This is a genomic window from Bradyrhizobium sp. WSM3983, from assembly GCF_000473045.1.
Taxonomy (GTDB): Bacteria; Pseudomonadota; Alphaproteobacteria; order Rhizobiales; family Xanthobacteraceae; genus Bradyrhizobium.
This window is the reverse complement of sequence record NZ_AXAY01000011.1, coordinates 227,805-280,204: the sequence shown is the minus strand read 5'-3', so window position 1 is coordinate 280,204 and position 52,400 is coordinate 227,805. Positions and strand designations below refer to the sequence as shown.

At 64.2% G+C, this 52,400-nt stretch carries 48 protein-coding genes and 3 pseudogenes; 22 read left to right on the top strand and 29 right to left on the bottom strand.

Annotated features, from left to right (window positions below; all coding sequences use genetic code 11):
• Positions 1-138: pseudogene (locus tag YUA_RS51765) on the top strand (IS701 family transposase); the annotation flags it as partial.
• 157 nt (positions 139-295) lie between these two features.
• Here YUA_RS51765 and YUA_RS0120380 read toward each other — a convergent pair.
• The 3 genes from YUA_RS0120380 to YUA_RS50070 form a co-directional block, all read right to left on the bottom strand.
• Positions 296-1,177, bottom strand: coding sequence for a GyrI-like domain-containing protein (locus YUA_RS0120380; RefSeq protein ID WP_027532374.1), 882 nt, complete (start codon positions 1,175-1,177; stop codon positions 296-298).
• A gap of 80 nt (positions 1,178-1,257) precedes the next feature.
• The gene (locus YUA_RS0120375; RefSeq protein WP_027532373.1) at positions 1,258-1,689 is read right to left on the bottom strand and encodes a PIN domain-containing protein; all 432 of its coding nucleotides are present in this window, start codon (positions 1,687-1,689) and stop codon (positions 1,258-1,260) included.
• Positions 1,686-1,973 carry a hypothetical protein gene (locus YUA_RS50070; RefSeq protein ID WP_027532372.1) on the bottom strand — a complete coding sequence of 96 codons (288 nt, stop codon included), beginning with the start codon at positions 1,971-1,973 and terminating at the stop codon, positions 1,686-1,688. The genes YUA_RS0120375 and YUA_RS50070 overlap by 4 nt, the downstream gene beginning before the upstream one ends.
• A 314-nt stretch (positions 1,974-2,287) precedes the next feature.
• On the opposite strand from YUA_RS50070, the gene YUA_RS0120365 reads away from it, so the two are divergent.
• The 6 genes from YUA_RS0120365 to YUA_RS51090 all read left to right on the top strand — a co-directional run bounded on the left by YUA_RS0120365 (position 2,288) and on the right by YUA_RS51090 (position 7,112).
• A complete protein-coding gene (locus YUA_RS0120365; protein ID WP_027532371.1) occupies positions 2,288-2,755 on the top strand; it encodes a carboxymuconolactone decarboxylase family protein in 468 nt (155 codons plus the stop codon).
• Positions 2,756-2,757: 2 nt separating this feature from the next.
• A complete protein-coding gene (locus YUA_RS0120360; protein ID WP_035971296.1) occupies positions 2,758-3,612 on the top strand; it encodes a sigma-70 family RNA polymerase sigma factor in 855 nt (284 codons plus the stop codon).
• A gap of 69 nt (positions 3,613-3,681) precedes the next feature.
• Positions 3,682-4,110 carry an ester cyclase gene (locus YUA_RS0120355; protein ID WP_245285206.1) on the top strand — a complete coding sequence of 143 codons (429 nt, stop codon included), beginning with the start codon at positions 3,682-3,684 and terminating at the stop codon, positions 4,108-4,110.
• 519 nt (positions 4,111-4,629) lie between these two features.
• Complete coding sequence (locus YUA_RS44495; RefSeq protein ID WP_084292718.1) at positions 4,630-5,610, top strand: alpha/beta fold hydrolase; 981 nt, start codon at positions 4,630-4,632, stop codon at positions 5,608-5,610.
• A 12-nt stretch (positions 5,611-5,622) separates the two neighbouring features.
• The gene (locus tag YUA_RS44490; RefSeq protein ID WP_198029463.1) at positions 5,623-6,675 is read left to right on the top strand and encodes a GMC family oxidoreductase; all 1,053 of its coding nucleotides are present in this window, start codon (positions 5,623-5,625) and stop codon (positions 6,673-6,675) included.
• Positions 6,672-7,112, top strand: coding sequence for a GMC oxidoreductase (locus YUA_RS51090; protein ID WP_198029462.1), 441 nt, complete (start codon positions 6,672-6,674; stop codon positions 7,110-7,112). The genes YUA_RS44490 and YUA_RS51090 overlap by 4 nt, the downstream gene beginning before the upstream one ends.
• Positions 7,113-7,385: 273 nt before the next feature.
• Here the strand turns inward: YUA_RS51090 and YUA_RS0120340 are convergent, their stop codons facing one another.
• The 4 genes and pseudogenes from YUA_RS0120340 to YUA_RS0120330 all read right to left on the bottom strand — a co-directional run bounded on the left by YUA_RS0120340 (position 7,386) and on the right by YUA_RS0120330 (position 10,530).
• A complete protein-coding gene (locus YUA_RS0120340) occupies positions 7,386-7,868 on the bottom strand; it encodes a hypothetical protein (protein WP_027532368.1) in 483 nt (160 codons plus the stop codon).
• Positions 7,869-8,023: 155 nt separating this feature from the next.
• A pseudogene (locus YUA_RS51760) lies at positions 8,024-8,251 on the bottom strand (restriction endonuclease); the annotation flags it as partial.
• Positions 8,252-8,308: 57 nt separating this feature from the next.
• The gene (guaA, locus tag YUA_RS0120335) at positions 8,309-9,907 is read right to left on the bottom strand and encodes a glutamine-hydrolyzing GMP synthase (RefSeq protein WP_027532367.1); all 1,599 of its coding nucleotides are present in this window, start codon (positions 9,905-9,907) and stop codon (positions 8,309-8,311) included.
• 170 nt (positions 9,908-10,077) lie between these two features.
• The gene (locus YUA_RS0120330; RefSeq protein WP_027532366.1) at positions 10,078-10,530 is read right to left on the bottom strand and encodes a helix-turn-helix domain-containing protein; all 453 of its coding nucleotides are present in this window, start codon (positions 10,528-10,530) and stop codon (positions 10,078-10,080) included.
• 99 nt (positions 10,531-10,629) lie between these two features.
• Here YUA_RS0120330 and YUA_RS0120325 point away from each other — a divergent pair, with 99 nt between their 5' ends.
• The 3 genes from YUA_RS0120325 to YUA_RS0120315 all read left to right on the top strand — a co-directional run bounded on the left by YUA_RS0120325 (position 10,630) and on the right by YUA_RS0120315 (position 12,762).
• Positions 10,630-11,880: an MFS transporter gene (locus YUA_RS0120325; RefSeq protein WP_051383279.1), complete on the top strand. Its 1,251-nt coding sequence runs from the start codon at positions 10,630-10,632 to the stop codon at positions 11,878-11,880.
• Between the two features lie 75 nt (positions 11,881-11,955).
• Positions 11,956-12,288 (top strand): DHCW motif cupin fold protein, encoded by a 333-nt coding sequence (locus YUA_RS0120320; RefSeq protein WP_027532364.1) that lies wholly within the window; start codon positions 11,956-11,958, stop codon positions 12,286-12,288.
• A gap of 264 nt (positions 12,289-12,552) precedes the next feature.
• Entirely contained in the window at positions 12,553-12,762 is a 210-nt protein-coding gene (locus YUA_RS0120315) for a cold-shock protein (RefSeq protein WP_027532363.1), read from the top strand.
• A 215-nt stretch (positions 12,763-12,977) separates the two neighbouring features.
• Here the strand turns inward: YUA_RS0120315 and YUA_RS0120310 are convergent, their stop codons facing one another.
• On the bottom strand, positions 12,978-14,282 hold the full coding sequence (locus tag YUA_RS0120310) for an RsmB/NOP family class I SAM-dependent RNA methyltransferase (RefSeq protein ID WP_027532362.1): 1,305 nt from the start codon (positions 14,280-14,282) through the stop codon (positions 12,978-12,980).
• 35 nt (positions 14,283-14,317) lie between these two features.
• Entirely contained in the window at positions 14,318-14,740 is a 423-nt protein-coding gene (locus tag YUA_RS0120305; protein ID WP_027532361.1) for an MAPEG family protein, read from the bottom strand.
• Positions 14,741-14,918: 178 nt separating this feature from the next.
• On the opposite strand from YUA_RS0120305, the pseudogene YUA_RS52620 reads away from it, so the two are divergent.
• Positions 14,919-15,079, top strand: a pseudogene (locus YUA_RS52620) (acriflavin resistance protein); the annotation flags it as partial.
• A gap of 68 nt (positions 15,080-15,147) precedes the next feature.
• Positions 15,148-15,990 (top strand): metallophosphoesterase, encoded by an 843-nt coding sequence (locus YUA_RS0120295; RefSeq protein ID WP_027532359.1) that lies wholly within the window; start codon positions 15,148-15,150, stop codon positions 15,988-15,990.
• Between the two features lie 18 nt (positions 15,991-16,008).
• Here the strand turns inward: YUA_RS0120295 and YUA_RS0120290 are convergent, their stop codons facing one another.
• The 3 genes from YUA_RS0120290 to guaB form a co-directional block, all read right to left on the bottom strand.
• Positions 16,009-16,311 (bottom strand): hypothetical protein, encoded by a 303-nt coding sequence (locus YUA_RS0120290; protein WP_027532358.1) that lies wholly within the window; start codon positions 16,309-16,311, stop codon positions 16,009-16,011.
• A gap of 192 nt (positions 16,312-16,503) precedes the next feature.
• Positions 16,504-17,526 (bottom strand): NADP-dependent oxidoreductase, encoded by a 1,023-nt coding sequence (locus YUA_RS0120285; protein ID WP_035971294.1) that lies wholly within the window; start codon positions 17,524-17,526, stop codon positions 16,504-16,506.
• A gap of 177 nt (positions 17,527-17,703) precedes the next feature.
• The gene (gene guaB, locus YUA_RS0120280) at positions 17,704-19,194 is read right to left on the bottom strand and encodes an IMP dehydrogenase (RefSeq protein ID WP_027532356.1); all 1,491 of its coding nucleotides are present in this window, start codon (positions 19,192-19,194) and stop codon (positions 17,704-17,706) included.
• Positions 19,195-19,641: 447 nt separating this feature from the next.
• Between guaB and YUA_RS0120275 the strand changes: the two genes are divergently transcribed.
• Entirely contained in the window at positions 19,642-21,132 is a 1,491-nt protein-coding gene (locus tag YUA_RS0120275; RefSeq protein WP_027532355.1) for an MFS transporter, read from the top strand.
• A gap of 340 nt (positions 21,133-21,472) precedes the next feature.
• Here YUA_RS0120275 and YUA_RS0120265 read toward each other — a convergent pair whose 3' ends face one another.
• From YUA_RS0120265 to YUA_RS0120255, 3 genes are all read right to left on the bottom strand, one after another.
• Positions 21,473-22,222: a class I SAM-dependent methyltransferase gene (locus YUA_RS0120265; protein ID WP_027532354.1), complete on the bottom strand. Its 750-nt coding sequence runs from the start codon at positions 22,220-22,222 to the stop codon at positions 21,473-21,475.
• Positions 22,223-22,395: 173 nt separating this feature from the next.
• Complete coding sequence (locus tag YUA_RS0120260) at positions 22,396-23,085, bottom strand: RlmE family RNA methyltransferase (RefSeq protein WP_027532353.1); 690 nt, start codon at positions 23,083-23,085, stop codon at positions 22,396-22,398.
• Position 23,086: 1 nt separating this feature from the next.
• A complete protein-coding gene (locus tag YUA_RS0120255) occupies positions 23,087-24,157 on the bottom strand; it encodes a Ppx/GppA phosphatase family protein (protein ID WP_027532352.1) in 1,071 nt (356 codons plus the stop codon).
• A 209-nt stretch (positions 24,158-24,366) separates the two neighbouring features.
• Between YUA_RS0120255 and YUA_RS0120250 the strand changes: the two genes are divergently transcribed.
• Complete coding sequence (locus YUA_RS0120250; RefSeq protein ID WP_027532351.1) at positions 24,367-26,736, top strand: xanthine dehydrogenase family protein molybdopterin-binding subunit; 2,370 nt, start codon at positions 24,367-24,369, stop codon at positions 26,734-26,736.
• Positions 26,737-26,903: 167 nt separating this feature from the next.
• Here YUA_RS0120250 and YUA_RS0120245 read toward each other — a convergent pair whose 3' ends face one another.
• On the bottom strand, positions 26,904-27,704 hold the full coding sequence (locus YUA_RS0120245) for a hypothetical protein (protein ID WP_027532350.1): 801 nt from the start codon (positions 27,702-27,704) through the stop codon (positions 26,904-26,906).
• Positions 27,705-27,810: 106 nt separating this feature from the next.
• Between YUA_RS0120245 and YUA_RS0120240 the strand changes: the two genes are divergently transcribed.
• The 3 genes from YUA_RS0120240 to YUA_RS0120230 all read left to right on the top strand — a co-directional run bounded on the left by YUA_RS0120240 (position 27,811) and on the right by YUA_RS0120230 (position 31,272).
• Positions 27,811-28,314, top strand: coding sequence for a YaiI/YqxD family protein (locus tag YUA_RS0120240; protein WP_027532349.1), 504 nt, complete (start codon positions 27,811-27,813; stop codon positions 28,312-28,314).
• A 2-nt stretch (positions 28,315-28,316) separates the two neighbouring features.
• Positions 28,317-30,128 (top strand): ABC-F family ATP-binding cassette domain-containing protein, encoded by a 1,812-nt coding sequence (locus YUA_RS0120235; protein ID WP_027532348.1) that lies wholly within the window; start codon positions 28,317-28,319, stop codon positions 30,126-30,128.
• Positions 30,129-30,192: 64 nt separating this feature from the next.
• The gene (locus tag YUA_RS0120230; RefSeq protein ID WP_027532347.1) at positions 30,193-31,272 is read left to right on the top strand and encodes a D-TA family PLP-dependent enzyme; all 1,080 of its coding nucleotides are present in this window, start codon (positions 30,193-30,195) and stop codon (positions 31,270-31,272) included.
• A gap of 98 nt (positions 31,273-31,370) precedes the next feature.
• Here the strand turns inward: YUA_RS0120230 and YUA_RS0120225 are convergent, their stop codons facing one another.
• The 8 genes from YUA_RS0120225 to YUA_RS0120190 all read right to left on the bottom strand — a co-directional run bounded on the left by YUA_RS0120225 (position 31,371) and on the right by YUA_RS0120190 (position 40,451).
• Positions 31,371-32,591 (bottom strand): TIGR03862 family flavoprotein, encoded by a 1,221-nt coding sequence (locus YUA_RS0120225; protein WP_027532346.1) that lies wholly within the window; start codon positions 32,589-32,591, stop codon positions 31,371-31,373.
• Positions 32,588-33,505, bottom strand: a complete 918-nt coding sequence (locus tag YUA_RS0120220) for an SDR family NAD(P)-dependent oxidoreductase (protein ID WP_027532345.1) — start codon at positions 33,503-33,505, stop codon at positions 32,588-32,590. Before YUA_RS0120220 ends, YUA_RS0120225 begins: the two co-directional genes overlap by 4 nt.
• 99 nt (positions 33,506-33,604) lie before the next feature.
• On the bottom strand, positions 33,605-34,081 hold the full coding sequence (locus YUA_RS0120215) for a MaoC family dehydratase (RefSeq protein ID WP_027532344.1): 477 nt from the start codon (positions 34,079-34,081) through the stop codon (positions 33,605-33,607).
• A 6-nt stretch (positions 34,082-34,087) separates the two neighbouring features.
• Entirely contained in the window at positions 34,088-35,806 is a 1,719-nt protein-coding gene (locus tag YUA_RS0120210; protein WP_027532343.1) for an AMP-binding protein, read from the bottom strand.
• Complete coding sequence (mmsB, locus tag YUA_RS0120205) at positions 35,806-36,696, bottom strand: 3-hydroxyisobutyrate dehydrogenase (RefSeq protein ID WP_027532342.1); 891 nt, start codon at positions 36,694-36,696, stop codon at positions 35,806-35,808. Before mmsB ends, YUA_RS0120210 begins: the two co-directional genes overlap by 1 nt.
• 26 nt (positions 36,697-36,722) lie before the next feature.
• On the bottom strand, positions 36,723-37,790 hold the full coding sequence (locus YUA_RS0120200) for an enoyl-CoA hydratase/isomerase family protein (protein ID WP_027532341.1): 1,068 nt from the start codon (positions 37,788-37,790) through the stop codon (positions 36,723-36,725).
• Complete coding sequence (locus YUA_RS0120195) at positions 37,790-38,932, bottom strand: isobutyryl-CoA dehydrogenase (RefSeq protein ID WP_027532340.1); 1,143 nt, start codon at positions 38,930-38,932, stop codon at positions 37,790-37,792. The genes YUA_RS0120200 and YUA_RS0120195 overlap by 1 nt, the downstream gene beginning before the upstream one ends.
• 22 nt (positions 38,933-38,954) lie before the next feature.
• A complete protein-coding gene (locus tag YUA_RS0120190; protein ID WP_027532339.1) occupies positions 38,955-40,451 on the bottom strand; it encodes a CoA-acylating methylmalonate-semialdehyde dehydrogenase in 1,497 nt (498 codons plus the stop codon).
• Positions 40,452-40,553: 102 nt separating this feature from the next.
• On the opposite strand from YUA_RS0120190, the gene YUA_RS0120185 reads away from it, so the two are divergent.
• Positions 40,554-41,483, top strand: a complete 930-nt coding sequence (locus tag YUA_RS0120185) for a LysR family transcriptional regulator (RefSeq protein ID WP_027532338.1) — start codon at positions 40,554-40,556, stop codon at positions 41,481-41,483.
• 84 nt (positions 41,484-41,567) lie between these two features.
• Here the strand turns inward: YUA_RS0120185 and YUA_RS0120180 are convergent, their stop codons facing one another.
• On the bottom strand, positions 41,568-42,188 hold the full coding sequence (locus tag YUA_RS0120180; RefSeq protein ID WP_027532337.1) for a TetR/AcrR family transcriptional regulator: 621 nt from the start codon (positions 42,186-42,188) through the stop codon (positions 41,568-41,570).
• A gap of 59 nt (positions 42,189-42,247) precedes the next feature.
• A complete protein-coding gene (locus YUA_RS0120175) occupies positions 42,248-42,787 on the bottom strand; it encodes a PaaI family thioesterase (RefSeq protein ID WP_027532336.1) in 540 nt (179 codons plus the stop codon).
• A gap of 156 nt (positions 42,788-42,943) precedes the next feature.
• Between YUA_RS0120175 and YUA_RS0120170 the strand changes: the two genes are divergently transcribed.
• From YUA_RS0120170 to YUA_RS0120160, 3 genes are all read left to right on the top strand, one after another.
• Complete coding sequence (locus tag YUA_RS0120170; RefSeq protein ID WP_027532335.1) at positions 42,944-43,714, top strand: enoyl-CoA hydratase; 771 nt, start codon at positions 42,944-42,946, stop codon at positions 43,712-43,714.
• Between the two features lie 129 nt (positions 43,715-43,843).
• Complete coding sequence (locus YUA_RS0120165) at positions 43,844-45,040, top strand: acetyl-CoA C-acyltransferase (RefSeq protein WP_027532334.1); 1,197 nt, start codon at positions 43,844-43,846, stop codon at positions 45,038-45,040.
• A gap of 112 nt (positions 45,041-45,152) precedes the next feature.
• Complete coding sequence (locus tag YUA_RS0120160; RefSeq protein WP_027532333.1) at positions 45,153-46,448, top strand: MFS transporter; 1,296 nt, start codon at positions 45,153-45,155, stop codon at positions 46,446-46,448.
• Here YUA_RS0120160 and YUA_RS0120155 read toward each other — a convergent pair.
• The 3 genes from YUA_RS0120155 to YUA_RS0120145 all read right to left on the bottom strand — a co-directional run bounded on the left by YUA_RS0120155 (position 46,445) and on the right by YUA_RS0120145 (position 49,781).
• Complete coding sequence (locus YUA_RS0120155; RefSeq protein WP_027532332.1) at positions 46,445-47,848, bottom strand: carbohydrate porin; 1,404 nt, start codon at positions 47,846-47,848, stop codon at positions 46,445-46,447. The two genes, YUA_RS0120160 and YUA_RS0120155, sit on opposite strands and share 4 nt — an antisense overlap.
• A gap of 22 nt (positions 47,849-47,870) precedes the next feature.
• A complete protein-coding gene (locus YUA_RS0120150) occupies positions 47,871-48,890 on the bottom strand; it encodes a transporter (protein WP_027532331.1) in 1,020 nt (339 codons plus the stop codon).
• Between the two features lie 108 nt (positions 48,891-48,998).
• Positions 48,999-49,781 (bottom strand): acetoacetate decarboxylase, encoded by a 783-nt coding sequence (locus YUA_RS0120145; protein ID WP_027532330.1) that lies wholly within the window; start codon positions 49,779-49,781, stop codon positions 48,999-49,001.
• 226 nt (positions 49,782-50,007) lie between these two features.
• On the opposite strand from YUA_RS0120145, the gene YUA_RS0120135 reads away from it, so the two are divergent.
• Entirely contained in the window at positions 50,008-51,183 is a 1,176-nt protein-coding gene (locus YUA_RS0120135) for a patatin-like phospholipase family protein (protein WP_027532329.1), read from the top strand.
• Positions 51,184-52,400: the final 1,217 nt, after the last annotated feature.

The window sequence follows — 52,400 nt, the reverse complement described above, 5'->3', positions numbered from 1 at the left end:
CTGTGCATCGCAGCCTATGGCTTTCTGATCGCCGAGCAGGCGACGATTCCCCCCTCAGGACCACGTTCCGCCCCGTCAGTCCCGGTACCTCGCTTACCCGACGATTATCGACCGAGAGGCTCCGCCCACGCGGCCTGAACGCCACGTCCCGAACTCGATCGCAACCATGCGCGCCCGATTGATCCGCATGCTCATTAAAACCTTGCCGCGATGTCCATGCTGTGGCATCGGCGCAGCATCCAATGGACGACGACGCCCATGACGCAGTAAGACTAATCCGCCCTACGGCAGCGCATTATTTCAGCGGCAGGAAAACGTCCGCGACCGCCTCGTGCTCCGGCACCTCCGGGAACAGGCTCAGCCGCTGGCAATAGATCGGGAAGTCGCGAGCTTCCTCGCCGCTGGCCGGAAGCCAGTCGCGATAGAGATAGAGCGCGGCGGGCTCCAGATTGTCGGTGAAGCCGACGACGCGGAGCACAGCGCAACGTCCGCCGGGGATCTCGCCGGCCTTGATCTGCTCGCCATTCGCCTCGATCGGTTGGTCGGTGCCGACGCAAAGGTCGATGCTGTATTCGTCCTGCTGCGCGGGACGCCCCTCGGAATGCCAGACATTGAAGGTCGGACTTGTCCTGGGGTGCAGGCCGGCAGCCCTGCGCCACGCGATAAACCGCCGGATCGTGTCACCAAGCGCCTCGGGGCTCCCCCGATGCTCCATGATCGCCACCCGCGTGGGGTGCACATCGCGTATCGTCACGTCGTCAGTAGTAAAGTTCTTCCGCATGAGCTTGCTCCTCGCATTGTCGAGAGGCCCGAAGGCCGCAAGCCACGGCTCCCAGTCCGGCGATTTCCGGAACGACGACGGCGATTGCCCGAACCGTTGCCGAAAGGCGCGGGCGAAGGCGTCAGGTGCGTCGTAACCAGCATCCATCGCGATGTCGGTGACATCAAAGGCGTCATTGTAAGCCAGATGATGCGACGCGCGCTTCATACGGGCTAGCTGGACATAGCGATGCACTGATAGCCCGAAGGTCGCCGTGAACTGCCGGTGGAAGTGAAATTTCGAGAAGGCCGCAACGGCGCTCAAGCTGTCCAGGTCCAGATCCGCGTCGAGATGCCGGTCAATATGGTCCAGCACCCGCCGCATCCGGGCCTGATAGTTTTGCAATGCCGCCGTCATCGTCCCTCCTCCGTGGCGGCTTGAGTTAGGCCGGGATGGCCGGGATGCGCTCGACCGATCTTGCGGTTTGCGCGTCATGATCAGAGTTCGGCGAAACCTCGCATGAGATTGGGTGTCGACCAGGACGCCACGCCGGTTCCGGCAAAATCGCGGTCCGTGGTCCAGACGTCTGCCTCGACACTCCAGGCCAGTGCGAGCACATGAGCGTCACGGACCGATCCGTTGCGGCTCGGCACGGAATCGCGAAGCGTCTCCTCGCATCGGGCAGTGACCGGCTCCAACGACGCGACGGGAACGATGGTCAGCAGCTCCACGAGATCGTCGAGCAGATCAAGCAGGTCGGGTCGCTTCACGCCAAGCGCGATGCGCCGGCGCGCTTCCTGGACGACACGATCCGTCGTGACGAGGTCGGCCTTTCCGGCGGCTGTCAGGAGCGCGCCCGAACTTCGGCCGCGAACGGCTGCGACCAGAATGGCCGCGTCGATAACGAGGGTCGTCGAGGGCGGTTTCACGCCTTCCGCTTGCGGGTCAGGGCCTTCACGGCGGTAACCGACCAATCGACCGGATCGACCTCGCCGAATCCCGCCAGTGCCGCATCATCCGCGGCCGCGTCGCGCCCCTTTGCCAGCCGCTCCGCACGTGCCAGCACGGCCGCCAGACGCTCCGGATCGGTCGTCTTGAGCGGGATGAGCAGACCGACCGTACGCTCGCCGGATTTCACAGGCGTCGGCCCCGGCAACGCGCCAATCGCCTCGCCGGAAATCTTCTGCAGATCGCGGATGCTGATATGAGCCATGGGCCATTACATACACCTATACGTAAACTGTCTGCAAGATATCGTGCGACCAACGCGCCATTGGCTCGGCTAAGTCACGGCGTATTATTGCACGAGCTCTTTTGGAGCGCGCTCCGCCGGACCAAGCCTTAGGAATTAAATGCAGCGTCACGGTAACTCCCGTCATTCTGGCGCCGGCTCGGGCGGGTTGGCCGACACCTCGGGCCGCGGTGCGCAGTCCTAGCGCATCAAGCAACGATTTTTTTGGACCGCGATGTCACGTTCGCCGCCCTCAAATCGTCATGACGTCAGAAGCAACACGAAGGAACCCCGCCATGACCGCCAGACTCAATCCCTTTGCCACCGCTCCCTCACTGATGAAGGAGTGGCACCGCAGCGCCCATGCCCTCACATCCGGCTTCGATCCGAGCCTCGCGGAACTCGTGAAGATCCGCGCCTCCCAGATCAATGGCTGCGCCAACTGCATCAATATCCATACCTACATTGCGCGCGACAGCGGCGAATCCGAGCAGCGAATTAGCCTGATCGCGGCGTGGCGCGACGCGCCCTGCTATAGCGAGCGAGAGCGCGCCGCGCTCGGGTGGACCGAGGCGATGACCCGGCTGTCCGAAGCGCACACGCATTCGCGTGCCTACGAAAAGCTAAAGGCTCATTTCACGGAAGAGGAGCAGGTCGCGCTCACACTGACGATCGTCGTCATCAACGGCTGGAACCGCATTGCCGTCGGCTTTGGCGGCTGGGCCGATCCGGCAGCCATCAAGGCGCAGGCGGCGGCAGCTTGAGCGTGAATGCGGAAACCGAGGATGCGGCAGCGATCTTCAAGCTGCTGCATCCCACGCTCGTCCGTGTGGCCTATCGCATGCTCGGCTCGGTCCATGACGCCCAGGACGTGGTCCAAGAGGCCTTTATTCGGTGGATGGCGATCGATCGCAGCGAAGTCCGCGAGCCTGAGGCGTTCATGCGTCGGACAGTCACGCGACTCTGCCTCGATCAGCTCAAATCCGCCCGGCGCCGGCGCGAGATGTATCTCGGCCCGTGGCTTCCCGATCCACTCGTGGAGGAGGAAGGCACGGAGGACATAGCATTGCCGCTGATGTTGGCCCTGGAACGCCTCACTCCACTGGAGCGCGCAGCATTCCTGCTCCACGACGTATTTGGACTCGCCTTTGAGGAGGTTGCATCAACGATCGAACGCGACATCGCGGCTTGCCGCCAGCTCGCGGCACGCGCCCGCGCGCACGTCCGCGAGGCAAGGCCGCGATTTCAGATCGAGAAGAAGCGTGGTCTCGAGATTGCACTGGCCTTCTACGCCGCCTCGCGCAGCGGCGATTTGACGGCCCTCGGCGAAATGCTCGCGGCCGACGTGAGCGTTTATGCCGACGGAGGCGGCAAGCGCCCGGCAGCACTGGAGCCCGTCATCGGCTTCAACGCCGTCATGGAGCTCCAGGCCCGGCTCGCCGCCCTGTTTGGAGTGAACGAGTCCCGACTTGTTCGTGTCGCCTTCATCAATGGACTCCCCGGATTCATCACGCGGGAGGCCGATGGAGAATTCTCGACGACCGCGCTCGATATCGTAAACGGAAAAGTCGCGGCCATCTACGTGGTACGCAATCCAGACAAGCTGAAACACCTGCACTAGCCAACCTCATGGAACGGCGAGCGAAACGCCGCCTTCGCGGAGCAACAACGTTACCCCAGGAGAATGAACGTGAGCAGCGACGAGCAGATTCCCCGAAATGAGCAAGTCGTTCGTGAACTCTACCAGTACATTCAGGAGAATCGAGCGGCGGGTTTCGAATCCATCGTGGCGGCATCGCATGTCGATCACTCAAATGGCCGGAATGGTCCATCGGGATTTGCGAGTGCAGCGGATAGCCTCCACAAGGCGTATTCGGACCTCCGGATCGAGCTGAAGGAGATCATTGCGAGCGACGACATGGTTGCCGTCCAATGGCACGAAACGGGCATCCACACCGGCCAGTTCTTCAATCTCAAACCGACCAACAAGCCGTTTGAATCGACGGGCCTGAACATGTACCGGGTCGTGGACGGCAAGATCGTGGACTCCTGGATTTCCGTCGACCCGCGCACCATTCGCGCCCAACAAGCTGCGCAAAGCGCACTGCAAGGGGGCTGACTTGCTTACAAGCTCATCGCCTAAAACAATGCTCTTTGATTTCAAAGGCAAATTTGCGCGATCCTCGCGCCAATGCCCCCACGTTGCGTTGCCCAGCAACATGCTGAATATGGCGCAATTGCCTCATTTGGGCCCACCCGCTCGTCTTCGAGCTACAGTCGCCTCAACACCGTTCACGATCAGGGAAATTCCGAAGGCGAAACTTGGATCCGCAAGGTCGCGCCATCGCCCGGTAGGTCGGCTCGTCGAGCCGGAGTTTGCCAGGGAACTCCAAGGCGTGTGCCAGCAGCAGTTTTAGCTACTACCGCAGAAACCTCGGCTGCGCCGCGACGTTGTCAACGCTGCTTGTCACTAGAGCCATTTCCGTTCCGAAGGAATCGGGAACGACGCGTTTTCTATACGCGAATCGGCATCCACTTCGCTCGAAAACGCTCTAATCCGGCCATTGGTGGGGCGGCAGTTTTGCTCCGGATCGGGTAGCTTCGCCAATCGGACCTGTTCTCATCGCGGAGGTGCCAGATGAGCCAACAGACCACGCCGCAGGAAGCCAGTCCTGGTCCTGCTGTTCGTCCTGGTCCTGCTGTTCCCATCGCTCACGGGAGAGCAACGGCGAATGGGCTGGATCAGCATTACCTCGTTGCGGGCAACGGCGATCCTATCCTGCTGCTGCATGGGTTCCCGCAGCATTCGCTGATGTGGCGACAACTCATGGCGATGTTGGCGGCCAACCGCTGCGTGATCGCGCCGGACCTTCGCGGCGCCGGAGGCACAACGATCACGCCGGCGGGTTATGACAAGCGAACCATGGCCGCCGATGTGCACGCGCTTCTCAGTCAGCTTGACCTCCATCCGATCGATGTCGTCGGATATGACCATGGTGCCGGCGTCGCTTACCAGCTGGCCGCTCGTTATCCGGATCTGGTGCGGCGCCTCTGCGTCGTTGAATATGCGCTGCCGGGATTCGGCTATGAGGCGTGGATGACGCCGAGACCGGACTGGAATGCCGGCAGCCAATGGCAGCTTGGCTTCTTCACCGTCCCGGATGTCGCCGAGCATTTCATGCGCGGCCGCGAACGGGATCTGCTCACTTGGTTCTTCTGGCATGCCGCCTGCAATCCGTCCGCCGTCATCGCCGAAGACTTCGAGGAATATGCGCGCCAGATTTCGAAGCCCGGCGCGCTGCGCGCCGGCATCAATTATTACGCCGCCGTCTGGCAGGACATGACGGATCACAAGGAGGCCGCCCGGACGAAGCTGAAGATCCCAATCCTCGCGCTCGGCGGGGAATGCAGCTTCGGCGAAAACCTTTTCGAGGCCTGGCAATCCCTCGCCGGCGATGTGCGCTGCGGATTGATCAAGGGCGCCGGCCACTGGCCCGCCGACGAGAATCCGGCCGAGCTGGCGCGTCTCATTTTCGAGTTCATTGGCGATGCGGACCAGCCGGCAACCAAATCAGCATCGGCTTCGAAACCGGATCGCTTCAGCAGCCGGGCACACTGATCGAGGCTCATCATGCGGCACGACATCGTCATCGTCGGCGGCGGATCCGCAGGCTGCGTCCTTGCCAACCGGCTCAGCGAAGATCCGCTGTGCAGTGTTCTACTTCTGGAGGCGGGCGAGATTCCAGCCGCCGGCGCTTATCCCGACATGCTCGCCGACGCCGACCGATTGGGGGGTGGCTCGGCCTATGACTGGGGCTACCGCAGCGAGCCAGGCAGGCTCGGCTATGCGATCGCAGCTCAGAGCGGAAAGGTTCTCGGCGGTGGGTCTGCCATCAACGCCGCGGTCGCGAAGAGGGCGCTTGCCAGTGACTTTGCAAAATGGACAAGGCATGACCTTGTTGGCTGGGAGTTCGCGCAAGCCCTTCAATACTACAAGGCGCTAGAGAACACGTCGACCGGGTCGGAGACCTGGCATGGGCGCTCGGGACCGTTTCCGATCCGCCAAGCTTCACTCGACGATGTCACTAAACCGCTTCGCGCCTTCGTAGAAGCCGCGGTGGCAGCCGGCTTCGATCGAATCGACGACTTCAACGGCCCGGTACAGCACGGCGTCGGCATTGACCCCATGAACGTGATCGATGGGATACGCCAGAATACAGGCATGGCCTATCTTCCCGGCAATGTGCGGGCGCGTCCAAATCTGACTATGCGCGCTGGCGCCCAGGTCGATCGGATCGAGTTCGAACATGGGCACGCGGTACGGATGCGGCTGGTCGACGGATCGGCGATCGAAGCCGGCCAATTCATCCTCTCGGCGGGCGTCTATGGCAGCCCGGTCATCCTGATGCGCTCCGGCATCGGCCCGGCAGGAGATCTCGAAAAGCTCGGGATACATCCGGTTGTGGATCTTCCTGTCGGGAAGCGGCTATGCGACCATCCCTTCTATTACAACACATACGCGCTCGCGGCGGAGGCGGGAGCGATGCATCCGGCCAGAGCCGCCACGATCTGGACACGGTCCGCCGAAGCAATCGATGATGAGCTCGATCTTCAGGTCACCGCGTCGAATTTCAACGGGGCAGAGAGTCCTTCCGGAGTGGGTTTACGCTTGCCGTCGCCGTGACCGCACCGGGATCGGTCGGCCGTGTCGCGCTGCGGAGCCGCGATCCGCTGGTCCCGCCAATCATCGATTACAATCTGCTTTCCGATCCGAGTGATCGCCGTCGTATGATACAGGGTCTGAAGCTGGCGCGACGCGTCGCTCAAACGCCGCCGCTCGCCGCACTCATCGATCACGAGATGATCCCTGGCGCCGGGATCGCGGGTGACGACGCGCTGGCCGCTGCCATCGAAAGGCAGCTCGACACCTTCCATCACGGATGCTGCACAGCGCCGATGGGCGGTGATCGCGATCCAGCTGCTGTGGTCGATCCTGCAGGCGCCGTTCGAGGGGTTGCGAACCTCTCAGTCATCGACGCATCGATCCTTCCAGAGATTCCCTCAACCCCCATCAATCTGACAGTCATCATGCTGGCCGAGCGTCTGGCAGCAGCCGGCTGAAGGATGTTAGCAGGTGCCTGCCCGATAGGGATCGGAAGATATCGAGAGCTGTTGCGGACAATCCAATTCCGACAGCCAGCTAATCAACCCCAGACTATCCCGTGGTACCCCCTACTCCCACTCAATCGTCCCGGCGGCTTGCTGGTCACGTCGTACACCACCCGGTTCACGCCCTTCAAAAAGGAGCGGTGATCGGCGCATCGGCGCCGTTCGAGAGCGCAGTAACGGTGACAGTCCAGCACTGTCACCGTAATGTCTCACGAGTTGCGAAGACTATGAGGCGAGCCCAGCCTTTGCTCGCGCAATGATGCTGTCCCAATTCACCACTCCGCTGGTGGCCAGATCGGTCTTGAAATAGCTGTCGTGGTGGCCGATGTACGCCGGAAGCGCCTTAGGCCCATGGGCACGCCACGCTTGGGCGAACCATTGCTCCAGAAGCTCTGAAGCCATTTCCCCCGGTTCAATCGCCTCGTATTTCTCATCATCGTAAATATCGGAGGGAACGACGACCGTCCGGCCCTTCAGAAACCAGTGCCCCTCCCGGTCAAGAGGTTCGCCGTCGGCATCCATCGCCCACATTGCTACAAACAATTCATCGCTAAACTGTGACGCGTCGTATTCAATCAGCAGGAAGCTCGTCGCGTCTTCCCATGACAGTTCTGCGATCATCTCCATTTCTTGATTCAGTTGAGGCGTGATCTCCTGAAAGTGCCGCCGGACCCGTTCAACGAATTCCTTCTTGTCGTCCTCACCCATGCAATCCCTCCGCTACTATCGATATTGCCTGCTTGCCAGAGTTCGAAGGACGGGTGGAGCAAAGCGATGCCCATCAATCCGACCACGATGGGTTTCGCTTCGCTCTACCCATCCTACGAGCTACTGGCACTAAACTAATTAGTGCACTGTCACCGTAACCCGAGATACATAGCCGAAGTACCGGGATCGGGAATAACCTGCTGAACCCGAGCAATCGCAAAATAGCCGCGCGTCTCGGCTACTTTGCTAGGTTCGTAGTAGATTATCCAGTCACCAATGCAGGCTTCAACGCGACGGAGATACTGACTGGGAAATTGATATTGTTCAGCGGGACTGTCATCGTAGATCGAGTCCGATCGATGGATGAATACCCCAAATCCCATGATTTACGCGTTGCCGCCTCTCCGGAGCGAAGGCAGAGATTGAATAGGCACCGTCCCCTACTCCCACTCAATCGTCCCCGGCGGCTTGCTGGTCACGTCGTACACCACCCGGTTCACGCCCTTCACCTCGTTGATGATGCGCGTGGCGGTCTCGCCCAAGAACTTCATGTCGAACTGGTAGAAATCGGCGGTCATGCCGTCGGTTGAGGTGACGGCGCGCAAGCCCACGACGAAGTCGTAGGTGCGGCCGTCGCCCATGACGCCGACCGTCTTCACCGGGAGCAGCACGGCAAAGGCCTGCCAGATGTCGTCGTAGAGGCCGTGCTTGCGGATCTGGTCGATGTAGACGGCATCGGCCTTGCGCAGGATGTCGAGCTTGTCCTTCGTGATGTCGCCGGGGCAGCGGATGGCGAGGCCGGGGCCCGGGAACGGGTGGCGGCCGACGAAGATTTCGGGGAGGCCGAGCTCGCGCCCCAACTTGCGCACCTCGTCCTTGAACAACTCGCGCAAGGGCTCGACGAGCTTCATGTTCATACGCTCGGGCAAACCGCCGACATTGTGGTGCGACTTGATCGTCACCGAGGGGCCGCCGGTGAAGGAGACGCTCTCGATCACGTCGGGGTAGAGCGTGCCTTGCGCCAGGAAGTCGGCGCCGCCGAGCTTCTTGGCTTCCTGCTCGAACACCTCGATGAAGAGGCGGCCGATGGTCTTGCGCTTGGTTTCGGGATCGGTGACGCCTTCGAGCTCGCCCAAAAACTGCTTGGACGCATCCACGTGCACGAGCGGGATGTTGTAGTGGTGGCGGAACAGTTCGACCACGGTGTTGGCTTCGTCGAGGCGCAGCATGCCGTGATCGACGAACACGCACGTCAGCTGGTCGCCGATCGCTTCGTGAATCAGCACGGCCGCCACGGCTGAATCGACGCCGCCGGAGAGGCCGCAGATCACCTTGCCTCGGCCTATCTGGCTGCGGATCTTCTGGATCTCCTCCTCGCGGAAGGCGCGCATGGTCCAGTCGCCGCTGAGGCCTGCGATCTTGCGCACGAAGTTGCGGATCAGCTTGGCGCCGTCGGGCGTGTGCACCACTTCGGGGTGGAACATCAGGCCGTAATACTTGCGCGTCTCGTCCTGGATGATCGCGAAGGGCGCATTCGCAGAGGTGGCGGCGACCGAGAAGCCCGGCGGCATCTTGGTGATGCGGTCGCCATGGCTCATCCAGACCTGGTTCTTGCCGCCGAGCGACCAGACATCCTCGAACAGCTTGCTGCCGGCCTTGACCTCGACATCGGCACGGCCGAATTCGCGGTGATGGCCGCCCTCGACGGTGCCGCCGAGCTGCTCCGCCATGGTCATCTGGCCGTAGCAGATGCCCATCACGGGCACGCCGGAGGCGAAGATCGCTTGCGGCGCGCGGGGCGAGCCGGCCTCATGGACCGATTCCGGGCCACCGGAGAGAATCACCGCTTTCGGCTTCATCTCCAAAAAGGCCTGTTCGGCCTTGTTGAACGGGACGATCTCGCAATAGACGCCGTCCTCGCGCACGCGACGCGCAATCAGCTGCGTCACCTGGCTGCCGAAGTCGACGATGAGAATCTTGTCGTGCGCCGAGGCCACGGAGAGCGTCGACGCGGAGCGGTCGTTCTGTGCTGCTGTCATGGCAAGCAGATACGCGACCACGCCCCTGCCCGCAACCGCGTGCTGGCGCGCGCCCACATTCTTCTTTGGGCATGGACAAATTGATATAGGTAAGTAATATTGACTTAATTTGTCGGAGAGAGCGCCGTTTCACATCTGCCGCATTGACGGCTCGTGTCTCCGTAGCGACCTCAGCGCTTGCGCGCGCCGGCCTTTCGCACCTTCGTGTCGGACCATGCCAGCGGCCGGCCGGTCCGCGACGGCAGCACGAGCTGCCCGACCGGCTGGCCCGTCTGGTCCACCAGGTCGGAACGCGCCTCGCCGCGCGCGTAGAGATGCGCCTCGCCCCATTGGCGTAGACCGACGACAACAGGAAACAGGTCGCGTCCCCGCTCCGTCAATGCATATTCCTGATACGCGCTGCCATCGGAGGCTGGAACCAGCTCGAGCACGTCAAGCTCCACCAGCTTGTGCAGGCGCGCGCTGAGCATGCCCTTGGCAATGCCGAGGTTCTTCTGAAAATCGCCGAACCGGCGGAGCCCGTCGAAGGCGTCGCGCACGATCAGGAGCGACCACCAGTCTCCGATCGCATCCAATGCCCGGGCCACCGGGCAATCGGCCTTGGCAAAACCGGTCCGCTTCATCCGCAGTTCCCTTCGCAAACTAGTACTAAAATAAGACTAGACAGCGCCGCACGCAACTGGTCCTATTATAGAACTATATTGACCTCGCCGGAGACGACCATGACGAAGGATGACAAGGCGCCAGCCGGGGCAGCGATGGCAGGCGATGCGACCGGACGCGGGCTCTCCGGCGCGATGGCGCTGCTGTTCGCGCTCGCCTGCGGGCTGAGCGTCGCCAACATCTATTTTGCGCAGCCACTGCTCGATGCCATGGCACACGATCTCGGCATCGCGCCCGCGGCGATCGGCATGGTGGTGACGTTCACCCAAATCGGCTACGCCCTCGGCCTGATCCTGCTGGTGCCGCTCGGCGATCTCACCGATCGCCGTCGCCTGATCGTCGGCCAGACCGCGCTGTCGGCGATTGCCCTCATCATCGTCGGCACGGCGTCGCACGCCGCGGTGTTGTTCGCCGGCATGGTGCTGGTCGGGCTGCTGGCTGTGGTCGTGCAGGTGCTCGTCGCCTTCGCCGCGTCGCTGGCGACACCGGACGGGCGCGGCCGCGCCATCGGCACCGTCACGAGCGGCGTGGTTGGGGGGGTCCTGCTCGCCCGTTTCGTCTCGGGCGCGCTTGCCGATATCGGCGGCTGGCGCCTGGTCTATCTGGTCTCGGCCGGCCTGATGCTCGTCATGGCCGCCTTGCTCCTGCGCCTGCTGTCCCGCAGCCCAAAGGCCACGAGGGCCGGATTGTCCTATCCGTCGCTGCTGCGCTCGACGGCCGCGCTGTTCGCCGAGGAACCCATCCTGCGCGAACGGGCGCTGTTCGCGTTCCTGATCTTCGCCGATCTCAACGTGTTCTGGACCTCGATCGTGCTGCCGCTGTCGGCGCCGCCCTTCGCGCTGTCGCACACCACGATCGGACTGCTCGGGATTGCCGGGTTCGCCGGCGCGCTCGCGGCGCGCAACGCCGGACGCCTCGCCGATCTCGGATGGGCCCAACGCACCACCGGATTGTCGCTGATGCTGATGCTCGGCGCCTGGGCGGTGTTCGCCTGCCTGCACGTCTCGCTCTGGTTCGTCGTGGCCGGCGTGATCATGCTCGATCTCGGGCTCCAGGCGGTGCATGTCACCAGCCAGAGCCTGATCATCGCCGCGCGTCCCGACGCGGCAAGCCGGCTGGTCGGGGGCTACATGGTGTTCTACTCGATCGGCAGCGCGGTTGGCGGGCTCGCCTCGACCATGATGTATGCCGTGGCCGGCTGGGACGGCGTCTGCATGCTGGGCGCCGGAATCAGCGCCGCCGCGCTGCTGGTCTGGATCCTCACGGCGAGCCGGACCGAGGCGCCAGCCAGCTGCGCGTCGACGCCCTAGCCGCCCACGCAAAGAGCAAGACTGGGGCAGAAGCATGCGCTAACAGACTGTCAGCATCGTACCAGGACCCCTCCCATGAAGCTCCCGACCTCCCCCTTCACCGTCACCGACTGGAGCAAGGTCGAGGCCACCACGCATCCCGGTGAGACCGGGCAGGCGCTGTGGCGGACGCTGAACATCGGCGACCTCCGGGTGCGGATGGTCGAGTATTCGCCGGGTTATCTCGCCGATCATTGGTGCGACCGCGGCCACGTGCTCTACGTGCTCACGGGCGAGCTCGACAGCGAGCTGCGCGACGGGCGCAAGTTCAAGCTCACGCCTGGCATGAGCTACCAGGTCTCGGACTTTGGCGACGCCGCGCACCGCTCATCGACGGCCGTGGGCGCGACTCTCTTCATCGTGGACTGACGGAACTATCCTTCGGGGCGCGGTGTGCAGCGCAAAATAGCAAAGTACGGGCGGCTCGCTGCGAGCGCGTGCCGCCTTGAACTTGCCCCATTAAATCGGTATATTATCAAGCATCGATCCTTGGCCGAACGACTGGGCCGCTCCGTCTCATTTCAATGGACGAGCACGTTTCAGGTATTTCTCCAAAATCGACCAACCGGGACGATGGGCGCAGCGATGCGCATTTGTCCCCCTGAGTGCATCGTCAATTGAAAGGAAATGACTATGGCAATGGGCACCGTGAAGTGGTTCAACAACCAAAAGGGCTTTGGCTTCATCCAGCCGGATGACGGCGCAAAGGACGTCTTCGTTCACATCAGCGCCGTTGAGCGCGCCGGTCTGAGCACCCTCAACGAGGGCCAGAAGGTCTCCTTCGACATCGTTGCGGACCGCCGCAGCGGCAAGTCCTCGGCCGACAACCTCCGCGCAGGCTAGTTGACCGCGACATTCGCGATCTGACCACGGACGTACCGGCAGATCGTTGAGTTCAGAGACCCCGCGACCGGGCTTCCGGCTCGCGGGGTTTTTGTTTGCCCGATCGTCATTCCGGGGCGCCCGCAGGGCGAGCCCGGAATCCATCCCACGGCGATCCCTGCGGCCTGATGGATTCCGGGCTCTCGCTTCGCGAGCCCCGGAATGACGGGGAGAACTCAGCCCGTCTTCCTCCTCAACACCGAGACGAAGAACCCATCCGTTCCCGTGCGGCGCGGGGTCATCAGCCAGCCTTCGTCCGACTGCAGCGCGGCTTGCGCAAACTCCTCGGCCTTGTCCCAGAGCACGCTTGCGGTCTGCTCCGGCGGCACCACCGCGAACTCAGGATGGCGGCCGACGAACGCCCTCACCTGCTCGCCGTTCTCCACCGGGAGGACCGAACAGGTGATGTAGGCGATGCGCCCGCCCGCCTTGACCAAAGGAACTGCGCGCTCCAGCACCTCGGTCTGGTCCTTGAGGCGGATCTCCAGCGCACCCGGACGCATGCGCCATTTGGCGTCGGGATTGCGGCGCCAGGTTCCGGTTCCCGTACAGGGCGCGTCGATCACGACGAGGTCGGCGGTGGCGCTGATATCGGCCAGCGGATCGGCCTCGCCCTTGGGCGTGCGGACATCGGCATTGTGGACGCCGGCGCGCGACAGGCGCTCGTGAATCGGCGCAAGCTGGCGCTTGTCGCTGTCGGTCGCGATCAACCGGCCCTTGCCCTGCATCTGTGCGGCGAGCGCCAGCGTCTTGCCGCCGGCGCCGGCGCAGAGATCGATCACCTGCTCGCCCGGTTTGGCCGCGGTGAAAAGGGCCGCAAGCTGCGATCCTTCATCCTGAACTTCAACGCCGCCCTTGATGAAATCCTCTTCCGCCTGGATGCCGGGATTGCGCGCATCGGCCGAAAGCTCGATGCGCAGGCCATTTGGCGACCACGGCGTCGGTTTCGCATGAAGATGAGACAACGCCTTCAGCACCTTGTCGCGACTGGACTTTAACGTGTTGACGCGCAGATCGAGCGGCGCCCGGCTCGCCATCGCGACAGCCTCGGCGGCGCGGTCGTCGCCGAACACCTTGGCCAGATGGGAATCGAGCCATTCCGGATAGTCGCCGGCGATCGCGGCCGGCGCATTTTTCAGGGAGCGCGAGGCGAGCGCGGCCTGCTCGGCCTCCGTCAGCGGCTCAGGTGCAAACCGGCTGCCGTCGAATAGAGCGGCCATGGTCGCGGTGTCCATGTTCCGCTCGAGGCGGAGCATGCCGATCAGGCGCGCGCGTGCGGAATCGGCGTCCATCAAATAGGCGCTGGACGAAAACCGGCGCAGCACGTCCCAGACGAGACCGGCAATGGCGGCGCGGTCGCCGGAGCCGGCAAAGCGGTGCGCGGTGCCCCACTCCTTCAGCGCCTTGGCGGCGGGCACGCGGTCCTTCTCGATGGTGTTGATCACTTCGATGGCTGCGGACAGCCGGGCAGCGGGAGTCATTTGAATCTTTCAGATCAGGATTGGCGAGCAAGCGCCTAGATCAGCAACAGAATTTTCAGCGCGAAGTAGATCCACATCGCCAGCAGCACCAGCACGCCGGCGAGCCAGACCGACGAGCGCCGGCCAAGATCGTTCGAGGACACGAACACGCCGGCATGGGCAAAGCGCGTCACCACGAACACCCACGACATCAGCACGATGAAGAGATCGGCATGGCGGAGCGGCAGCGCCAGAGCGATCAGGGCGTAGAACAGCACCGGCAGTTCGAACTGGTTGCGGTAGCAATTGGCGATCTGAGTGGCGCCCTTCGGCCAGTTCGGCTCGCCAAGGGCAATGTCGCGGATCTTGGTCTCGCCTGAGACCAGCGCATTCCGGCGCCCGAACACCATGCCGATCAGCAGCGCGAAGGTGAGCCCGATCTGCACGAAGACCGGCAGCAAAACCATTTGGATAGACATCGGAACTTTCCCGTAAGGCGGAACGCCGCGACCGTCATTAGCCGCGACTGCTGGCGCTGACAATCAACGAGTTGAACCGGCGTTCCCGACCGCGCGACCAACTGCCGATAGTCAAAGCGATTTCGGCCCCTGGAACTCGGCGAGACCCGCAGACGATCATGAACACCCTGTCCAGCCTTTGGAACTGCCCGGCAAGGGCACGTTTGAACTCCGCCTGCGCCTTCCCGCCGAGCCGCATCGCAGCGAGCAGTTCAGCCCCTGGTATCTCGCTGACCGCATCGCTTGCTTGGCAGCGTCGCGCCACAGGACGCCTACACGATCCGTTATCGCGTGCTTTAAACTTTGTTTCATCACAGCTTTTGCGCGCGCGTCATCGTTCCGACGTTTGGCGGGACGATACTTCGTGCATGTCCGAATTTCGCCTCACCCAGATTTCCGACACGCATCTCGGCCGGCGCTTTCCCGGCCTGATCGCAAATTTCCATCGCGTCAGTGAGCACATCGACGCTGACAGGCCTGATCTCGTCATCAACACCGGCGATGTATCCTTCGACGGACCGACCAGCCGCGACGATGTGCAGTTTGCAAAGAGCCTGCACGACGCGCTGCCTGTCGATTGTCGCTATCTTCCGGGCAATCACGACATCGGCGACAATCCGACTGCACTCGGGCCTGCGCCGAAGCCGCCGATCGCGGAAGCGCACCGCCAGCAGTTCCGCGACATCATCGGCGAAGACCATTGGTCCTTCGAGGCTGCCGGCTGGCGTTTCATCGGCCTCAACTCGCTGGTGATGAATTCAGGCCTCGCGTTCGACGCCGAGCAGTTCGACTGGCTGTCCCAGGAAATCGCGCGCGTGAACGGCAAGCCCGTCGCGCTGTTTCTGCACAAGCCGGTGTTTCTCAACCTGCCCGACGATCCCGAACTGCCTGAGACCTCGATCCGCTACGTGCCGCAGCCGGCACGCGCGCGGCTGATCGAGATGTTTGCGCATGTCGATCTCCGCCTCATCGCCAGCGGTCACGTGCACCAGCGTCGCGACTTCATGTTCCGTCACACGCGGCATGTCTGGGCGCCCTCGGCCGGCTTCAAGATCAACGACGCACGCCAGGACCGGATCGCTATCAAGGAGACCGGCCTCGTCGAGTACCGCTTCCGGCCCGACAGTCTCGAAGTCCGACACGTCCGCGCAGCGGGCCAGGTCAACATCGATATCGAAGAGCTGTTTGCCCAGATGGGCGGCGAGCACTAAGCGAGCGCGCTCCGCGCCTCAGGCGACGCTCTTGAGATCCTGCTGGATCGCGGCGAGCAACGACTGCAGCGCTTCGCTGGTCACAGGCACAGCCGCCGGATCATTGGCAGGCACAGTAGTTTTGGCGGGCGCGACCGCCTTGATCGGGCGCTTGGGAAAACGCGGTGGCGGTGCCGGCATCGCGGGTCGCGTCAACGCACCCTCGTCCTCGCTGTGCACGAACTTGCCATGGATGACGTCGTCATGGCGGCCCATGACATACATGGCCGCCCAATAGCCGGCAGCCAAAAGGATTACGCAGAAAATACCGATCTCTAACATCGCAGCACCTAAAATATGCGCGATGATTCAATGCCTTCGCCCGGACGTCAATGAAGCCTCGGTCACACAGGCGGGCTTTGCGGGCAAGTGTTGCCGATCGGTTACCGTTTGTTAACCACCGGTGTCAGCGGTGTGACACCGGTGCAACTATCAGGCGCTCCAAGCCCCCAAGAGGCGCTCCAGGCCCTGCAACTAAGCCTTATCCGGCCCGACCCGGACCAGCTGCTTGCCGAAATTGGCGCCCTTCAGCAGCCCGATGAAGGCGCCGGGAGCGCTCTCCAGACCCTCGGTGACGAACTCCTTGTATTTCACCTTGCCGTCGCGGACCCAGCTGGACATGTCGCGCAGGAAGTCGCCATGGCGTGAGGCGAAGTCGGAGACGATGAAGCCGCGGAAGGTGAGCCGCTTGGTCAGCGTCGCCCGCATCATGGATGCCGCCCATTTCGGCGGTTTGGTCTCGGTGTCGTTGTAATGCGCGATCAGGCCGCAGACCGGCACGCGCGCGAATGGATTGAGCAGCGGGAAGACCGCCTCGAACACGGCACCGCCGACATTCTCGAAATAGACGTCGATGCCTTTCGGGCAGGCGTCCTTCAGCTTCGCGGCCAGATCAGGATCGCGGTGATCGATGCAGGCATCGAAGCCGAGCTCCTTCACCACGTAGTCGCACTTGTCCTTGCCGCCGGCGATGCCGACCGCACGTGCGCCCTTGATCTTCGCGATCTGGCCGACGGCCGAGCCGACCGCACCGGAGGCGCCGGCGACGACGACGGTCTCACCTTCCTGCGGCTTGCCGATGTCGAGCAGGCCCGTGTAGGCGGTCATGCCGGGCATGCCGAGCACACCGATCGAGGTCGAGATCGGACCGAGCTTGGGATCGACCTTGATGAGGCCCTTGCCGTTCGAGATCGCGTGCGTCTGCCAACCGGAACGGATCCGCACGATGTCGCCGACCGCGAAATCAGGATTGTTGGAGGCCGCGACCTCGCTCACCGCCTCGCCTTCCATCACGCCACCGACCGGCACCGGCGCGGCATAAGACGGCCCCTCGCTCATGCGCCCGCGCATATAGGGATCGAGCGACAGCCAGATCGTGCGCAGCAGGACTTCGCCCGCGCCAGGCGCCGGGACAGCGAATTCCTCCAGACGAAAATCGGATGATTTGGGTTCGCCGACGGGACGTGCGGCGAGAACGATGCGCTTGCCTTGGGACATGATGGCTTCCTCCTGACGGGTTGTTGCCCGTCATTTAGGAGAAGCGACGCACAGACGCAAACCTGGACACCCGTCATTCCGGGGCGATGCGAAGCATCGAACTATGGTGCGCTCTTGCGCACCTGAGAATCTCGAGATTCCGGGTTGCGCTTTGCGCCCCCGGAATGACGAGCGAGACTAACCCCCGCCCGGATAGTTCGGCGCTTCGCGCGTAATCGTCACGTCGTGGACGTGGCTTTCGCGCAGGCCGGCGCCGGTGATGCGGACGAAATTCGCCTTCTCATGCAGCTCCTTCATGTCCTTTGCGCCGACATAGCCCATCGCGGCACGGAGGCCACCGGCGAGCTGGTGCATGACGTTGCCGACCGGGCCTTTATAGGGCACCTGGCCTTCGATGCCTTCGGGCACCAGCTTGAGCGCGTCCTTGATGTCTTGCTGGAAGTAGCGATCGGCCGAGCCCCGCGCCATCGCACCGACGGAGCCCATGCCGCGATAGGCCTTGTAGGAGCGGCCCTGCCACAGGAAGACTTCGCCGGGCGTCTCGTCGGTGCCGGCGAGCAGCGAGCCGACCATCGCGATGTCGGCGCCGGCGGCGAGCGCCTTCGCCAGATCGCCGGAGAACTTGATGCCGCCGTCGGCGATGACGGGTGTGTCCGACTTCTTTGCCGCCTCGACCGCGTCCATGATCGCAGTGAGCTGGGGAACGCCGACGCCGGCGACGATGCGCGTGGTGCAGATCGAGCCCGGGCCGATGCCGACCTTGATGCAGTCCGCGCCCGCGTCGATCAGCGCCTGCGTGCCCTCGGCGGTCGCGACGTTGCCGGCAACGACCTGCACGGAGTTGGAGAGACGCTTGATGCGGTTCACCGCATGCAGCACGTGGCGGGAATGGCCGTGCGCGGTGTCGACGACGACGAGGTCGACGCCGGCATCGATCAGCCGCTCGGTGCGCTCGAAGCCGGTGTCGCCGACGGTGGTGGCGGCGGCAACGCGCAGGCGGCCCTGCGCGTCCTTGCAGGCGAGCGGATGGGCGACCGCTTTCTCCATGTCCTTGACGGTGATCAGGCCGACGCAGCGATACTGCTCATCGACCACGAGCAGCTTCTCGATGCGATGCTGGTGCAGCATCCGCCGTGCTTCGTCCTGGCTGACATTCTCGCGCACGGTGACGAGGGCTTCATGCGTCATCAGCTCGGAGACTTTTTGCCGGCGATCGGTCGCGAACCGCACGTCGCGGTTGGTGAGGATGCCGACCAGCTTGCCCGGCGTGGACTTGCCGGCGCCGGTAACAACGGGAATGCCGGAGATGCCGTGATCGCTCATCAGCTTGAGCGCGTCGTCGAGCGTAGCCTCGGGGCTGATGGTGAGCGGGTTCACCACCATGCCCGACTCGTAGCGCTTGACCTGCCGCACCTGGGCGGCCTGCCCCTCCGGGTCGAAGTTGCGGTGGATGACGCCGAGCCCGCCGGCCTGCGCCATGGCGATCGCCATGCGCGCCTCGGTGACGGTGTCCATGGCGGAAGCCATGATCGGGATGTTGAGCGGAATGGCGCGGGTGACGCGGGAGCGGATATCGACCTCGCCCGGCATCACGTCCGACAGGCCCGGCTTCAACAGCACGTCGTCGAACGTAAAGGCTTCGCGGATGCCTTGTTGCACCGTGGCCATGTGCCAACTCCTTCCTGCGGCCCTGCCGCAAATAAGTATGGATGAGCGCCACCCTCGGCGTACCTTGCGGCATCGCCAGAGAATCGGAGCCCATCGGTGGGGTTGACGCGGGTCGATAGCATGCCCGCGTGACGAATCAAAGCAAATCGGACCGCTGGCCAGCCATGCACAGGCTTTTTAGGTCGATTCAGCGGGGGTAGCCCGGCAGCCCACCCCCGTCATTCCGGGGCGCGACGAAGTCGCGAGCCCGGAATCCATCCCACAGCGGTTTCGGGGGCCCAATGGATTCCGGGCTCGCGCCAAGTGGCGCGCCCCGGAATGACGAGCGGGGGACACACCACTTACGCAGGATTTAGGTGCTATGCGTTGATCCGCAATGGTCCCGCCCGAGTCGTGGTGATAAGCCGCAAGTCCGCCTTTCCTTCTGATTTTTATTACCAATCCGTCATGGTCGACAAGCAACGCGTCATCCCGCTGATCGTGGCCACCGCCCTGTTCATGGAGAACATGGACTCCACGGTGATCGCGACCTCGCTGCCGGCGATCGCGGCCGACATCGGCACCAGCCCGTTGACGCTGAAGCTTGCGATCACCTCCTACCTGCTGTCGCTCGCGGTGTTCATCCCGGCGAGCGGCTGGACCGCTGACAGGTTCGGCGCGCGCATGGTGTTCGCGATCGCGGTCGGCGTGTTCATGGTCGGCTCGGTCGGCTGTGCGCTCTCCGGCTCGGTGACCGATTTCGTGTTCGCGCGCATCCTCCAGGGCATGGGCGGAGCGATGATGACGCCGGTCGGGCGCCTCGTGCTGCTGCGCTCGGTCGACAAGAGCGCGCTGGTCAACGCGATGGCCTGGGTGACGGTCCCTGCCCTGATCGGTCCCGTGATCGGCCCGCCGCTCGGCGGCTTCATCACCACCTATGCGTCGTGGCACTGGATCTTCCTGATCAACATCCCGATCGGGCTGCTCGGCATCTTCATGGCGCTGCGCTTCATCGATCCCATCAAGAGCGAAGAGCGGGAGCCGTTCGATCTCTACGGCATGGTGCTTGCGGGCATCGGGCTGGCCGGCATCGCGTTCGGGCTGTCGGTGGCCGGGCTCAATCTGTTGCCCTGGAGCACGGTCGCCGCGCTGGTCGTGGGCGGCTCGATCTCGATGACGCTCTACGTCATTCACGCCCGGCGGACGGGATCGCCGGTGCTGGACTTCTCGCTGCTGACCCTGCCGACGCTGCGCGCCGCCGTGCTCGGCGGCTTCCTGTTCCGGCTCGGCATTGGCGCACTGCCGTTCCTGCTTCCGCTGCTGATGCAGATCGGCTTCGGCCTGTCGCCGTTCCATTCGGGTCTCGTCACCTTTGCCTCCTCGCTCGGCGCGATGGGCATGAAGACGCTGGCGGCGCGGATCATCCGCACCTTCGGCTTCCGCAATTTGATGACGGTGAACGCGATCATCAGCGCGTTCTTCCTCGGCGTCTGCGCGCTGTTCACGGTGACGACGCCGCTGCTGATCATCATGGTGATCCTGGTGGTCGGCGGCTTCTTCCGCTCGCTCGAGTTCACCGCGATCAACACGGTCGCCTATGCCGAGGTCGAGACCGCGCAGATGAGCCGCGCCACCACGCTCGTCAGCGTCAACCAGCAGCTCGCGGTCTCCGCCGGCGTCGCCGTCGGCGCAGCTTCCGTGGAGACGACGATGTGGCTCGGCCATGTCAGCGAGCTCAACGCCACGGTGTTCGCACCGGCGTTCGTCGTGGTCGCACTGACTTCGGCGGCATCGAGCTGGTTCTTCTGGCAGATGCCCGCCGACGCCGGCCACGAGGTCTCCGGCCGCAAGGCCGTGGAGATCGCGAGCCGCAAGGGCGCCGGCAAGGGCGCGGCCAAGGCTGCCGTGAAGGCGGCGACGGAGGATACACAGGACGTGCGGGACCAGCGGCTGGGGTGATCGTTCGATCGAGGCGGCTGCCTGCCTGGATCAGGGCGGACTCTCAGACGCCTCGCGCGACAAAATCGCCCACCCCTCCCTCCCGCCTATACCCTCTCGCCGCCAGGATTTCAGACCACAATACCGGCGGCATCACGCCAGTTCGTTCCGTCTGACCAAATCGGCTTACCCAACGTCTGATCGTAGAATTGAGCGCCGACCCCGACTGTATGAGCGTCGGGTCGATTTGCTGACGTAATGACGCCTCCTTGTTACCTCTATCCTCCAACTATTTTGTGACGTGCGCGCAGCGCGGCGGGCTGTCTGATCAGCAATCAGTTCGCGCTGAACTTGTGTCGTCTTAGAGAGACCGACGCTTCTGCATGAACACCATCAACACGGTGCTCAACGACGGAGGTGTCAGGTACCGGATCGCAAGAAACAGCGAATACAGCAGTCTCGACCCGAAATAATAGGCCGGCTCCGCTTCCCACGGGATGACGAAATGATCGTAATGCGACGAGCCGAAATGCCGGCGAAACGCCTTGACGGTGTTCAATCGATAGACCGCAGGAAACACGTCCTCGCTCTTCCGCTGATCCTGGGCGGACCGGATGAGCCGCGCGTGCAAGCGGTCCGGAATCAGGCGATTCGCGATGGCGATGTATCCATGTCGATTTGGTGTTCGCACGCAGAGCCATCCGCCGGGTGCGAGGACACGGTCGAGCTCGGCAGCCGCCTTCGCCGGCTCCTGAATGTGCTCGAACACGAAATCGGACACGATCACATCGACGGAATGGTCCGGAAGCGGAATTCGCCCGTCAGGACCGATCACAAGCGCCCGGTCGAGCGTCGGGTTGGCCAGGACCGCCTGATCGACATCGGCTCCGATGAGCTCGCGGACCCGGCCTTTCAACGTGACCAGATTGCGCCGATAGGCGACGACGTCGTCGGTCTGCGCGGCGCCTCGTCCGGCCCCGAAATCCAGCACGACTGAATCAGGACGGACCAACGCGCCGATGCGCTGCCAGAACTGGATCGTTCCGTCGATGCGCGAGAATCCGCCGACCGCAATCTCCGGAAAGAAGTATGCTCCGACCTCGTTCGCCAATTTCGTTCCCCTCATGCCACTGTGCGGGGTGTTCTACTGCAGCCATATTGCGCCAATTGTGACAGGCGATGCCTCGCCTGCCGCCGGACGTCAGGAGCAGGACCACTGCGACATCTCATGGCCCCTCATCCCGAGGGCCCGCCAAAGGCGGGCGCAGCCTGGCAAAACGCAACTTATTGACCGCGGAACCCCATCGCGAGCACGTAGCGCTCCGACGAATCCTGCCGGCTTGCCGCGGGCTTGACGTGGCGCACGGTGGCGAAATCGCGCTTGAGCTGGGCGAGCAGATCGGCATCGGCACCGCTCTGGAATGTCTTGGCCAGGAACGCGCCGCCGGGCTTGAGCACATCGCAGGCAAACGCGGCCGCGGTTTCGATCAGGCCGACGATGCGGAGCTGGTCGGTCTTGCGATGGCCGGTGGTGTTCGCGGCCATGTCGGACATCACGATATCGGCGCCGCCGCCGAGCATCGCGGTGAGCTTTTCAGGGGCGTCGTTGTCCATGAAGTCGAGTTGCGCGAAGTCGACGCCCGCAATCTCGGGCATCTCCAGCAGGTCGATCGCGACCACCTTGCCCTTGCCGTCGACCGAGCCGACGCGCTTGGCGGCGATCTGGCTCCAGCCGCCTGGCGCAGCGCCGAGGTCGACCACGGCCATGCCTGGTTTCAGCAGGCGATATTTGTCGTCGATCTCGAGCAGCTTGAACGCCGCGCGCGAGCGATAGCCCGCAGCCTTCGCCTTGACGACATAGGGATCGTTGAGCTGCCGCTCCAGCCACAGCTTCGACGACAATTTGCGCTTGCCGCCGGTCTTGACCTTGGTCTTGACTTGGACGTGCAAGCGGCCGGTGGTGTCTTTCGCCATCTCACCAGCTCCTGAGCGCGCCGTCCTCGCGCATCATCTCGACCAGCATGCCTTCGCGCAGGCCGCGATCGGCGACACGCAGGCGCGGCAGCGGAAAGGCGCGCCTGATAGCATCGAGGATGGCGCAGCCGGCCAGCACGAGATCGGCGCGTTCGACGCTGATGCAATTGTTGCCGGCGCGCTCCTCGTAGGTCATGCCGAGCAGCTTGTCGATCGTTGCCGTCAGATCGGCATCGTTCATCCAGATGCTGTCGATGCGGCGGCGGTCGTAGCGCGCGAGGTTGAGATGGATGCCGGCGAGCGTCGTCACCGTGCCTGATGTGCCGAGCAGATGCATGTCGGCGAGATCGCGGCCGTGCTCTTCCGCGAACGGCGCGACATGGTTTGCAACCTCCCGCTCCATCGCGGCATAGATCTCCGGCGTCACGTCGCGCCCGCCGAACTGCTCGGCAAGCGTGACCACACCGAACGGAATCGACATCCATGCCTTGATACGTGGTTGCGGATTTTGCGGATCGCGCTCGATCCGCACCAGCTCGGTCGAGCCGCCGCCGATATCGAACAGGATGGCGCCTCTGCCCCGGGGGTCAACCAGCGGCGAGCAGCCGAGCACGGCGAGCGCAGCCTCGGTCTCGCGGTCGATCACCTCGAGCTCGATCCCGGTCTCGGCCGCGACGCGGCTACGAAAACCTTCCGCATTCGAGGCTGCACGGCAGGCTTCGGTCGCGATCAGCCGCAGCCGCTTGGCTTTGCGCTGGTTGATCTTGTCGCGGCAGATGCTGAGCGCGGCGATGGCTCGATCAATCGCGGCCTCGCTGATCGAGCCGGTCGCCGAGACGCCCTCGCCGAGCCGGATGATGCGCGAGAAGGAATCAACCACGCGAAAGCCATCGCTGGTCGGACAGGCGATCAGCAGCCTGCAATTGTTGGTGCCGAGGTCCAGCGCCGCGTAGACGCCGGTTCCCGCTTGCGCGGGGACAGCCGGTTCGGGGGCGAACGCCACCGCCGCCATCGACCCCTCGAGCTCACCGTGCGGCACATGGCCGTCGCGGAGCCGCGTGTGGTCATTCATATAAACTGTCTTTCCGCGGCCGGTCGGGCCGGTCTGGAATTGATTTTTCGCCTGAAACATTAGCAGCGCGGCGGGTATGCGCAACAACGCATCACATGGGACCATGCCCATTCGTGCGTTGTCGTGAACGGGGCGGTGGGTTATCTGAACAGAGTCCGGTCCCCCGCTGCCGCGAAAATGCGCAAACGCCGGCTTTTCAGGTCATTTCCATGCAAGAACACACCAAATCCTCGACGCTCGAAAACGCTATTGCACTGCAAAAATACGGCGTCGGGCAGCCGGTCCGCCGCAAGGAAGACGACACGCTGGTGCGCGGCAAGGGCCGCTACACCGATGATTTCAACCTCCCAGGCCAGGCCTATGCCGTGGTCGTCCGCTCGACCCATGCCCATGGCATGATCCGCGGCATCGGCTCCGACGCCGCCAAGGCGTTGCCGGGCGTGCTGGGCGTGTGGACCGGCCAGGACCTCGATGCTGCCGGCTATGGCCCCTTCACCTGCGGCCTGCCCCTGAAGAACCGTGACGGCTCGCCCCTGCTCCAGACCAACCGCCAGCCACTGGCGACCGATAGGGTCCGCTTCGTCGGCGATCCCGTCGCCTTCGTGGTCGCGGACACCCTGGCCCAGGCCCGTGATGCGGCCGAGGCGGTCGAGCTCGACATCGAGCCGCTGCCGGCGGTGACTGATCCCGAGGAAGCCACCAAGCCCGGCGCGCCCCAGCTCTACGACCACATCCCGAACAACGTCGCGCTCGACTATCACTATGGCGACATGGAGAAGGTGAACGCCGCTTTCGCCGGCGCCGCCCATGTCACCAAGGTCGACATCGAGAACACTCGCGTCGCCGTAGTCTCGATGGAGCCGCGCGTGGGACTTGCTTCCTACGACAAGGCCACCGGGCGCTACACCATCCAGATGCCGACGCAAGGCGTCGCGGGCAACCGCGCCAACCTCGCCAAGAACCTGAAGGTGCCGAACGAGAAGGTGCGCATCCTCACCGCCAATGTCGGCGGCTCCTTCGGCATGAAGAACGTCAACTATCCCGAATACATGTGCATCCTGTACGCGGCGAAGGCACTGGGACGTCCGGTCAAGTGGCTCGACGAGCGCTCCACCAGCTTCCTCTCTGACAGCCACGGCCGTGCGCAAAAGATCCATGCCGAGCTCGCGCTCGATGCCGAGGGACACTTCCTCGCGGCAAAGCTCTCCGGCTACGGCAATCTCGGCGCCTACATCACCGGCGTCGCACCGAGCCCGCTCTCGCTCAACACGGCCAAGAATTTCTCCAGCGTCTACCGCACGCCGCTGATGGCGGTCGACATCAAGACGGTGCTGACCAACACCACGCTGATGGGCGCCTATCGCGGCGCCGGCCGGCCCGAAGCCAACTACTACATGGAGCGGCTGATCGACCGTGCCGCCGACGAGATGGGCATCAACCGGCTGACGATGCGTAAGCGCAATTTCATCAAGCCGAACCAGATGCCCTTCCCGGCCTCCTCGGGCGTCACCTATGACAGCGGCGACTTCCAGGCCGTGTTCACCAAGGCGCTCGAAATCTCAGACCACGAGAATTTTGCCAGGCGCAAGAAGGAGAGCAAGAAGGCCGGCAAGCTGCGCGGCATCGCGGTCGGCTCCTATCTCGAAGTCACCGCGCCGCCGAGCGTCGAGCTCGGCAAGATCGTGTTCGATCCCGATGGCAGCGTGCAGCTGATCACCGGCACGCTCGACTACGGCCAGGGTCACGCGACCCCGTTTGCACAGGTGCTGTGCGCGCAGCTCGGCGTGCCCTTCGAGAGCGTCAAGCTGATGCAGGGGGACAGCGACATCGTCCACACCGGCAGCGGCACCGGCGGCTCGCGCTCGATCACGGCCAGCGGCATGGCGATCGTGGAAGCTTCCAAGCTCGTGATCGAAAAGGGCAAGCGCGCCGCCGCGCATATGCTGGAGGCGTCGGAATCCGACATCGAGTTCGCCGACGGCAGCTTCACCATCGCCGGCACCGACCGCAGCATCGACATCATGGAGCTCGCCAAGCGCCTGCATGACGGCAAGGTGCCGGACGGCGTGCCTGACAGTCTCGACGTCGACCACACCAGCGAGCCGGTGCCGTCGGCCTTCCCGAACGGCTGCCATGTCGCCGAAGTCGAGGTCGATCCGGATACGGGCGTGGTGCAGATCGTGCGTTACAGCGCAGTGAACGACTTTGGCACCGTGATCAATCCGATGCTGGTCGCGGGCCAGCTCCATGGCGGCGTCGTCCAGGGCATCGGCCAGGCGCTGATGGAGCACGTCCGCTACGACGAGAGCGGCCAGCCGATCACGGGCTCGCTGATGGACTATGCCCTGCCCCGCGCCGAGGACGTGCCGTTCATGGAGGTCGGCGACCATCCGGTGCCGGCCAAGAGCAATCCGCTGGGCACCAAGGGCTGCGGCGAAGCCGGCTGCGCCGGCAGCCTGTCAACGGTCGTCAACGCGGTGCTCGACGCGCTGTCGGACTACGGCATCAAGCACATCGACATGCCGTTGACGCCCGAGCGGGTATGGCGCGCGATCCAGGACGCGAAGGGCGCGGCGTAAGGGGACGCGCCGCCGCCGTCACAAGCTCCGCTGTCATCGCCCGGCTTGACCGGGCGAAACCGCCCAGTAGTCCGAGGCAGTCGTGATTCACGGATAGGCCGCGGCGTACTGGATGCCCGCCTTCGCGGGCATGACACCGTCTCTTTGGTGACGGGCTGGCCTCTTCCCTACGCCGCCGCCTGCTCGCGCGGCTGGTAGATCGCGGTGTGCTGGCAATGCGCCAGGGGCGTTGTGCCGTTGGCGACGACCAGCGCGTCGAGCTCGACGAAACGGTGGCCCTTTTTCTCGTAGTTCGCGATCACCTTCGCCCGCGCGACAATCTCGTCGCCGGCTCGTGCGGCCGACAAGAGCTGCATGCGACTGCCGACATGGATCCACGGGCCGAGGATCGTGTTGTCGACCAGCACCCGATTCATGACGCGCTGGATCAGTCCGGGATGGCCGAGCCCTTCGCGCGCGAAAATCGGATCGATCTCTCTGACGTCGGCGAGATAGCCGGTCGCGTCCTGCCCGGCCCAGCAGCGCGGCGTCGTGCCGAGCCATTTGCCGACCTCAAAGATGGCCGGGCTGACCGGCTTGCGCTCGGCGACCGCAGGGACTTCGACATAGTCGCCCAATGACACCACTGGCGCTGCCGTCGGCAGCGACGCCGTTCCGGTGGCGCAAAGCTCGGTGCGGCTGAAGACCTCGATCGTGAGCAGGCCGTTGTGCTCGGTCGCATCGACATCGGCGGTCTCGCCGTCATAGACCGGCTTGATGAAGCGCGCCTCGACCAGCCCGCGCGCGAGGAAATCGCGGCCCCAGCGCGCCACAGGCACGTGCATCATGTAGGCGAAGACGTCGACGCCCGGGACGAGGCCACCGGAAAAGCCGAAGCGGCGCGCCACCGTGTCGTCGTGCATCTTGTTTTCGGACTGTTTTGCGCTGTTGTAGGCCTCGACGCGGTAGGTTTCGAGACGGTTCGGCATGACGGGCCTTCCCTAGATTCTTGTTGTTTCTGGACCGATCGTAGGCCCCAGGGAACACCGGTCAATCCCCTCGCCTTTGCGGCCCGAATGGGGTACCACGCGGCGAATGACTGACACTCCAACCCGCATCTATGTCGACGCCGACGCCTGTCCAGTGAAGGACGAGATCTACCGCGTCGCGAGCCGGCACGGCGTCCCCGTGAGCGTGGTCGCCGGCAACTTTATCCGTGTGCCGCAGGACCCGCTGATCGAGCGCATCGCCGCCGGTGCGGGCATGGACGCGGCCGACGACTGGATCGCGGAGCGGGCCAAGCCGGGCGACGTCGTCATCACCTCCGACATTCCGCTGGCGAGCCGCTGCGTGAAAGCCGGCGCCGACGTGATCGGGCCGAATGGCAAGCCGTTCACGGAAGAGTCAATCGGCATGACGCTGGCGGTGCGCAACCTCATGACGGATCTGCGCTCGGCCGGCGAAGTCACCGGTGGCCCGCGCTCGTTCGCACCGCGCGACCGCTCCACCTTTCTCTCGGCGCTCGACCAGACGCTGCGCCGGATCCAGCGCCGCCGGGCCGACCAGGCCGCAATGAGCCAGAATTCAAGTCAAGGCTGACCATGGCGCCGCCGCTGATCCAACTCAAAGACATCAAGCTGACCTTTGGCGGCACGCCGCTTTTGAGCGGCGTCGAACTCAATGTCGCGCCATCCGAGCGCGTCTGCCTGATCGGCCGCAACGGCTCCGGCAAGTCGACGCTGCTCAAGATCGCGGCCGGCCTTGTCGAGGCCGACGGCGGCACGCGCTTCGTGCAGCCGGGCGCAACCGTGCGCTATCTGCCGCAGGAGCCGGATTTCGGGGACCACAAGTCCACGCTGGCCTATGTCGAGTCCGGGCTCGCGCCCGGTGACGACCACCATCAGGCACGCTACCTGCTCGAGCAGCTCGGCCTGACCGGCGACGAGAACCCGCACAATCTCTCCGGCGGCGAGGCTCGCCGCGCGGCGCTGGCGTATGTGCTCGCGCCCTCGCCCGACATCTTGCTGCTGGACGAGCCGACCAACCATCTCGATCTCTCAACCATCGAATGGCTGGAAAAGGAGCTCGACAGCCGCCGCAGCGCACTGGTGATCATTAGCCACGACCGCCGTTTCCTCACCAATCTCTCGCGCTCCACCGCCTGGCTCGACCGTGGCAAGATCAAGCAGATCGACCGCGGCTTCGCCTCTTTCGAGACCTGGCGCGACGAGGTGCTGGCCGAAGAAGAGCGCGACCAGCACAAGCTCGACCGCAAAATCGTCGACGAGGAGCACTGGCTGCGCCATGGCGTCTCCGGCCGGCGCAAGCGCAACGTCAAACGGCTCGGCAATCTGCATGCCCTGCGCGACCAGCGGCGCAGTTATCGCGGCACGGCCGGCACTGCCAGCCTCGCTGCATCCGAAGCGGAGCAATCCGGCAAGTTGGTGATCGAGGCCAAGGGTGTCACCAAAGCCTATGGTGATCGCACAATCGTGGACAATTTCTCGATCCGCATCCAGCGCGGCGACCGGCTCGGCATCATCGGCCCGAACGGCGCCGGCAAGACCACGCTGGTCAATTTGCTGACCGGCGGCGCGCAGCCTGATTCCGGCACCGTGCGGCTTGGCGCCAATCTGGAGACCGCCACGCTCGACCAGCACCGCGAGAGCCTCGATCCCAAGTCGACGCTGGCCGAGGCGCTGACCGGCGGCCGTGGCGACCAGATCATGGTCGGCGGCAAGCCGAAGCATGTGGTCGGCTACATGAAGGACTTTTTGTTCGCGCAGGAGCAACGCGGCACGCCGGTGGAAGTGCTCTCCGGTGGTGAGCGCGGCCGGCTGATGTTGGCGCGCGCGCTGGCAAAGCCCTCGAACCTGCTGGTGCTGGACGAGCCGACCAACGACCTCGATCTCGAAACGCTCGACGTGCTCGAAGACATGCTCGGCGACTACGAGGGCACTGTCATCCTGATCAGCCATGACCGCGACTTCCTCGATCGCATCGTGACCTCAGTGATCGCGCCGGAGGGCAACGGCAAGTGGACCGAATATGCCGGCGGCTACAGCGACATGCTCACGCAACGCGGCGCCGACCTGAAACGCGAGACGGCGAAGGCGCAAGCCCCGGCCGAAAAGAAAGAGGAGCGCTCCGCGACTCCCGCCTCCACGTCCAAGCGGAAGCTGAGCTTCAACGAGAAGCACGCGCTGGAAACGCTGCCGAAGAGGATGGAGACGTTGCAGGCCGACATTGCCAAGCTGCAGCGCGTGCTCGACGATCACAGTCTGTACGCCAGGGATCGCAAGAAATTCGACGATACCTCCACCGCCATCGCCAAGGCGCATGAAGAACTGTCTGCCGCCGAAGAGCGCTGGCTCGAACTTGAAATGCTTCGCGAAGAAATAGAGCAGGCCTAGCGCGCATTCCGCAAAAGTGGGCACCGGTTTTGCGATCAGAATGCGCGCCAACTAAGAGACTTCCATGACAACGACTCTCGCCGCCAAAATCGCCCGCGAATACGGCACGCCCTGCGCCGTCATCGACATGGACAAGGTCGAGCGCAACATCGCACGGATCCAGAAGGCCTGCGATGACGCAGGCGTCGCCAACCGGCCGCACATTAAGACTCACAAGAACCCGACCATTGCGAAGATGCAGGTCGCGGCCGGTGCCAAAGGCATCACCTGCCAGAAACTCGGCGAGGCCGAGATCATGGCCAATGCTGGCATCGACGACATCCTGATCAGCTATAATCTGCTCGGCGAAGAGAAGATGGCGCGCCTTGGCGCGCTCCAGGCCAAGGCAAATGTGACTGTCACTGTCGATAATCTGACCGTGATCGACGGACTGATCAAAGTGCCCCAACTCTCGGGTCGAGAGCTCCGCGTGGTTGTCGAATGCGACACAGGCCGAAAGCGTGCCGGCGTCGAAACTCCAGCGGAAGCGATCGAGCTAGCACGCGAGTTGTCGGCTTGGCCTGGACTGAAGTTTGCTGGCTTTCTCATGTATCCGACGGAGACGGGATGGCCTGAGGCGCAGCGCTTTTTTGATGAAGCGCTCGCCGGCGTGCGCGCCGTTGGACTCGAACCTGAGATCGTCTCGACCGGCGGCACGCCGAACCTCGTCAATCTCGGCAAGCTGAAAGGCGGCACCGAGCACCGTTTCGGTACCTACATCTACAACGACCGCATGCAGGTCGCGGCCGGCTCCGCCACCTGGGACGACTGCGCGCTGCACATCTATTCGACAGTGGTGAGCCGCGCGGCGCCCGAGCGCGGCATTCTGGACGCCGGCTCGAAGACGCTGACGACGGACACCGGCGGGCTCGACGGCCACGGCCTGATCCTGGAGCACCCCGAAGCCAAGATCGCGCGCTTCGCCGAGGAGCACGGCTTCCTCGACCTCTCCCGCAGCAACACGCGACCGAACGTCGGCGACGTCGTCCGCATCGTGCCCAACCACGTCTGCGTCGTCGTCAACATGATGGACGAGGTCGTGATGGTCCGCGGCCAGGAAATCATCGGCACGTTGCCGGTCGCGGCGCGGGGGAAGCTGAGGTAGGCGAGCTGCCGTAGGGTGGGCAAAGCGAAGCGTGCCCACCAATCGGTGCGGCATGCGCGGGAAGATGGTGGGCACGGCGCGTCGCGCCTTTGCCCACCCTACGATTTCTCGAGCCAACGCAGCACGCCCCTTCCCGCCGCCGCACCGGTCGCAAACGACGCTTGCAGCAGATAGCCGCCGGTCGGCGCTTCCCAGTCCAGCATCTCGCCGGCGGCGAACACGCCGGGCAGTTTGCGCAGCATGAAGCGATCGTCGAGCTCATCGAGGGCAATTCCGCCCGCGGTCGAGATGGCGCGATCGATCGGGGCGACACCGGTGAGCTGAACCGGGATTGCGTTCACGAGATGCGCAAGCTCCGCCGGCGCGAGCGTAGCCAGCGGCCGGCCGGTTGCAATGGCTGCCTCCTGCATCAGGCCGATGCCGACCGGCGACAATTGCGCCGCCTTGCGCAGAAAGTTCGCCAGCGACTGCTTGCCGCGCGTACCTGACAGACGCGTGGTCAGCGCCGCAATGTCGAGATCGGGCCGCAAGGCGATCGTAAGCCGCGCCTGCCCGATCCCCAACACCGCCTCGCGCAATTCCGCCGACAGCGCGTAGATCGCGCCGCCCTCGATGCCGCCGCGGGTGATCATGGCTTCGCCGCGCACCGCGTGCGCGCCGACGGTCAGCGCCACGCCCTTGAGCGGCTGGCCTTCGAAACGATCGCGAAACAATTCGGACCATGCGACCGTGAAGCCGGAATTGGCCGGCCTGAGCCTTGAGACCGCAACGCCCTTCGCAGCGAGACGATCGACCCATGCGCCATCCGAGCCGAGCCGCGGCCAACTCGCGCCACCGAGCGCGAGCACCGTTGCGCTGGCGGCGACGACAATTGGACCATCGGGAGTTTGAAACTCCAGCCGCCCCAGCTCGTCCCATCCGGTCCAGCGATGACGTAAGGCGAATTGCACGCCGGCCGCGTCGAGCCGCCGCAGCCAGGCGCGCAGCAAGGGCGAGGCCTTGAACGTCTTTGGAAACACCCGGCCGCTGCTGCCGACGAAGGTCAGCTGCCCAAGTGCCGCGCTCCAGTCGCGCAGCCCGTCGGGCGGAAACGCCTCGACTGCGGCGCGCAGATGCGGCATCGCTTCCCGATAGCGCGCGAGAAAATCCGGCAGCGGCTCGCTGTGGGTGAGATTGAGCCCGCCCCGCCCGGCCATCAGGAATTTGCGGCCGGCGGACGGCATGGAATCATAGACGGTAACACGGGCACCGCCCGACGCGAGCACCTCCGCCGCCATCAGCCCGGCGGGACCGGCACCGATGACGGCAACGTCACTCAGAGCTTGATCCCCGCCCGTGCCGCGGCTTGTGCCACATACTTCTGCGTCTGCTCAAACGCGCCGGTCAACGCCTTCGCCTTCGACATGTCGCTGATCTCGGCGAAATGCGCGGCGACCGCATCGGGGGTCCAGTCGGACTCCGGCAGGTTGATGCCTTCGCTCTCGAGAATCTTGATCACGGCGAAGGAGCCGGCCCCGGCGCCCATGATGGTGCGGGTCGGCGCGTCCTCGCTCAGCATGTACTCGACCGCCGGTGTGATCGCGTTCGGCTTCATCAGCTGCAGCGCCTGCGGCGGCAGCAGTTCTTCCGTCATGCGGGTTGCCGCGGTCGGCGAGATGATGTTGACGCGGATGTTGGTCTTGCGGCCCTCTTCCGCGAGCACGTTCATCAGGCCGACCATGCCGGATTTCGCCGCGCCGTAATTGGCCTGGCCGAAATTGCCGTAAAGGCCGGAGGACGACGTCGTCAGCACGATGCGACCGTAATTGCGATCGCGCATGCCGGCCCATGCCGCCTTGCAGCAGTAGAAGGTGCCGACGAGGTGCACGTCGAGCACCTTCTGGAAATCGGCAGCTTCCATCTTGCCGAATGATTTGTCGCGCAGGATGCCGGCGTTAGCGCACATCAGATCGACGCTGCCCCATTCCTTGGTGGCGCGCTCGACCATGGCGGTGACCTGCTCGAAATTCGAGACATCGGCGCCGTCGGCCATCGCGGTGCCGCCGGCTTTGCGGATCTCCTCGACCACGGCTTCAGCCGGCGACAGCGAACCGCCGCTGCCGTCACGCGCGCCGCCGAAATCGTTGACCACGACCTTGGCGCCGCGGCTCGCGAGGCCCAGCGCATGCGCCTTTCCGAGACCATTGCCCGCGCCGGTTACGATGGCGACGCGTCCGTCGAATCTGATGGCCATGAGTGTGCTTCCTGGATGTTAGGCGGCGATCTGTCAAAATCGAAAGACTTTTGAGCAGCGATGGATGGCCGGGTCAAGCCCGGCCATGGCGGCCCGGACCTACGCGAAATAGATCAGGCCGAGCCACTCCGCGACCAGCGCGGGCTTGTCCTCGCCCTCGATTTCCACCGTGACGCTGGTGCGGGACTGCAATTCGTTGGGCTTGCGCAGCTTGGCTTCCGCCAGCACGAAGCGGCCGCGGACGCGCTTGCCCGAGCGCACCGGCGAGATGAAGCGCAACTTGTCGAAGCCGTAGTTCACGCCCATCGTGGTGCCCGCAATCGCCGGCATCACTTCGTAGGACATCACCGACATCATCGACATCGTCAGGAAACCGTGCGCGATGGTGGTGCCGAACGCCGTCTCCTTCGCCCTCTCGGGGTCGACATGGATGAACTGGTGATCCTCGGTCACGTCGGCATAGGTGTCGATGCGGGGCTGATCGATCAGGTGCCAGGACGACACGCCGATCTCCTTGCCGACCATGGCCTGATAGGCCTCCAGCGTGATCGGCGGCTTCTTCCAGATTTCGTTCATTTCGCTTCAGGTCTCACTTCTTGTTTTCGGCAGCTCCGGAAAGTCCTCCTCACGGAATTCCCGGCCGCGCAGCGGATCGTCGCGATCGTTGTCGCGTTCAAGCCGTCGTAGCTGCACGCGGCGGATTTTTCCAGAGATCGTCTTCGGCAGCTCGGTGACGATTTCGAGGCGGCGGATGCGCTTGAACGGCGCCAGCCGCGTGTGCAGATGTGTGAAGATGGAGAGCGCCGTCTCCGGCGTCCGCTCGGCGCCCGCGGTCAGCAGCACGAAGGCTTTGGGGATCGCGAGCCGGATCGGGTCCGGGCTCGGCACCACCGCGGCTTCGGCGACGAGTTCATGCTCGAGCAGCACGCTCTCCAGCTCGAACGGGCTGATGCGGTAGTCCGAGGATTTGAACACGTCGTCGGAGCGGCCGACGAAGGTGAGATAGCCGTCCTCGTCAGCGAACACCACGTCGCCGCTGCGATAGAGCTCGCCTTCGGCGCCCGACAGCCTACCGTCGTCGCCTTGATAGCCCTGCATCAGGCCAGCGGGCCGGTCGGCGCCGAGCAGCAACGCCACCTCGCCCTCCTTGGCCGGATGGCCGTCCGCGTCGCTGACCTGCACGCGATAGCCCGGCAGCGGCCGGCCCATCGAGCCGACCTTGATCCTCTGCCCCGGCGAGTTTCCGGCGAGCGCCGTGGTTTCAGTCTGGCCGTAGCCGTCGCGGATGGTGAGGCCCCAGGCAGCCTGCACCTGGTCGATCACTTCAGGGTTGAGCGGCTCGCCGGCGCCGCAGACTTCGCGAAGTGCGACCTTGAACGAAGCCAGGTTCTCCTGAATGAACAGCCGCCACACCGTCGGCGGCGCACAGAGCGTGGTGACGCCGCAGCGGCCGATAGTGGCCAGCAGCCCCTTCGCATCGAAGCGCGGCTGGTTGACCACGAACACGGTCGCGCCCGCATTCCACGGCGCGAAGAAGCAGCTCCAGGCATGCTTGGCCCAACCAGGCGACGAAATATTGAGATGGACGTCGCCGGGCTTCAACCCGATCCAGTACATGGTCGAGAGATGGCCGACCGGGTAACTACGCTGGCTGTGCAGCACGAGCTTTGGCTTTGCCGTCGTTCCCGAGGTGAAATAGAGCAGCATCGGGTCGTCGGCGTTGGTCGGACCGTCGGCCGCAAAACTCTCCAGCGCTTTCGCAGCTTCTCCATAGGCAAGCCAGCCCTCGGCGGCGGCGCCGACAACGATGCGCACGATGTTCTCGGCGCCGAGGCTTGCGAATTTCGCGACTTGATCCTCGGCCGCCACCACTGCCTTCGCCTTGCCGCGATCGAGCCGGTCGCGCAGTTCCTCGGCGGTGAGCAACGTGGTCGCGGGGATCACGACGATGCCGAGCTTCATCGCGGCGAGCATCGTCTCCCATAACGGAACCACATTGCCGAGCAGCAACAAGAGATGATCGCCGCGCTTCAGGCCCTGCGCGCGGAGAAAGTTGGCAACCTGGTTGGAGCGCTTCGAGAGCGCCGCGAAGGACAGTTTTGTCTGCTTGTCCTGGGCGGCATCGACAATCCAGAGCGCGGGCCGGTCCTTGCTCTCCGCATCCGTCGCCAACTCGGCGTCGAACCAGTCGAGCGCCCAGTTGAACGGGACCGGATCGGGCCAGCGGAAACCTTTGACCGCTGTCTCGTAATCCGTGCGGTGAGCGAGAAGAAACGCGCGCGCGTCCTGAAATGTCGTCACTAAGCTTTCCCGGCTAGCTCCCTAACGTGCTTGATAATTCCGGAAAAATCCACCCCGCCCTGCCCCGCCTTGTCGAAGGCCTGGTAAATCTCCTGCGCATGCTGGCCGAGCGGCGTCGCCGCGCCAGCGGCTTTCGCAGCGTCCTGCGCCAGCGTGAGATCCTTTACCATCAGTGCCGAGGCAAAGCCCGGCTTGTAGTCGTTGTTGGCCGGCGAAGTCGGCACCGGGCCCGGAACCGGGCAATAGGTTGTCAGCGACCAGCACTGGCCCGACGAAGTCGAGGCGACGTCGAACAGCGCCTGATGCGAGAGGCCGAGTTTCTCAGCCAACGCAAAGGCCTCGCTGACCGCGATCATCGAAATGCCGAGGATCATGTTGTTGCAGATCTTGGCCGCCTGCCCTGCGCCAGCGCCGCCGCAGTGGACGATCTTCTTGCCCATCTTCTCCAGCACCGGCTTGGCCGCCGCGAACGCGCTCTCCTCGCCGCCGCACATGAAGGTGAGCGTCGCACCCTTGGCACCGCCGGTGCCGCCGGAGACCGGCGCATCGACCGAGAGCACACCGTTCTTGGCGGCGAGCGCATGCGCTTGCCGCGCGCTCTCGACGTCGATGGTGGAGCTATCGATGATCAGCGCGCCTTTGGCCATGGCGGGAACGACCTCGTTCCAGACGCCGAGCACATGCTTGCCGGCCGGCAGCATGGTGACGACGACATCGGCGCCCTTCACCGCCCCCGCAGCACTGTCAGCGATGCCGGCGCCATCTGCCCTGGCCTGATTGCGCGAGGCTTCGACGAGATCGAACGCCACCACCTTGTGACCGGCCTTGACCAGATTCGCGGCCATCGGGCCGCCCATGTTGCCGAGACCGATGAATGCGATCGTGGCCATCTTGGTTTCCTCCGCTTGTAGCGTTGTTAGTTGAACTTCAGCTCGTCGGCGCCGATTTCGGCGAGATATGGCGCAAGCACGTCCGGCGTTACGTCCTCGATTCGCGGCGGCGACCAGGTCGGATTGCGGTCCTTGTCGATCACGGCGGCGCGCACACCCTCACGGAAATCGTCGCTGCGGAAGACCGTCAGCGCGGCGCGGTATTCGCGCACCAGACATTCTTCCAGGCTCGATGCGGTGCGCGCCAGCCGCAGCAGTTTCAGCGTCACCACCATGCCGCGCGGCGATTTCTCATTGAGCGTCTTCAGCGTCGCCAGCGCAAACTCGGAGCCGTCGCGCTTGAGCGCCGCAAAAATGTCTTCCATGCGGTCGAAGCCGAATAGCGCGTCAATGATCGGCTCTTTTGCGGCCACTGGCCCTGCAGTCTCGCCGGTCGCAAAGCCGGTGATGAGCTTGCTGACGTCGGCCGCCGTCGCGCCTTGACGAACCTTCGTCAGCACCTCGCGCAACTCCGGCCATTTGGCCGCAGGCATCACCGCGTCGGCAAACTTCGCATGGATCGCGTCAGGACCATTCATGGTCTGGCCGGTCAAACCAAAATAAGTGCCGATCTCACCGGGCGAGCGCGACAGCAGCCAGGTGCCGCCGACATCGGGGAAGAAGCCGAGTCCGACCTCGGGCATTGCGAGCTTGGTGCGATCCGTAACCACACGATGGCTCGCATGGCCCGACAAGCCGACGCCGCCGCCCATCACCAAGCCATCCATGAACGCGACATAGGGCTTCGGATACTTCGCGATCCGCGCATTCATGACGTATTCCTGGCGCCAGAACCGCGCGCCGAGGTCGCCGCCTTCGCGCGAGCTCTCCCAGAGGCCGCGAATGTCGCCGCCGGCGCAGAGACCGCGCTCGCCCGCGCCTTCCAGGATGATCACCGCGACCTCAGGATCGGTCTCGAACCTTTGCAGCGCTGCGTCGATGCCAATGGACATCTCCAGCGTCATGGCGTTGATCGCCTTGGGACGGTTGAGGCGGATCACGCCCGCCGCGCCCTCGCGGCGAACGATGAGATCGCCCTCTTCCAATGCACTCATCACGCACCCTCGATCAGTTTGCGCGCCACGATGAGCCGCATGATTTCATTGGTGCCTTCGAGGATCTGGTGCACGCGCAAATCGCGCACAATCTTCTCGATGCCGTATTCGCTGAGGTAGCCGTAGCCACCGTGAAGCTGCAGCGCATGGTTGGCGACTTCGAAGCCGACATCGGTGCCGAAGCGCTTTGCCATGGCGCAGAGCATGGTGGCGTCGGCATCCTTCCGGTCGAGCGCCGCCGCGGCGCGCCACAGGAAGGTGCGCGCGGCTTCGAGCTCGGTCGCCATGTCGGCGAGCTTGAATTGAAGGGCCTGGAATTCGTCGAGCCGTTTTCCAAATGCCTTGCGCTCTTTCATGTAGGCGCGCGCCTTGTCGAGTGCGGTCTGCGCGCCGCCGAGCGAGCAGGCCGTGATGTTGAGGCGGCCGCCGTCGAGGCCAGCCATCGCGATCTTGAAGCCAACGCCCTCCTCGCTGAGCCGGTTGGCCACCGGCACGCGGGCGTTCTCGAAGATCACCGCGCGGGTCGGCTGCGCGTTCCAGCCCATCTTGCGCTCATTGGCACCGAAGGAGACGCCCGGCGTCTTACCGTCGATGACGAGCGTCGAGATGCCACCGGGGCCATCGCCGCCAGTCCTGACCATCGCGACCAAGAGATCAGTGCCGCCGGCGCCGGAGATGAATTGCTTCTGGCCGTTGAGAACATAGTGATCACCGTCGCGAACCGCACGGGTGCGCAGCGCCGCCGCATCGGAGCCGGCGCCGGGCTCAGTCAGGCAGTAGCTCGCGATCAGCTCCATGGTGCAGAGCTTCGGCAGCCATGTGTGGCGCTGGGTGTCGCTGCCGAAGGCATCGATCATCCAGCTCGCCATGTTGTGGATGGAGATGAAGGCCGAAGTGGTCGGGCAGCCCGTCGCCAGTGCCTCGAAGATCAGCGCCGCGTCGAACCGCGTCATGGCGGACCCGCCGACATCCTCGCGGATGTAGATGCCGCCCATGCCGAGCGTGGCAGCTTCACGCATCACGTCGACGGGGAAATGCTTCTCCTCGTCCCAGCGCAACGCGTGCGGCGCGATCTTCTCCGCCGCAAACGCCAACGCCATGTCACGAACCGCGACCTGATCCTCGTTCAGAGCGAACTGCATCATCGCCTCGCTCTTGAGAGGATTACTTCATCAGCGGGATCGAGAACTCCGCACCTTCCTTGACGCCGGACGGCCAGCGCGAGGTCACCGTCTTGGTCTTGGTGTAGAAGCGGATCGAGTCCGGGCCGTGCTGGTTGAGATCGCCAAAGCCCGACTTCTTCCAGCCACCGAAGGTGTAATAGGCGATCGGCACCGGGATCGGCACGTTGACGCCGACCATGCCGACGTTGACCTTGGCCGCGAAGTCGCGCGCGGCGTCGCCGTCGCGGGTGAAGATGGCAACGCCGTTGCCGTAATCATGGTCGGACGGCAGCGCCAGCGCTTCCTTGTAGTCGTGCGCGCGCACGACCGAGAGCACGGGGCCAAAGATCTCTTCCTTATAGATCCGCATGTCCTTGGTGACGTTGTCGAACAGCGAACCGCCGAGATAGAAGCCGTTCTCGTAGCCCTGCATCTTGAAGCCGCGGCCGTCAACGGCGAGCGTCGCGCCTTCCCTGATGCCGACGTCGATGTAGCTCTTGACCTTCTCGACCGCCTCGCGCGTGACCAGCGGACCATAATCGGCCGACGGATCGATCGAGGTGCCGATCTTGAGCGACTCGACGCGCGGGATCAGCTTTTCCATCAGCCGGTCGGCGGTGGGCTTGCCGACGGGAACCGCAACCGAGACGGCCATGCAGCGTTCGCCGGCGGAGCCATAGCCCGCGCCGATCAGCGCGTCGACGGCCTGATCCATGTCGGCGTCCGGCATGATGATGGCGTGGTTCTTGGCGCCACCAAAACACTGGCAGCGCTTGCCGGTCTGAGCGGCGCGCTCGTAGATGTACTGCGCGATCGGCGTGGAGCCGACGAAGCCGACGGCCTTGATATCGGGATCGTCGAGGATGGCGTCGACTGCTTCCTTGTCGCCGTTGACGACGTTGAGGATGCCGGCCGGCAGGCCGGCCTCGATCATCAGTTCGGCAAGCATCATCGGCACGCCGGGATCGCGCTCGGACGGCTTGAGGATGAACGCGTTGCCGCAGGCGATCGCGGGCGCGAATTTCCACATCGGGATCATCGCCGGAAAATTGAACGGCGTGATACCGGCGACGACGCCGAGCGGCTGGCGCATGGAATAGATGTCGATGCCGGGGCCAGCGCCCTCGGTGTACTCGCCCTTCATCAGATGCGGGATGCCGCAGGCGAACTCGGCGACCTCGAGGCCGCGCTGGATGTCGCCCTTGGCGTCGGGAACGGTCTTGCCGTGCTCGCGCGCGAGCAATTCGGCGAGCTTGTCGTAGTCGCGCTGCACCAGCTCGACGAATTTCGTCATGACGCGGGCGCGCCGCTGCGGGTTGGTCGCGGCCCACTCGGGCTGTGCTGCGCGCGCGTTCTCGACGGCGGCGCGGACCTCGGCCTTGGATGCCAGCGCGACCTTGGCCTGGACGTCACCGGTCATCGGCTCGAAAACGTCGGCGGTGCGGCCCGAGGTGCCCTTGACCTCCTTGCCACCGATAAAATGTCCGACTGCGCGCATGGGATGAACTCCTTAAGTCCGAGCTTGATCGCTTTGACAAATCCTATCGACCTGCATTTTATAGGATTCAAGTCTGAGATAATGCACCATAGATGTGCGAAAATGCTGGATCAAGGCGCTATCGACTGGGACGACTTTCGCTTCGTGCTGGCCATCGTGCGGGGCGGCTCGGTTTCGGCTGCGGCCAAACAGCTTGGGGTCGACCATGCCACCGTGATCCGCCGTGTGGACCGGCTGGAGAAGCACCTTTCGGCCAAGCTGTTTGACCGGCGCAAGACCGGCTACCTCCTCACAGAGGCCGGCCAGCGTGTCGCCGACAGCGCGGAGGCGATGGAATCGACCATCGTCGCCAACCAGGAACAGGTCGGCGGCTCGGTGGCGCGCCTGACCGGCACGGTGCGGATCGGCGCGCCCGACGGGTTCGGCACCGCCTTCCTGGCGCCGCGGCTGGCAGCCTTCGCCGACCGCTATCCCGATCTCGACCTACAACTTGTAGCCACCGCGCGGTTGTTCAGTCTCTCCAAGCGCGAGGCGGATATCGCGATCAGCCTGACCATGCCCAAAGAAGGCCGCATCGTCGGCCGCAAGCTACTCGACTACCGTCTCGGTCTCTATGCTTCGCCGGCCTATCTCGACCGCTTCCCTAAAATCACCGCGCGCGAAATGCTGCCGCAGCACCGCTTCGTCGGCTACATCGAAGAGCTCCTGTTTACGCCGGAGCTCGACTATCTGCCGCAGGTGTCACCGCGCATTTCCGCGCGCCTCCGCAGCGCCAATCTGATCGCGCAGCTCAACGCCACGCTCGCAGGCTTCGGCATCGCCGTGCTGCCGCATTTCATGGCGAGCGATTATCCGCAGCTCGTGGCCGTGCTCCCTGAGGAGATATCGATCACGCGGACGTTCTGGATGCTGATGCACGCCGACAGTAAGGATCTCGCGCGAATCCGGGCAGTCGCCGATTACATCAGCGAGATTGTGGAGCGCGAGCGGGCGTTGTTTGCGGGGCGATATTGCGCCGCTGTCGCAGGTTAGCTAGCCGAAGGCGTAACCCACCTCTTCCGTTTCCGCGGATAACGACAGTGGCGGGTTACGCTTCGCCAACCCGCCCTACGGCACCTAATTCTGCTTCGCCTTCTTCGCCGCCGTCACCTTCGGCTCACGCTTCGCACCCTCCAGCGCGCTGTCCTTGCCGGCCTTCAGCACCTCGTCCGAGAGCTCGCTCGAGCCTGCAATGCGGGCCAGCAGCATGGTGCCGGCCATGGTCGCCAGCGTGGCGATCGCCTGTTTGCGCGCGGCCTTGCGGGGCAAATTGGGGATGAAGTCGGTCATCATCTCGACCATCTCGTCGAGCTTGCCGGCAAAGGCCTTTCGCGTCTTCGGGCTCTCGCGCGCAATCTCGGCGCCGAGCGCGGGGATCGAGCAGCCATGGCCGGGATTGTCCCGGTGCAGCGCCGAGAGATAGGTCTCGACGATCTGGGCGAGCTGCTTCTCAGGCGCGACCTGATCGGACTGCTTGCGCCAGTGCTCCATCGCGCGGTCCATGGCGTAGCCAAAGGCCTCGATCACCAGCGCCTCGCGGGAATCGAAATGCGCGTAGAAGCCGCCATGGGTCAGGCCCGCCTCATTCATGAGGTCGGCGACGCCGATGCCGTGGGCACCCTTTTCGCGCAGCCGCACCGACGCCTTCTTCACGATGCGGTCGTGGGTTTCCTGCTTGTGTTCCCGAGAATAGCGCATGCGGCTCTCATTGGATGTCAGAGGTCATCTCATAACACGGATATCGCCCGGGCGGCGCATTAATTCCCGGTGAAATTGTTGCCGATCATGGAAAAGGTTGCAGTTGCATGGACTGCGAGGGCCCCCTTACCATCGCGGACGAAGCCTTCGGTGTAACTGGTCTGGCGCCCCAGCTTGATGATTTTGCCTTCGGCCGAGATCAGCCCCGACCGGACCGAAAGCGGACGCAGGAAGGTCATTTTCAGGTCGAGAGTCACCGACGACTGCCCCGCCTCCAGCCGCGTCGAGATCGCACACCCCATGGCGGTGTCGAGGAGCGCGGCGGCGGTAGCCCCGTGCAGGAGGCCGATGGTATTTTCGAGGTCCTCGCGCGGCTCCAGTTCCATCACGATCCGGCCCGGCTCGACCACGGACATGATGAAACCGATCAGCTTTGCGAACGGCGGCGGCGGCAGGCGCCCGTCGCGGATGCCCAGCATGGCGTCCATGCCTGATAGGCCCATCGCCACCTTCGCAACCGGCGCAGGCACCTGCCAGTCGACTACGCGCTCGCGCCGTTGCGCAGGCGAAAACAGGTCGAGTTGAGCTGGTTCGGTCATGGGCTGCCTCTTTGTATGATGTGTGTCATATTATGCTGCGGACTTCACAGTGGCAACAACTCCGGCCCGCCCGCTTGACAAGCCAGGCATTTCGGCCCGGAAGTGATCCCGACGCGCGCGCAATGCGCATGCCCACGAAACCTTCGAGATCCCACGATGGAAATGCTCAACAACCACTGCGGCGTGACGCGCGATGCGCGCGGCGTCGTCCATGTCGCGATTTGCAACGCCGGCCCGCTGAATATTCTGGGCTCGCCCGTAACCGACGCGGTGCGCGAAGGCCTGCAGCAGCTCTCCTCTGACCGGAGCATCCGCGTCGTAGTGCTGCGCGGCCAGAGCGAGAAGAGCATGATCGGCGGCGCTGACATCAAGGAGATGGCGAAGCTCGACCAGAAGTCAGCCGAAGCCTTCATCAGCCGCCTGCGCGATCTCTGCGAGGCCGTGCGCCAATTCCCAGCCCCCATGATCGCGCGCATGCCCGGCTGGTGCCTCGGCGGCGGGCTCGAAGTCGCCGCCGCCTGCGACTTCCGCATCGCCACGCATGATGCGCATTTCGGCATGCCCGAGGTCCGCGTCGGCATTCCCTCGGTGATCCACGCCGCGCTGCTGCCGCGCCTGATCGGCTGGGCCCGCGCGCGCTGGCTGGTGATGACCGCGGAGAATATCGATGCGCCGACGGCGCTGGCCTGGGGCCTGATCGACAAGATCGCGGCGGTCGGCGGACTGGATGCCGAGATCGAGCACCTCGTGAACGCGCTGCTCGAATGCGGCCCGGAGGCGCTGCGGTCGCAGAAGGCCCTGCTGCGGCAATGGGAGGAACTGCCGCTGACGGAGTCGATAAATTTGAGCGTCAAGGTGTTCGGCGAGTCGTTTCTGACCGACGAGCCGACGCGCCTGATGCAGGCGTTTGTGAACCGGAAGCGGTAGGCCTCCTCCAATCGAACGACCAATTCTCATCCGAACCACGACAATTTCTCATGCTGGGCGCGATTGCATTTTTTGCGCTGCATCATATGATGGTTATAATCTTACACGTCATCGCCAGGGAGTCTTGTCATGGCCGAAGCCTCCGATCCCGTCGTCATCGTCTCCGCCGCCCGCACCCCGCTCGGCCGCTTCATGGGCGAGTTGTCACCGCTCGCCGCGCACAAGCTTGGATCGCACGTCATCGGCGCGGCATTGGAACGCGCCAAGCTCGCGCCCGAGAAGGTCGACGAGGTGTTCATGGGCTGCGTGCTGCCCGCCGGCCAGGGCCAGGCACCGGCGCGCCAGGCGGCGCGTAGCGCAGGCCTGCCCGATGCCACCGGCGCGACCACCGTCAACAAGGTCTGCGGGTCCGGCATGAAGGCGACCATGCTGGCGCACGACATCATCCGCGCGGGCTCGGCCGAGATGGTCGTCTCCGGCGGCATGGAGAGCATGAGCAACGCACCTTATCTGCTGGCCAAGGCGCGCGGCGGCTATCGCGCCGGCCATGACCGCATCATCGACCACATGATGATGGACGGCCTCGAGGACGCCTACGAGACCGGCCGCTCCATGGGCGACTTCGGCGAAGCCACGGCGGAGGCCTATCAGTTCACCCGCAAGGATCAGGACGCCTACGCGATGGAAACGCTGAGTCGCGCCCGCCAGGCGGTCGAGGGCGGCGCCTTCAAGGCCGAGATCGCGCCGATCACACTGACCGAGAAGGCAGGCCCGCGCGTGATCGCCAATGACGAACATCCGCTGAAGGTCGATCCGGCCAAGATCCCCGGATTGAAGCCGGCGTTCCGCGCCAATGGCACCATCACGCCGGCCGCCTCCTCCGCCAACGCCGACGGTGCCGCCGCGCTGGTGCTGACGAAACGTTCGCTCGCCGATCGCAACGGCCTGCCTGTTATCGCCGAGATCAAGGGCCACGCCACCCACAGCCAGGAGCCGCAATGGTTCACGACCGCGCCGATCCCGGCGATCCGCAAGCTACTCGACAAGATCGGCTGGAGCGCGGGCGATGTCGACCTTTTCGAGATCAACGAAGCCTTCGCCGTGGTGGCAATGGCGGCGCAGCGCGATCTCGGCATTCCCCGCGAAAAACTCAACATCAACGGCGGCGCCTGCGCGCTCGGCCATCCCATCGGCGCCACCGGCGCGCGGCTGATCGTGACGCTGCTGCATGCGCTGGAGGCCAACAACCTCAAGCGCGGCGTCGCGGCGCTCTGCATCGGCGGTGGCGAGGCTACGGCGATCGCGGTGGAGCGTCTCACGCGCTGACAGCGATTGGCCGAAATTGAGGGAAGTCTGGCATTTTAGACTTTCGGGTCTTATGCCAGACTGCAACGATGACGCGGGTCGCCCAAAACCCGCCAACCTGGATTGAGGGGCAATGATCTCGAACTGGCTTTCGGCCGCGCTTGGCCGTCGCAACATCCATTACGGCTGGGTGATGGTCGGCGTGACCTTCTTCGCCGCGCTGATCAGCGCCGGCACGGTCGGCGCGCCCGGCGTGTTCATCGTTCCGCTCCAGAAGGAGTTCGGCTGGAGCACGGCAGAGATTTCCTCCGCGCTGTCGATCCGCTTCATCCTGTTCGGACTCATGGCGCCGTTCGCGGCCGCTCTCCTCAACCGCTACGGCCTGCGCAATGTCACGCTGACCGCGCAACTCATCGTCGTCTCGGCGCTGGTGGCCTCGCTCGGCATGACGCAGGTCTGGCAGCTCGTGGCGCTGTGGGGCGTGGTGATCGGCATCGGCACCGGCATGACCGCGCTGGTGCTCGGCGCCACAATCTCAACGCGTTGGTTTGCCGCAAGGCGCGGCCTCGTCGTCGGCATCTTGACCGCGAGCGTCGCCACCGGCCAGCTCGTGTTCCTGCCGCTGCTTGCAAGCCTGACCGAGCGCTTCGGCTGGCGGCTCGCGCTCGGCTTCGTCTGCATCATGCTCGGCGTTTCTGCGGCGGCGGTCTTGCTCGTGATGCGCGACCGCCCAAGCGATCTCGGCCTGCGTCCGTTCGGCGACGAAGGCACCGAGCCCCTGCCCGCACCGCCCGTGAACCACGGTTCGATCACGGCCGTTGCGCTCGGCATGCTACGCGACGCCTCGAAGTCGAGCGCTTTCTGGATCTTGTTTGCGACGTTCTTCGTCTGCGGCGCCTCGACCAACGGGCTCGTGCAGGTGCACCTGATCCCGATGTGCCTCGATTTCGGCATCCCGCAGGTGCAAGCGGCGAGCCTGCTGGCGGCGATGGGCATCTTCGACTTCTTCGGCACCATCATGTCGGGCTGGCTGTCGGACCGCTATGACAATCGCTTCCTCCTGTTCTGGTACTACGGCTTGCGCGGGCTTTCGCTGATCTTCCTGCCCTTCAGCGATTTCTCGTTCTATGGCCTGTCGGTCTTCGCAATGTTCTACGGCCTCGATTGGATCGCGACGGTGCCACCGACGGTGCGGCTGACCGCGCAAAAATTCGGGCCCGAACGCGCCAATCTGGTGTTCGGCTGGATCTTTGCCGGCCATCAGCTCGGCGCCGGCACGGCCGCCTTCGGCGCAGGCCTGTCGCGGACGCTGCTGCAGAGCTACCTGCCCGCCTTCTTCGTCGCCGGCGCGCTCTGCGTGTTTGCCTCGCTGATCGTGCTGGCGCTGTCGCGGCAACCAAAACCGCAAGCGAAACCGGCGATAGCCTAGTACCTGATCGTGGTGGTGACGCCGAACACCGCGGCGTCACCGATCCGCGACACGCCGCTCGGATCGTTCGGGTTCGGGATGCCGCCGGAGGGACGCACCACATACTGGAAATAAGGCGCGATCAGCCAACCCGGCTTGATGTGCGCTTCGTAGATGATTTCGAGCAGGGCCTCGCTGCTGCGCACCGGGCTCTGGATGCCGTTGAAAAATTGGCTATCGACATCGAGGCTCCGTGCCGTCCCCGAAATCCGCATATAGGCCAAGCCGATCCCGAAGCGGTCGAGCGGACGGCCGGGCGTAAAGCCGACAAAGCCGATGCCGCCGTCGAGATAGAGATCGATCAGGTTGCGGTCAGGCGGGCTGTAGGCGATGCGGCCGAACGCGGTGACGCCGGGGATCGAGGCCGAAACGGTCTTCTCGGGCTCTCCCCCCGGCGGCCGCCAGAGGGTCTGCTCCACGACGGCATAGATTCCATAATTGCCGCGAAGTTTTGCCGGGATGCCGGATCCGGTCGGGTCCGCGAGCGACAAGCCATCAGCCGTGAAGCGCTGGCTGTCGAAATCGCCGAAATGATACCACCCGCCGGGCGTGAAGTTGCCGGCAAGCGAACTTCCGCCGATATCGAGATGATAGTCGAAGTGAATTTGCCCGATGAGCCAGGGCGGATCGTTGACGCGAAACGCCAGGCCGTGATTGTCGCGGGTCTGCGGATCGCCGTCGCCGGGCCGCGCCGCGCTGCCGTTGAACACCGCACCGAAGACGGTGACGTTGTCCGCGACCTGCGCCTTGACGCGAATGCCGGGCACCGCGATCGGCGGCGCCGGGCCGCCGGCCGGCAGATTGGTGGCCTTGATTGCGGGCCAGCCGAAGGTGCCGTTGATGAAGAGGTCGTCGGTCTCGCTGTCGAAGAACTCGACATCGGCGGCCTGCTGGCCGGCCCTGATGCTCAGGCGATCGTTGAAGAGGCTCTGCTCGAAATAGGCGTTGTAGAGCCGCTGGTCGGGCAGCGCCTCGATCTCGCTGATGGTCGCGAGGTTATGGATGTAGTTCCGCGTCAGCCCGCGGCCGTAGATGATCAAGCCGTTGGCGTAGAAGCGGCCGCCGGTCCAGCCGACCAGCTTGTCGAGATCGGCGTCGACCGAGAGATCGAGCCGGCCGAAATGGATGGCGCCGCGCGAGACTCCGCCCGACACGTTGCCGATGTTGTCGGCGATGTAGGTCGCGCCGAAATTTAGCCCCTTGTTGGCAAGACCGTCATGCCACTCGTTGAACCATTTCGGAAACAGCCAGTCGGCGGCGCTCTCGTCCTTGGCGCCGGCGAATGCGCTGGTGCTCGCGAGAAGCGCAGTCGCGATCACAAGCGAGCTTCGCAACACGAATGTCTGGGCGGTCCCACTCACAACGGATACCGGCTGGCACGCGCTACTTTTTAAAGATGCCAGTGCGCCGCATGAAAAGATAAGCAGCACCGATCGACGAAGCCATCAAGCAGGCAGCCCAGATAAATCCCTCGTCAACATCGGTCAGCGGCAGGCCCTTGGTGTTCATGCCGAAGATGCCGGTGATCAGCGTCGGCGGCAGCAGCAGCGTCGTCACGATCGAGAGCGTGTGGAGGTGGCGGTTGCTCTCCTCCTCGTTCTTGAAGCGCAACTCCTCCTCGAGCAAGCGGCTGCGTTCGCGCAGCTCGACGATGTCGTGGTCGAGACCGTCGAGCCGCTGGGCGAGCTTGCCGGCCTGGATGCGCAAGCCCGGCGACAGATGATCGGTGTTCTTCTGATCAAGCCGATGAAACAGCACGCGCAGCCCGGTCAGCTGGCGGTGCAGCCTGACGCAGGTCCGGCGCAGCCGACCGAGGTCGCGGCGCATCTCCGGCTTCACATTATCGGCCAGAATGCGTTCCTCGATGCCATCGACCTCCTGGCCGAGCTTGTCGGCTATCCGATCGAGCGTGTCGGCGACCTCGTCGACGATCTTTTCCAGCAGATGGGCGACATTGTCGACCCGATAGCCGCCTTCGAGCACGCGCCGCGTCGCGTCCGCCGAGCACAGCGCCTGGTGGCGGCCGGAGACCAGCAGATGCTCGGTCATGGCGAAGCGCAGGAATGCGGTCTCTTCCGTAGCAGCATCGATGTCACGGACGAGATCGGAGAACACGCCGTAGACGCAATGGTCGATGACGTGAAGCTGCTGGAACGTGTCGTTCGACAGCAACAGATCGCGCGCCAGCGGCGGCAGCTGTGATGCCGCGATCCACGGCCGCACGCGACCATCTGTCAAATTGAAATGCAGCCAGAGCCGGCCATCATGGCTGAACTCGATCGGCTGATCGATCGGCAGCGCCTCTGCGCTTCCGTCGCTGTGCAGGCGGAACGCCCAGACCAGGCCGGGAATGGCGGGTTCGGCGTTCGATATCGCGCTGACAAGCTTCGCCGGCTCCGCCATGCCTACCCCCACGTCGATGCAGTCCAAGTCCGGGGGGCTGTTGGCAGCCTCCTCCGGATCTCTTGCGGGTACTCAATTACGGTTTCGTTACAGTTTGATGATGCCGCCCTACTCCGCGGCGAGCCCTGTCGCGGCCATCGCCTCGGCTTCCTTGACGTAGTCGTGCACCACGCGGCCGAACGGCAGCGTCAGGTCGGCGATGTAATGATGCGCGCCGATGCAGCGGCGGACCGGGAAATCCGCGACCGGCGCGTTGACGTGCGGCACCAGATGCAGGCGGCCGGGTCCCATCCAGGAGCCCTTCGGCACGATGTCGATCAGGTTGATCGCGACGAGCTGGCAGACCTCGAGATGGCCGTCGACGCCGGGGATCATTTTCAGATTGATCTGCGTCTTCGACAGCGTGGCGCGGGTGAGATCGCCGTTGCCGGCCATGCTCTCGTGCTTGTAGCCCATCGTCCCCATGGCAACGAGCTGGCCGGCATATTCCAGCGTGCCCGTCAGCGTGTCCTTGACGATCTCGAGCTTGGGATGGGCGTATTTCTTGGGAAAGCCCCAGATCTCGCGGCCCGCAGCGATCGGCGGATCATCGTCCAGATACATCTGCGAGACGAAGTTGACCTCCTCACCGTGCAGCCGCGCCGGGATGACCAGGCCGGATTCGGTGTAGCTGCCGAAGCCGGAGGAGTCCGGCATCTTGATCCATTCGTAATGCACGATCGGCTGGTCGATCGGCTCCAGCGGCTCGGGCAGGCCGGCGCGGATCAGGTCCGGATCGGTCTCGTAGGTGATGACGAGGAATTCGCGGTTGACGAAGCGGTACGGACCGGCCGGATAGCTCGGCCCGGCGGCCGGCATGGACGGAAGCCTCAGCACGTCTTCCCTGCGCATCCTGATCTCCTGTGTGATGTCTGTGATGTCGGCCCGGCAACATCTCGCCCGATGCAAATTGCTAGCCGTCCTCATTGACTGCGATGTGAAGGATTTCCGTCAGCCGCACGACCTGGTGCCATTCCCGTTGCGGTTGACGTGCATGCAGAAGATGCATCGGCGCCGACTTTGTCATCACGCCGTCACCGCCGGCCGCAATCGTCCGATGAAGGCAGGAGGCATCATCATGGACGCCCGCACGTCGCAACCGACCCATCAGACCCACCAGCCGCCCGCGCGGGGCTGGCGGCCCGAGCGCTGCGACCGCGTCGCGCTGGTCCTGCAAGGCGGCGGCGCGCTTGGCGCCTACCAGGCGGGCGTCTATCAGGCGCTGCACGAGGCCGGCATCGAGCCGGACTGGGTCACTGGTGTCTCGATCGGCGCGATCAACTCCGCCATCATTGCCGGCAACAAGCCGGAGAAGCGGCTCGAGGCGCTGCGCATCTTCTGGGAGCGCATCACCAACCGCAAGATCTGGCACTACACGCCGGACGGCGACATCTTCCGCCAGTGGCGCAACCTCACCAGCGCCTGGATGACGTCGGCGATGGGCCAGCCGGGCTTCTTCGCCCCGCACCAGGTCAATCCCTGGCTGAGCCCGGTCGGCGCCAGGACCGCGACCAGCTATTACGACACCGCACCGCTCAAGGAGAGCCTTCTGGAGCTCGTCGATTTCGACCGCATCAACGAGAAGAAGGTTCGCTTCGCGGTCGGCGCGGTCAACGTGCTCTCGGGCAACTTCATCTATTTCGACAACGCCCATGACGAGATCGCGCCGGAGCACATCATGGCCTCCGGCGCCCTGCCGCCGGCGCTACCGATGGTGCGGATCGGCACCGATCATTTCTGGGACGGCGGCATCGTCTCCAACACGCCGCTGCAGCATCTGCTCGACCAGGAGGACGCACTCAATTCGCTGGTGTTCCAGGTCGACCTGTTCAGCGCGCGCGGCGTGCTGCCGCGCTCGATCCAGGACGTGATGGCCCGCCACAAGGATATCATGTATTCCTCGCGCACCCGCCACAACACCGACGTCTATCGCCGCACCCATAATCTCAAGGTGCTGCTCTACAAGGCACTGGCAAAGCTCCCCGAGGAGCAACTGTCCGACGAGGAGCGCCAGCTCAAGACGAGCCTGTGCAACATGCCGGAGATCGCGATCCTGCATCTGATCTACCAGCAGAAAGCCTATGAGGGCGACGCCAAGGACCACGAATTCTCAGGCACCTCGATGCGCGAGCACTGGACCTCAGGCTACGAGGACACCAAGCGCACCCTGAAGCGCCGCGACTGGATCAAGATGCCGGAGGAAGGCATGGGGCTGGTCGTGCACGACGTGCATCGGGAGACGGAGAGCGCGTAGCTCTATCACCCTCGTCATTGCGAGCGCAGCGAAGCAATCCAGAATCCCTCCGCGGTGAGCCTGGATTGCTTCGCTGCGCTCGCAATGATGGTGTTTGACGCTCCGTCGCGTTCATCCAAATTGCGCTTCGGTTTGCAGACACACCTTCGCATTCTCGCGACTCTTCTCGCCCGAGCTTTGCTCTCATCTTCGCACCCTCGTGAAGCAAGGGCGCAGGGAGGCCGGGCGGCAGCTGGCACCCGCAGTCCCGTGTGCAAAAAAGACGCGCACGGGGTGGACGACAGGTGACGCCGGAACGCCCGGCCTTCCCTGCGCGAATGGTTTTACGGCTTATGTCGCACTCTCCCCGGGGAGCGATGCACTATTGCCCCCGTCACCCTGCGGATGACTGATGTGCGGGCCCGGTTGGACCACCCACATCACCACAAGACTTGACGCACAGACTTCGGGAGTCAGGACCACACGATTTTGCTGTCCGCGCACATCCCCGCTCCTCGCTCCGATGACTGGCGTGCGCTCGCCATCGAAGCCGAACGAAGACGCTGTCAGCGCCGTGTCGTGCCACGCTCGCCCTGCTCACGGCACCCCCTTGAAGGAGTTCCGCCCTGCAGTTTGAATGCGCGCCGACGCAGTCGCGGCCACCGCCTCCCTGCCCGCGTCTCGTGACGATCGCGAAACGCCCCTTGTGGCGGGCGGGATAAGCGCAACCTACGCTATATCCGAAATTCGGTAAATAAGAATATTTTTACGCGGAGGGATTGACAGGGTGTTTTGCCCGACGACATTTCCGCTACCGCGGTACCGGCGATGTCGTCGGGCGTCGAATTTACTGCAGCCTTTGCGCATTGCGCCGGTCGCGACCGCTTGCAATCTCCACCGCGCAGCTCGTCAATGGTGCTGACCGTAATTCCCCGGAATTGCTGTTGCGCCCGACCCGGTCTGGGATGCGTCATTCAACCATCCATTTCGAGACAGATCGGCGCCGCAGGAAGTGAATGGCAAATATGTCGTTGTGTGGGAGAAAGTCGGAGACGACTGGAAGCTCGCCACCGACATCTGGAACGACGGCAAATAGCCGTCTTACGGTTGCAGGTCCGCTCCGCGCCGGAAGATAGGGCAACCGCATATGACGTCGGAGCTTTGGGTGCCAAAGCTTCCACGACCTGCTGTGAATGTTCGAATGCGATTGCCGTGCGCCGGAAGGATCGCGGCCGTGC

What these genes read in the sequence shown, in the direction of transcription:
- YUA_RS0120340 (WP_027532368.1), bottom strand. Translation starts at nt 7,868, where the DNA reads ATGGGTGAGGACGACAAGAAGGAATTCGTTGAACGGGTCCGGCGGCAC.
- YUA_RS0120195 (WP_027532340.1), bottom strand. Translation starts at nt 38,932, where the DNA reads ATGCAGTTCGCTCTGAACGAGGATCAGGTCGCGGTTCGTGACATGGCG.
- YUA_RS0120150 (WP_027532331.1), bottom strand. Translation starts at nt 48,890, where the DNA reads ATGGCGGAGCCGGCGAAGCTTGTCAGCGCGATATCGAACGCCGAACCC.
- YUA_RS0120365 (WP_027532371.1), top strand. Translation starts at nt 2,288, where the DNA reads ATGACCGCCAGACTCAATCCCTTTGCCACCGCTCCCTCACTGATGAAG.
- YUA_RS0120275 (WP_027532355.1), top strand. Translation starts at nt 19,642, where the DNA reads ATGGTCGACAAGCAACGCGTCATCCCGCTGATCGTGGCCACCGCCCTG.
- YUA_RS0120305 (WP_027532361.1), bottom strand. Translation starts at nt 14,740, where the DNA reads ATGTCTATCCAAATGGTTTTGCTGCCGGTCTTCGTGCAGATCGGGCTC.
- YUA_RS0120180 (WP_027532337.1), bottom strand. Translation starts at nt 42,188, where the DNA reads ATGCGCTATTCTCGGGAACACAAGCAGGAAACCCACGACCGCATCGTG.
- YUA_RS0120185 (WP_027532338.1), top strand. Translation starts at nt 40,554, where the DNA reads ATGCTGGATCAAGGCGCTATCGACTGGGACGACTTTCGCTTCGTGCTG.
- YUA_RS0120320 (WP_027532364.1), top strand. Translation starts at nt 11,956, where the DNA reads ATGAAGCTCCCGACCTCCCCCTTCACCGTCACCGACTGGAGCAAGGTC.
- YUA_RS0120325 (WP_051383279.1), top strand. Translation starts at nt 10,630, where the DNA reads ATGACGAAGGATGACAAGGCGCCAGCCGGGGCAGCGATGGCAGGCGAT.
- YUA_RS0120250 (WP_027532351.1), top strand. Translation starts at nt 24,367, where the DNA reads ATGCAAGAACACACCAAATCCTCGACGCTCGAAAACGCTATTGCACTG.
- YUA_RS0120165 (WP_027532334.1), top strand. Translation starts at nt 43,844, where the DNA reads ATGGCCGAAGCCTCCGATCCCGTCGTCATCGTCTCCGCCGCCCGCACC.
- YUA_RS44490 (WP_198029463.1), top strand. Translation starts at nt 5,623, where the DNA reads ATGCGGCACGACATCGTCATCGTCGGCGGCGGATCCGCAGGCTGCGTC.
- YUA_RS0120190 (WP_027532339.1), bottom strand. Translation starts at nt 40,451, where the DNA reads ATGCGCGCAGTCGGACATTTTATCGGTGGCAAGGAGGTCAAGGGCACC.
- YUA_RS0120235 (WP_027532348.1), top strand. Translation starts at nt 28,317, where the DNA reads ATGGCGCCGCCGCTGATCCAACTCAAAGACATCAAGCTGACCTTTGGC.
- YUA_RS0120215 (WP_027532344.1), bottom strand. Translation starts at nt 34,081, where the DNA reads ATGAACGAAATCTGGAAGAAGCCGCCGATCACGCTGGAGGCCTATCAG.
- YUA_RS0120160 (WP_027532333.1), top strand. Translation starts at nt 45,153, where the DNA reads ATGATCTCGAACTGGCTTTCGGCCGCGCTTGGCCGTCGCAACATCCAT.
- YUA_RS0120330 (WP_027532366.1), bottom strand. Translation starts at nt 10,530, where the DNA reads ATGAAGCGGACCGGTTTTGCCAAGGCCGATTGCCCGGTGGCCCGGGCA.
- YUA_RS0120295 (WP_027532359.1), top strand. Translation starts at nt 15,148, where the DNA reads ATGTCCGAATTTCGCCTCACCCAGATTTCCGACACGCATCTCGGCCGG.
- YUA_RS0120200 (WP_027532341.1), bottom strand. Translation starts at nt 37,790, where the DNA reads ATGAGTGCATTGGAAGAGGGCGATCTCATCGTTCGCCGCGAGGGCGCG.
- YUA_RS0120260 (WP_027532353.1), bottom strand. Translation starts at nt 23,085, where the DNA reads ATGGCGAAAGACACCACCGGCCGCTTGCACGTCCAAGTCAAGACCAAG.
- guaB (WP_027532356.1), bottom strand. Translation starts at nt 19,194, where the DNA reads ATGGCCACGGTGCAACAAGGCATCCGCGAAGCCTTTACGTTCGACGAC.
- YUA_RS0120135 (WP_027532329.1), top strand. Translation starts at nt 50,008, where the DNA reads ATGGACGCCCGCACGTCGCAACCGACCCATCAGACCCACCAGCCGCCC.
- mmsB (WP_027532342.1), bottom strand. Translation starts at nt 36,696, where the DNA reads ATGGCCACGATCGCATTCATCGGTCTCGGCAACATGGGCGGCCCGATG.
- YUA_RS0120380 (WP_027532374.1), bottom strand. Translation starts at nt 1,177, where the DNA reads ATGACGGCGGCATTGCAAAACTATCAGGCCCGGATGCGGCGGGTGCTG.
- YUA_RS0120230 (WP_027532347.1), top strand. Translation starts at nt 30,193, where the DNA reads ATGACAACGACTCTCGCCGCCAAAATCGCCCGCGAATACGGCACGCCC.
- YUA_RS0120170 (WP_027532335.1), top strand. Translation starts at nt 42,944, where the DNA reads ATGGAAATGCTCAACAACCACTGCGGCGTGACGCGCGATGCGCGCGGC.
- guaA (WP_027532367.1), bottom strand. Translation starts at nt 9,907, where the DNA reads ATGACAGCAGCACAGAACGACCGCTCCGCGTCGACGCTCTCCGTGGCC.
- YUA_RS0120255 (WP_027532352.1), bottom strand. Translation starts at nt 24,157, where the DNA reads ATGAATGACCACACGCGGCTCCGCGACGGCCATGTGCCGCACGGTGAG.
- YUA_RS0120175 (WP_027532336.1), bottom strand. Translation starts at nt 42,787, where the DNA reads ATGACCGAACCAGCTCAACTCGACCTGTTTTCGCCTGCGCAACGGCGC.
- YUA_RS0120290 (WP_027532358.1), bottom strand. Translation starts at nt 16,311, where the DNA reads ATGTTAGAGATCGGTATTTTCTGCGTAATCCTTTTGGCTGCCGGCTAT.
- YUA_RS0120145 (WP_027532330.1), bottom strand. Translation starts at nt 49,781, where the DNA reads ATGCGCAGGGAAGACGTGCTGAGGCTTCCGTCCATGCCGGCCGCCGGG.
- YUA_RS0120310 (WP_027532362.1), bottom strand. Translation starts at nt 14,282, where the DNA reads ATGACTCCCGCTGCCCGGCTGTCCGCAGCCATCGAAGTGATCAACACC.
- YUA_RS0120315 (WP_027532363.1), top strand. Translation starts at nt 12,553, where the DNA reads ATGGCAATGGGCACCGTGAAGTGGTTCAACAACCAAAAGGGCTTTGGC.
- YUA_RS50070 (WP_027532372.1), bottom strand. Translation starts at nt 1,973, where the DNA reads ATGGCTCATATCAGCATCCGCGATCTGCAGAAGATTTCCGGCGAGGCG.
- YUA_RS0120240 (WP_027532349.1), top strand. Translation starts at nt 27,811, where the DNA reads ATGACTGACACTCCAACCCGCATCTATGTCGACGCCGACGCCTGTCCA.
- YUA_RS0120285 (WP_035971294.1), bottom strand. Translation starts at nt 17,526, where the DNA reads ATGTCCCAAGGCAAGCGCATCGTTCTCGCCGCACGTCCCGTCGGCGAA.
- YUA_RS44495 (WP_084292718.1), top strand. Translation starts at nt 4,630, where the DNA reads ATGAGCCAACAGACCACGCCGCAGGAAGCCAGTCCTGGTCCTGCTGTT.
- YUA_RS0120245 (WP_027532350.1), bottom strand. Translation starts at nt 27,704, where the DNA reads ATGCCGAACCGTCTCGAAACCTACCGCGTCGAGGCCTACAACAGCGCA.
- YUA_RS0120220 (WP_027532345.1), bottom strand. Translation starts at nt 33,505, where the DNA reads ATGGCCATCAGATTCGACGGACGCGTCGCCATCGTAACCGGCGCGGGC.